The 57,671-nt window shown below is 37.2% G+C and carries 59 protein-coding genes and 1 tRNA gene (2 of these 60 cut by a window edge); 20 read left to right on the plus strand and 40 right to left on the minus strand.

The window, feature by feature from the left end; genetic code table 11:
* From LB465_RS12440 to LB465_RS12445, 3 genes are all read left to right on the plus strand, one after another.
* Positions 1-102: the end of an ABC transporter permease gene (locus LB465_RS12440; RefSeq protein WP_224470192.1), read on the plus strand. 1,119 nt of this gene lie to the left of the window's left edge; 102 of the gene's 1,221 nt are visible here — the last part of the coding sequence; the start codon falls outside the window, past its left edge; the stop codon is at positions 100-102.
* Positions 103-476: 374 nt separating this feature from the next.
* Positions 477-605 carry a hypothetical protein gene (locus tag LB465_RS18370; RefSeq protein WP_262902910.1) on the plus strand — a complete coding sequence of 43 codons (129 nt, stop codon included), beginning with the start codon at positions 477-479 and terminating at the stop codon, positions 603-605.
* 124 nt (positions 606-729) lie between these two features.
* Positions 730-984, plus strand: a complete 255-nt coding sequence (locus tag LB465_RS12445; protein ID WP_224470193.1) for a hypothetical protein — start codon at positions 730-732, stop codon at positions 982-984.
* A 48-nt stretch (positions 985-1,032) separates the two neighbouring features.
* On the opposite strand, the gene LB465_RS12450 is transcribed toward LB465_RS12445, so the two are convergent.
* The 3 genes from LB465_RS12450 to LB465_RS12460 all read right to left on the minus strand — a co-directional run bounded on the left by LB465_RS12450 (position 1,033) and on the right by LB465_RS12460 (position 3,407).
* The gene (locus tag LB465_RS12450; RefSeq protein WP_224470194.1) at positions 1,033-1,419 is read right to left on the minus strand and encodes a DUF4907 domain-containing protein; all 387 of its coding nucleotides are present in this window, start codon (positions 1,417-1,419) and stop codon (positions 1,033-1,035) included.
* 126 nt (positions 1,420-1,545) lie between these two features.
* Positions 1,546-2,532: a Kelch repeat-containing protein gene (locus tag LB465_RS12455; RefSeq protein WP_224470195.1), complete on the minus strand. Its 987-nt coding sequence runs from the start codon at positions 2,530-2,532 to the stop codon at positions 1,546-1,548.
* An 11-nt stretch (positions 2,533-2,543) separates the two neighbouring features.
* Positions 2,544-3,407 carry a DUF6268 family outer membrane beta-barrel protein gene (locus LB465_RS12460; RefSeq protein WP_224470196.1) on the minus strand — a complete coding sequence of 288 codons (864 nt, stop codon included), beginning with the start codon at positions 3,405-3,407 and terminating at the stop codon, positions 2,544-2,546.
* Between the two features lie 222 nt (positions 3,408-3,629).
* Between LB465_RS12460 and LB465_RS12465 the strand changes: the two genes are divergently transcribed.
* The 5 genes from LB465_RS12465 (at position 3,630) to tnpC (ending at position 8,706) form a co-directional block, all read left to right on the plus strand.
* Positions 3,630-4,934, plus strand: coding sequence for a DUF4270 family protein (locus tag LB465_RS12465; RefSeq protein ID WP_224470197.1), 1,305 nt, complete (start codon positions 3,630-3,632; stop codon positions 4,932-4,934).
* Positions 4,927-6,165: an OmpP1/FadL family transporter gene (locus LB465_RS12470; RefSeq protein ID WP_224470198.1), complete on the plus strand. Its 1,239-nt coding sequence runs from the start codon at positions 4,927-4,929 to the stop codon at positions 6,163-6,165. The genes LB465_RS12465 and LB465_RS12470 overlap by 8 nt, the downstream gene beginning before the upstream one ends.
* A gap of 148 nt (positions 6,166-6,313) precedes the next feature.
* Complete coding sequence (gene tnpA, locus LB465_RS12475) at positions 6,314-6,598, plus strand: IS66 family insertion sequence element accessory protein TnpA (RefSeq protein WP_224470199.1); 285 nt, start codon at positions 6,314-6,316, stop codon at positions 6,596-6,598.
* Positions 6,599-6,601: 3 nt separating this feature from the next.
* On the plus strand, positions 6,602-6,976 hold the full coding sequence (tnpB, locus tag LB465_RS12480) for an IS66 family insertion sequence element accessory protein TnpB (protein WP_224470200.1): 375 nt from the start codon (positions 6,602-6,604) through the stop codon (positions 6,974-6,976).
* Positions 6,977-7,014: 38 nt separating this feature from the next.
* Positions 7,015-8,706 (plus strand): IS66 family transposase, encoded by a 1,692-nt coding sequence (gene tnpC / locus LB465_RS12485; RefSeq protein ID WP_224470201.1) that lies wholly within the window; start codon positions 7,015-7,017, stop codon positions 8,704-8,706.
* A gap of 115 nt (positions 8,707-8,821) precedes the next feature.
* On the opposite strand, the gene LB465_RS18510 is transcribed toward tnpC, so the two are convergent.
* Positions 8,822-9,091, minus strand: a complete 270-nt coding sequence (locus tag LB465_RS18510; protein WP_394370935.1) for a hypothetical protein — start codon at positions 9,089-9,091, stop codon at positions 8,822-8,824.
* Positions 9,092-9,187: 96 nt separating this feature from the next.
* Between LB465_RS18510 and LB465_RS18515 the strand changes: the two genes are divergently transcribed.
* The 9 genes from LB465_RS18515 to LB465_RS12530 all read left to right on the plus strand — a co-directional run bounded on the left by LB465_RS18515 (position 9,188) and on the right by LB465_RS12530 (position 14,834).
* On the plus strand, positions 9,188-9,433 hold the full coding sequence (locus tag LB465_RS18515) for a hypothetical protein (protein WP_394370936.1): 246 nt from the start codon (positions 9,188-9,190) through the stop codon (positions 9,431-9,433).
* The gene (locus LB465_RS12495; RefSeq protein ID WP_224470202.1) at positions 9,427-9,750 is read left to right on the plus strand and encodes a hypothetical protein; all 324 of its coding nucleotides are present in this window, start codon (positions 9,427-9,429) and stop codon (positions 9,748-9,750) included. Before LB465_RS18515 ends, LB465_RS12495 begins: the two co-directional genes overlap by 7 nt.
* Positions 9,751-10,344: 594 nt before the next feature.
* Positions 10,345-10,578, plus strand: a complete 234-nt coding sequence (locus LB465_RS12500) for a hypothetical protein (RefSeq protein WP_079712209.1) — start codon at positions 10,345-10,347, stop codon at positions 10,576-10,578.
* A 34-nt stretch (positions 10,579-10,612) separates the two neighbouring features.
* Entirely contained in the window at positions 10,613-10,840 is a 228-nt protein-coding gene (locus LB465_RS12505; RefSeq protein ID WP_224470203.1) for a hypothetical protein, read from the plus strand.
* Position 10,841: 1 nt separating this feature from the next.
* Complete coding sequence (locus tag LB465_RS12510; RefSeq protein ID WP_224470204.1) at positions 10,842-11,330, plus strand: YqiA/YcfP family alpha/beta fold hydrolase; 489 nt, start codon at positions 10,842-10,844, stop codon at positions 11,328-11,330.
* Positions 11,331-11,463: 133 nt separating this feature from the next.
* Complete coding sequence (locus tag LB465_RS12515) at positions 11,464-12,360, plus strand: helix-turn-helix transcriptional regulator (RefSeq protein WP_224470205.1); 897 nt, start codon at positions 11,464-11,466, stop codon at positions 12,358-12,360.
* Between the two features lie 205 nt (positions 12,361-12,565).
* Positions 12,566-13,747 (plus strand): AlbA family DNA-binding domain-containing protein, encoded by a 1,182-nt coding sequence (locus LB465_RS12520; protein ID WP_224470206.1) that lies wholly within the window; start codon positions 12,566-12,568, stop codon positions 13,745-13,747.
* Between the two features lie 42 nt (positions 13,748-13,789).
* A complete protein-coding gene (locus LB465_RS12525; protein WP_224470207.1) occupies positions 13,790-14,290 on the plus strand; it encodes a hypothetical protein in 501 nt (166 codons plus the stop codon).
* A gap of 232 nt (positions 14,291-14,522) precedes the next feature.
* Complete coding sequence (locus LB465_RS12530) at positions 14,523-14,834, plus strand: hypothetical protein (protein ID WP_224470208.1); 312 nt, start codon at positions 14,523-14,525, stop codon at positions 14,832-14,834.
* A 26-nt stretch (positions 14,835-14,860) separates the two neighbouring features.
* Here LB465_RS12530 and LB465_RS12535 read toward each other — a convergent pair whose 3' ends face one another.
* The 28 genes from LB465_RS12535 to LB465_RS12670 all read right to left on the minus strand — a co-directional run bounded on the left by LB465_RS12535 (position 14,861) and on the right by LB465_RS12670 (position 43,927).
* Positions 14,861-15,709 carry an IS3 family transposase gene (locus LB465_RS12535; RefSeq protein ID WP_224470209.1) on the minus strand — a complete coding sequence of 283 codons (849 nt, stop codon included), beginning with the start codon at positions 15,707-15,709 and terminating at the stop codon, positions 14,861-14,863.
* Positions 15,706-15,984 (minus strand): transposase, encoded by a 279-nt coding sequence (locus LB465_RS12540; protein WP_224470210.1) that lies wholly within the window; start codon positions 15,982-15,984, stop codon positions 15,706-15,708. The genes LB465_RS12535 and LB465_RS12540 overlap by 4 nt, the downstream gene beginning before the upstream one ends.
* 311 nt (positions 15,985-16,295) lie before the next feature.
* Positions 16,296-16,991, minus strand: a complete 696-nt coding sequence (locus LB465_RS12545; RefSeq protein ID WP_224470211.1) for a M48 family metallopeptidase — start codon at positions 16,989-16,991, stop codon at positions 16,296-16,298.
* 3 nt (positions 16,992-16,994) lie between these two features.
* Positions 16,995-20,201 carry a type I restriction endonuclease subunit R gene (locus LB465_RS12550; RefSeq protein ID WP_224470212.1) on the minus strand — a complete coding sequence of 1,069 codons (3,207 nt, stop codon included), beginning with the start codon at positions 20,199-20,201 and terminating at the stop codon, positions 16,995-16,997.
* 29 nt (positions 20,202-20,230) lie between these two features.
* The gene (locus LB465_RS12555) at positions 20,231-20,662 is read right to left on the minus strand and encodes a hypothetical protein (RefSeq protein WP_224470213.1); all 432 of its coding nucleotides are present in this window, start codon (positions 20,660-20,662) and stop codon (positions 20,231-20,233) included.
* Positions 20,659-21,123 carry a hypothetical protein gene (locus LB465_RS12560; RefSeq protein WP_224470214.1) on the minus strand — a complete coding sequence of 155 codons (465 nt, stop codon included), beginning with the start codon at positions 21,121-21,123 and terminating at the stop codon, positions 20,659-20,661. The genes LB465_RS12555 and LB465_RS12560 overlap by 4 nt, the downstream gene beginning before the upstream one ends.
* On the minus strand, positions 21,113-22,123 hold the full coding sequence (locus LB465_RS12565; protein WP_224470215.1) for a CBASS cGAMP synthase: 1,011 nt from the start codon (positions 22,121-22,123) through the stop codon (positions 21,113-21,115). The genes LB465_RS12560 and LB465_RS12565 overlap by 11 nt, the downstream gene beginning before the upstream one ends.
* Before the next feature lie 5 nt (positions 22,124-22,128).
* Positions 22,129-23,133 carry a CBASS cGAMP-activated phospholipase gene (locus tag LB465_RS12570; RefSeq protein ID WP_224470216.1) on the minus strand — a complete coding sequence of 335 codons (1,005 nt, stop codon included), beginning with the start codon at positions 23,131-23,133 and terminating at the stop codon, positions 22,129-22,131.
* A complete protein-coding gene (locus LB465_RS12575) occupies positions 23,120-23,335 on the minus strand; it encodes a hypothetical protein (RefSeq protein ID WP_224470217.1) in 216 nt (71 codons plus the stop codon). The genes LB465_RS12570 and LB465_RS12575 overlap by 14 nt, the downstream gene beginning before the upstream one ends.
* 27 nt (positions 23,336-23,362) lie before the next feature.
* Complete coding sequence (locus LB465_RS12580; RefSeq protein ID WP_224470218.1) at positions 23,363-24,628, minus strand: restriction endonuclease subunit S; 1,266 nt, start codon at positions 24,626-24,628, stop codon at positions 23,363-23,365.
* Positions 24,628-25,974: a Fic family protein gene (locus LB465_RS12585; RefSeq protein WP_224470219.1), complete on the minus strand. Its 1,347-nt coding sequence runs from the start codon at positions 25,972-25,974 to the stop codon at positions 24,628-24,630. Before LB465_RS12585 ends, LB465_RS12580 begins: the two co-directional genes overlap by 1 nt.
* A 173-nt stretch (positions 25,975-26,147) precedes the next feature.
* Positions 26,148-27,695 carry a type I restriction-modification system subunit M gene (locus LB465_RS12590; RefSeq protein ID WP_224470220.1) on the minus strand — a complete coding sequence of 516 codons (1,548 nt, stop codon included), beginning with the start codon at positions 27,693-27,695 and terminating at the stop codon, positions 26,148-26,150.
* A 2-nt stretch (positions 27,696-27,697) separates the two neighbouring features.
* The gene (locus LB465_RS12595) at positions 27,698-28,240 is read right to left on the minus strand and encodes a restriction endonuclease subunit S (protein WP_237690525.1); all 543 of its coding nucleotides are present in this window, start codon (positions 28,238-28,240) and stop codon (positions 27,698-27,700) included.
* Between the two features lie 142 nt (positions 28,241-28,382).
* Positions 28,383-29,096 (minus strand): hypothetical protein, encoded by a 714-nt coding sequence (locus LB465_RS12600; RefSeq protein ID WP_224470222.1) that lies wholly within the window; start codon positions 29,094-29,096, stop codon positions 28,383-28,385.
* Positions 29,093-29,833 carry a hypothetical protein gene (locus LB465_RS12605; RefSeq protein WP_224470223.1) on the minus strand — a complete coding sequence of 247 codons (741 nt, stop codon included), beginning with the start codon at positions 29,831-29,833 and terminating at the stop codon, positions 29,093-29,095. The genes LB465_RS12600 and LB465_RS12605 overlap by 4 nt, the downstream gene beginning before the upstream one ends.
* Positions 29,830-30,462: a GTPase domain-containing protein gene (locus tag LB465_RS12610; protein ID WP_224470224.1), complete on the minus strand. Its 633-nt coding sequence runs from the start codon at positions 30,460-30,462 to the stop codon at positions 29,830-29,832. Before LB465_RS12610 ends, LB465_RS12605 begins: the two co-directional genes overlap by 4 nt.
* The gene (locus LB465_RS12615) at positions 30,459-31,124 is read right to left on the minus strand and encodes a hypothetical protein (protein ID WP_224470225.1); all 666 of its coding nucleotides are present in this window, start codon (positions 31,122-31,124) and stop codon (positions 30,459-30,461) included. Before LB465_RS12615 ends, LB465_RS12610 begins: the two co-directional genes overlap by 4 nt.
* A gap of 160 nt (positions 31,125-31,284) precedes the next feature.
* On the minus strand, positions 31,285-31,557 hold the full coding sequence (locus tag LB465_RS12620; protein ID WP_224470226.1) for a hypothetical protein: 273 nt from the start codon (positions 31,555-31,557) through the stop codon (positions 31,285-31,287).
* A gap of 5 nt (positions 31,558-31,562) precedes the next feature.
* Positions 31,563-33,530, minus strand: coding sequence for a DUF2779 domain-containing protein (locus LB465_RS12625; RefSeq protein WP_224470227.1), 1,968 nt, complete (start codon positions 33,528-33,530; stop codon positions 31,563-31,565).
* Between the two features lie 61 nt (positions 33,531-33,591).
* Positions 33,592-33,924 (minus strand): cyclic-phosphate processing receiver domain-containing protein, encoded by a 333-nt coding sequence (locus LB465_RS12630; protein ID WP_224470256.1) that lies wholly within the window; start codon positions 33,922-33,924, stop codon positions 33,592-33,594.
* A gap of 6 nt (positions 33,925-33,930) precedes the next feature.
* Complete coding sequence (locus tag LB465_RS12635; protein ID WP_224470228.1) at positions 33,931-34,995, minus strand: AAA family ATPase; 1,065 nt, start codon at positions 34,993-34,995, stop codon at positions 33,931-33,933.
* Between the two features lie 542 nt (positions 34,996-35,537).
* Positions 35,538-35,610: transfer RNA gene (locus LB465_RS12640), tRNA-Met, on the minus strand.
* A gap of 53 nt (positions 35,611-35,663) precedes the next feature.
* On the minus strand, positions 35,664-36,017 hold the full coding sequence (locus LB465_RS12645) for a SpoIIAA family protein (protein ID WP_224470229.1): 354 nt from the start codon (positions 36,015-36,017) through the stop codon (positions 35,664-35,666).
* Positions 36,018-36,097: 80 nt separating this feature from the next.
* A complete protein-coding gene (locus LB465_RS12650; RefSeq protein WP_224470230.1) occupies positions 36,098-36,280 on the minus strand; it encodes a CPXCG motif-containing cysteine-rich protein in 183 nt (60 codons plus the stop codon).
* Positions 36,281-36,283: 3 nt separating this feature from the next.
* Positions 36,284-37,618, minus strand: a complete 1,335-nt coding sequence (locus LB465_RS12655) for a TolC family protein (protein ID WP_224470231.1) — start codon at positions 37,616-37,618, stop codon at positions 36,284-36,286.
* Positions 37,611-40,808 carry an efflux RND transporter permease subunit gene (locus LB465_RS12660; protein ID WP_224470232.1) on the minus strand — a complete coding sequence of 1,066 codons (3,198 nt, stop codon included), beginning with the start codon at positions 40,806-40,808 and terminating at the stop codon, positions 37,611-37,613. Before LB465_RS12660 ends, LB465_RS12655 begins: the two co-directional genes overlap by 8 nt.
* The gene (locus LB465_RS12665) at positions 40,805-41,947 is read right to left on the minus strand and encodes an efflux RND transporter periplasmic adaptor subunit (RefSeq protein ID WP_224470233.1); all 1,143 of its coding nucleotides are present in this window, start codon (positions 41,945-41,947) and stop codon (positions 40,805-40,807) included. The genes LB465_RS12660 and LB465_RS12665 overlap by 4 nt, the downstream gene beginning before the upstream one ends.
* A gap of 60 nt (positions 41,948-42,007) precedes the next feature.
* A complete protein-coding gene (locus LB465_RS12670; protein ID WP_224470234.1) occupies positions 42,008-43,927 on the minus strand; it encodes an ABC-F family ATP-binding cassette domain-containing protein in 1,920 nt (639 codons plus the stop codon).
* Positions 43,928-44,034: 107 nt separating this feature from the next.
* On the opposite strand from LB465_RS12670, the gene LB465_RS12675 reads away from it, so the two are divergent.
* A complete protein-coding gene (locus LB465_RS12675; protein ID WP_224470235.1) occupies positions 44,035-44,421 on the plus strand; it encodes a DUF983 domain-containing protein in 387 nt (128 codons plus the stop codon).
* Here the strand turns inward: LB465_RS12675 and LB465_RS12680 are convergent.
* The 8 genes from LB465_RS12680 to LB465_RS12715 form a co-directional block, all read right to left on the minus strand.
* Positions 44,418-45,473, minus strand: coding sequence for an NAD(P)/FAD-dependent oxidoreductase (locus LB465_RS12680; RefSeq protein ID WP_224470236.1), 1,056 nt, complete (start codon positions 45,471-45,473; stop codon positions 44,418-44,420). The genes LB465_RS12675 and LB465_RS12680 overlap by 4 nt on opposite strands.
* A gap of 99 nt (positions 45,474-45,572) precedes the next feature.
* Positions 45,573-46,466 carry a type IX secretion system ring subunit PorN/GldN gene (gene porN / locus LB465_RS12685; protein ID WP_224470237.1) on the minus strand — a complete coding sequence of 298 codons (894 nt, stop codon included), beginning with the start codon at positions 46,464-46,466 and terminating at the stop codon, positions 45,573-45,575.
* 13 nt (positions 46,467-46,479) lie between these two features.
* Positions 46,480-48,024 (minus strand): type IX secretion system motor protein PorM/GldM, encoded by a 1,545-nt coding sequence (gene porM, locus LB465_RS12690; protein WP_224470238.1) that lies wholly within the window; start codon positions 48,022-48,024, stop codon positions 46,480-46,482.
* A 54-nt stretch (positions 48,025-48,078) separates the two neighbouring features.
* Entirely contained in the window at positions 48,079-48,741 is a 663-nt protein-coding gene (gene porL, locus LB465_RS12695) for a type IX secretion system motor protein PorL/GldL (RefSeq protein ID WP_224470239.1), read from the minus strand.
* A gap of 47 nt (positions 48,742-48,788) precedes the next feature.
* A complete protein-coding gene (gene porK, locus LB465_RS12700; protein ID WP_224470240.1) occupies positions 48,789-50,153 on the minus strand; it encodes a T9SS ring complex lipoprotein PorK/GldK in 1,365 nt (454 codons plus the stop codon).
* A gap of 115 nt (positions 50,154-50,268) precedes the next feature.
* Complete coding sequence (locus LB465_RS12705; protein WP_224470241.1) at positions 50,269-51,429, minus strand: formimidoylglutamase; 1,161 nt, start codon at positions 51,427-51,429, stop codon at positions 50,269-50,271.
* A gap of 3 nt (positions 51,430-51,432) precedes the next feature.
* Entirely contained in the window at positions 51,433-53,982 is a 2,550-nt protein-coding gene (topA, locus tag LB465_RS12710; RefSeq protein WP_224470242.1) for a type I DNA topoisomerase, read from the minus strand.
* Between the two features lie 193 nt (positions 53,983-54,175).
* Positions 54,176-55,429: an LVIVD repeat-containing protein gene (locus LB465_RS12715; protein ID WP_224470243.1), complete on the minus strand. Its 1,254-nt coding sequence runs from the start codon at positions 55,427-55,429 to the stop codon at positions 54,176-54,178.
* Between the two features lie 142 nt (positions 55,430-55,571).
* Between LB465_RS12715 and miaB the strand changes: the two genes are divergently transcribed.
* Positions 55,572-57,017 (plus strand): tRNA (N6-isopentenyl adenosine(37)-C2)-methylthiotransferase MiaB, encoded by a 1,446-nt coding sequence (miaB, locus tag LB465_RS12720; RefSeq protein ID WP_224470244.1) that lies wholly within the window; start codon positions 55,572-55,574, stop codon positions 57,015-57,017.
* Between the two features lie 88 nt (positions 57,018-57,105).
* Positions 57,106-57,671: the 5' end (the start) of a sigma 54-interacting transcriptional regulator gene (locus LB465_RS12725; protein WP_224470245.1), read on the plus strand. Its footprint extends 712 nt past the window's final position; the window shows 566 of its 1,278 coding nt (coding positions 1-566); its start codon is at positions 57,106-57,108; its stop codon lies off the right edge, out of view.

Below are 57,671 nucleotides of genomic sequence, written 5' to 3' on the forward strand. Positions count from 1 at the left end.
ATATCATTTACCGTGTGCGCCTTTACCGGAATATTCTTTGGTTGGTACCCGGCAAAAAAAGCCTCAGGGCTAGACCCCATTGTAGCCCTGCGCTATGAATAATTATTGCTTTACATATCTCACTTATTTTGAATATGTTTAGTTAGCCAGAAATAGGCTGTCTTATGAGGCAGCCTATTTCATTTAAGAATTTTTGACTTGTGAAAAAAATATAGCTCCTCCGCTTATTCCATATTTAATGATCCTACCCACATTAGTAATGCCTATTATAAATTAAGACTATTTACACGGCACGAAAAAGAAAATTTATCCAGGATGAATTTTTACAGTAGGATATAAACGTTGATGACCTCAACGAATTTTTTAAAAACCGGATATACGTTCTGCGTTATATGAATTAAAAGCGCGAAGTTAACCCTTAGTCATCCAGGCTATAATCACACCCAAATCCGATAATCGAAACTACCGTGATTCTTATGGCCCGGAGAAGTGTGGTATGGGAAATAAAATCAAAAGATCTGGATAAGCCATTACCTGAAATACTGATGCGTGCCGGCCGGAAGGGATCTCAATACTTCCTTATAGATCGCAATATTAGGAAGTAATAGCGATATAGAAGAAAGTTTGAATTTATATTGTTGAACACCTACTTACACAATTTTCGAAAAGATCACCGGGGATATCCCCTGGAAGAATGTCCACCGGATACAGTACAACTTAATTGTAATTATGGGTTTGTCTTTAAACTACCGGGGGAAAAGAGCGTCAATACAATTCGTTACAGAGTGGCTTTGGGGAAATAAACAGGAAGAAAAATTTAAGAACTGGTTAGTTGAAAATGAACCTTCGGATGCTTTTAAAGAAATAAAATCCAGAGAATGGAAATTATACTTAACACCAGCGGAAAAAATCTGGATGCACAAATATAAGGGCGCTTACCAAAATCCTAAGCTCAGTAGTACACTAAATGCCTCAGGTTTTTAAAACCTTCACTTGAATTTGGCGTATTTTACACCGCGGTCCTCATAGGCTTTACGGACATAAAGATTGGATTGGAAGGCCTGATGTAATACCAGTCTCATTCCGATTTAAATCCAAACCAATTTCCTGTAATTCTTCAAGGGTAAGGGCTGGTTGTTGGCCTCGAGTAATTTTTTTAACCACCAGCCTTGCAGATGATCTCGCAATATCATAATTGGGAAATGGTATCTCATTTTGTATTGCGGGGATGAAATCTTGTTTAATTAAAAGATGGGCTCCTTCTGAAATGGTATACCCGTAGCCGGAATTAACCCGGTGTACCACGATACTAAAATTATTTGAAGTCAGATCCGTTAAGTTGCCGGAATTAAGAAAATAAACGGATAGACCAACCATACAGATACTAGCAAACACCGTACTTATTTTATCTAATTTCATATATAAAAAATTAAAGAAAAACCCAAAGCAACTAACCGGGGGCGCGTGGTATTTGTGCTTTGAGTTTTTCCGACTCAACCTAGAGAAAATTTAACAACCAATTAAAAAACCAAAAACAACATAAAACTAATCTTCGTCATCATATTCCTGTTGGGGATATAATTCATAAATATCATCCAGGTATAGACTACCGGATCTTCCCATAGAAATATAAGCGCGATCACCGGTAGAGAAATAAGTAGCATCCTGACGTGCGGTTCCTTCTAATTGCGTAATTTCTTCCCAAGTGTCATCCAAAGGATCATATTCCCAAATCGTAGAAAGCGCACCACCGCTATAACCTGTTGCAATATAGCCAAGCCCCTCCATTTCAAACCCTACCGCATAAGAACGCGTCACATAATAATCATCTTCTTCATCCAGGTCATTAAGAGGACTAAAAACCTCCGTGGAAGGATCGAAAACCCAAAAATCTGTTTGGTAGATTCCATTGCTTTCTCCTGTCCCCAAATAAACCAGTCCGTCTATAGAGAAGGATGTGGCTCCTCTTCTTTTATCGCCGCCGAAACCTACCACTTCACTCCACTTGTCGGTACCAGGATCATATTTGTAAAAATCCTTACGATCGTTCTTACCGTCATAACCGGTTCCTACATATCCCCTTCCTTCAGCACCAAACCCTATGGCCTCCCTACGCGAACCACCCATAAAATCAGCTTTTTGGTTCCACGTATTTGTTGCGGGATCGTATTCCCAGAAATCATCCAGTTCATCTATTCCGTCATACCCTACACCCAGGTATCCTTTTCCTGCTGTGGCAAACCCAACTGCTGCTGTCCTGGGAGTTCCCGGGAAATCCGCTTTTTGAACCCAATAATTACCCTCAATATTGTACTCCCAGAAATCATCCATATAATCATCGCCATCGTACCCGGTTCCCATATATCCTTTTTGATCTATAGTAAATCCTATCGCATTGCTCCGTGGTACGCCATCAAAAACTGAACGAGACACCCAGTTTCCTCTTTCAAAATCATCATCATCATCGGAACAACCGGTAAGGATGAGGCCTAGTAAGGCGGCCGTAATCAAATACTTTATTTTACGCTGCATTTTTATCATATTTATTTATTATTTAGATTAAGTATAATACCGGTTCCCAGGAAGAATGATTCATTATTAATGGTATAGGTTTCATTTCCCAGGTGATCTATAAACTTATATTCATCTGAAAACCCATAGCCTAAGTTTAAATCAAAAGACCAGGTATTGTCTATTCTATGCTGAAATTTAAGACTCGTCGTATTGGAAGACCAGACCATGTTTGAAATACTGGATGTTAGTCTGGAAGAATGATGAACGTTTGCATACATCCCTTTAAATTCAAGATTCCCTTGAAGGGAATTGTTTCTATCCAGTTGGTAGGTAATTTCTGTTTTAGGAAAACCAATGCCTAAGGCCAGGGTTTTATTAAATTTCTTATAGAATAAAACCCGGGGTAATATTTTAGGCACGCCTAGAAATGTATAATAACCAAGGCCAAACTTTACATAAGCGGGTAATTCTACCGTACCAAAATCACGAGTAATAGCAAGGCCCCCATTTAGCAGAAATTTTTCACTGGTTAACTCACCTTTTAAATTTGAAGCAAGGGAAATATCACTATCAACTTCTAATTTCCAATACCGGGAAAACCGGTAACCTATCGCTGTATAATTATGAAAACGATAGAAGGTTTCCAGTCCTGTTGTATTAAATGAAGCATCCATAGGATAGGATAAGTTATTAACTCCAATCCCCAACTTGTTATCAATATTAAAATTACCGGCATTCAATCCCAGTATGTAGGAAATATTGCTTCTGGACGATCCCATTTCCTCCCCTGAAGGAACAAGCGTGTAATTCGCTACAATCTTGTTTTCAAATATTTGGGAGTAAAAGGTTGTTCCTTTAATTAGTATAAGAATCATTACTAATCTTTTAAGCATTATCCATAATTTTTGTCAAACCTACTTTTTAACCAGTCTTTAAAAAAAAACGATATACAAACAGCATCTTTCAATCGACAAATTTGCTATTTGCTCACATTAAACATATGTCTGATGTTTATAGATAAAAAACTTTCCTTTAACCCTGATTCCTTCTCATTTATATATAATCTTTTGTTTAAACAACCTGTCTGAATAGTTTCACCGAAACTTTATTACTACATGAAATTTCATATTCAAAGAAACCCTATAATAATTAGCATACTCTTCATCAGTGCTTTTTTATTATTCTCCTGTTCAGAAGATAGTGACATAAGCGAAGTCGCCGATAACTGGATTAATAGTAATACCAAAGTGTATTTCATAGATACCCTGACCGTAAATTCTTCTACTTTCAAATTCGATTCGCTATCCGTTTCAGGATCCAACAGGCTATTGATAGGAGCTTATACGGATGAAGATTTCGGCTATATTGAGAGCAAGGTATTTGCCCCGATTTACCCATCTACATATACTATAGATAGTGAAGCAGAACTGGATTCGGTAGCACTCATACTTAATTATGATGGCTACGCCTATAACGACACCTTACAAAACCAGGTTTTTAATGTTTATGAAATTTTGGAGAAAGTGGATAATGATGGAGAAGACTTTTACAATACAACCAGTTTCAAAGTGGCGGAAAACGCAATTGGAGTCAAAAATTTTAAACCCTATCCAACTTTAAATGACTCCTTGCATATTACTATAGATTATAATTTTGGGGAGGGGATCTTTGAAAAAATAAAGAACAAGGACCTCACCAATACTGAGGATTTTATGAGAGAATATAGAGGGATTAGTATAGTCCCCGATCGTGAGAATACTGGTGTTTTAGGATTTTCCAGAGAAAGTTCCTTAAGATTATATTATTCTATTAGCGCAGAAGTTGATTCTGAAGAAAAGACCTTGGATTTGAATTTTAACGAATCCGACAGCTTTAACCATATTTCTTCTAATAACGCGGGGAGTTTGCTGGACAGTCTTTCCCAAAACAGTTATCTATCCAGTCTGGATAGTGACAATCAAACGTTTATCCAGGGTGGAACAGGTATCGCCACGAGAATTGATTTTCCGAATATGGAAGCTTTAAATAATATCCAGGGAGAAGGAACCATAATGGATGCCAATTTAAAAATCTATCTAAAAACCCGGGACAATAAGCTGAGTTCTCCAAGCAACTCCCTTCAATTCTATATAATAAACCAGCATTCGGATATAATAGGAAACCTTTATGATTATAACCAGACTACTGTTACCGGGGAGATCCATCAGGAAAGTCAGGAATTCAATATCATAAGTTATAGTGTCCCCCTTAAATACTACCTGGATTCCAAAGCAAGCGACCCAAACGGTAATAATTGGTATCTAATTATGTATGGGCAGGATTTCAGTTCTTCTGTAGACGGCTATATTTTTTATGGTGAGAAGGCACCCGGAGATCGTAGAATGAAACTTGAGTTAACCTATGCTTTATACGATGAATAAATACTTATATATAATTGTCTTCTCTTTTGTGTTTGTTAAAAGCTTCTCGCAATCCAACACCCTGACGAATTCCCCATATTCTCTGTATGGCCTTGGAGAGAAAAATTTATTAAATACCGGGAAAACCAATGGTCTTGGTGGTACGGGCATTGCGCTCCCCTCTTCCACTATGATGAATAATTTGAATCCGGCTTCTTACGGAGCAATACCTCAAAACCATTTTTTCTTTGATGTTGGTATTAACTATCAGATAAATAATCTTAGTGAAGCAGGTAATGAGGATCGTAAAACCAACGGGAATTTCTCTAACATTGCTTTCGCTTTGCCTATAAACGAGAAATCCGGGGTGGGTCTTAGCTTACTACCATATACGGATGTAGGTTATAATTTCACTAGCCTCCAAAACAATATTGAAGGCTCATCAGAAGCCTATTATACGTCAATCGATGGTTATGGTGGTATTAATGAGTTAGCTATAAACTATGGGATATCCCTGGGTAAAAAATTAAGATTAGGTATTTCAGGTGAGGTTCTATTTGGAAAAATTACTGAATACGAAACCAATTATATCGGTAATAATACCTTGGAGCTGATTGAACAAAACTATTACTCGGGATTCAAAGCAGTATTCGGGGTTCAATATGATGCTTCGGAAAATATAAGCTTTGGCGCCGTCGTAAATTCCCCTACCAATCTTGGAGCATCCCAAAATCAAACTGTTTATCAATATCAACAAAATACCCAGGTTGCCAGTAGTAGTGACGAAAATAATATATCCGATTTTTCTCTTCCACTGGATATTGGCTTGGGCATAAGCTCTAATCTGAGCGAGGAACTTACCGTTTCTGCAGACTATACCAGGGAGTTTTGGACTGCTACTAACCAATCTGACAATCTTGGAACTTATGTGGATCGGGATTTTATTGGTTTGGGGCTCGAGTTTTTACCCCGGGGCAATCCCCTGCGATATACCAACCATATTCAATATCGTTTAGGTATGAACTATGATAGCGGGAACCTGGAAGTCTCAGGTATTAAAACCCACAATTATTCAATAAATGTGGGACTTGGCTTGCCTTTGAACACAAGAAGTAGTTCTATGTTTAATCTTATGTATTCTTACGGAAAAAAAGGTATAGTGAGTGACGGGCTTATACAGGAAAATTATCATACATTAAGCTTAAATATAAGCCTACAGGATATATGGTTTGTAAAGCGAAAGTTCAATTAAGAAAATAAAGGATGACCTTACCACGCAGACTTGTAGGCGTGATCCTTACTTTTTTAAAAATGAAAATCACCTTTTTCCAAAGTATCCGGTTGGCTAAGTACATCTGGTATAAACTTAAGATAAATTCTAGCTTGCCTCCAAAAAAGAGATGGATAAGCAAGCCTATATGTTTGAGTTAATTCAGGAATGGGAAGTTAGTGGTTTAAGTAAAAAGGATTTTTGTCACAACCATGGGATCATACGGAGTAATTTTTATTACTGGTTCAAAAAATGGAAGAACAGCAAATCGGAAGCTCCGGATGGATTTTTGGAGATCACTCCAGGTAAAACTGATGCCTTCCACGCTCAATATCGACTGAAATATCCTAATGGAGTACAGCTAGAAGTCTCCGGGATTGGTTTAAACCAATTAGCGGCTCTTGTAAACCTGTAATCCATGTTTAGTTTAAGTTCCTCCAATCGGTACTACCTCTTTAGCCAGCCCTGTGATATGAGGAAGGGTTTTCAAGGCCTATCGGGATTGGTCACCGCCAAGATGGGAAAGGATCCCATCAGTGGCGATGTCTTTATCTTCATCAATCGCAGGGCCACTCATATCAAACTCCTGCACTGGGAATCCGGGGGCTTTGTCATCTATTATAAACGCCTTGAGAAAGGAACGTTCTCGCTTCCCAAAGTGCTCCAGTCAGGCAGTGTTAGTTGGAGTCAGCTGGTGCTGATGATCGAGGGAATCAAGGCAGAAAAGCTGCGTCACCTTAGCCGGTATAATCCTCCTGAACCCCTTGATTTTACTGATAAAAACACAAAATAATTGTTGTAAAAAAGCAGGGGAATCCGTACTTTTATGCTATGGAAAAATCCCTGGAAACCCTTTCAAAACAACAGCTGCTGGCCCTTTTAGAAGAGCAATCAGCGCAGGCGACATTCCATAAAAAAGAGCTTCAAAAATCTCAGCAGGAATTAGCGCTACAAAAGGACGATTCACTCCAAAAAGCTAAAGAATTAAAACAAAAAACCAGAGAGCTAAAACAACAGGCTAAGGAGTTAAAGCAAAAAGATAAGGAACTCGCCCAGGCTGATGAGCATCTTCGTAACTATTTGAGTAAGTCCGGAGTACTGGAGGAAAAAGTAGCCTACCTGGAGAGCCAGCTGGAGATGTTCCGTAGAATGCAGTTTGGTCAGAAACGTGAGCGTTTTGAAGATAAGGATCAGTTGGCCCTGCCTTTTGAGGCTACTGCCCAGGATCTTGAAAAACGAGAAGAGGCCTTTACAGAAAAGATTACCTACCAGCGTAAGCAGAAAAATGCTACTCATAAAGGGCGTCAGCCCCTTCCGGATCATCTTCCGGTAGAGGAAGTGAAGATCTATCCAGAGGGAGATATCTCCCAGATGAAATGTATCGGCCAGGAAGAGACCGATGAACTGGAATACGAGCCTGCACGATTTTTTATTCGCAGATATATCCGGTATAAATACGCTCACAAATCCGGAGAAGGGGTAATCATCGGAGAACTTCCTGAGCGGGTGATCGATAAAGGTATTCCAGGATCAGGACTGATAACGTCTCTATTAGTTGATAAATACTGTGACCATATGCCGCTTCACCGGCAGCTTGAGCGCTTTAAAAGAGAAAAGGTGCCCATTGCTCCTTCCTCTATGAACGGATGGTGTGCCAGGGGGATTGATCGGATTGTTCCGCTCTTTGAAGAACTCAGAGCCGATGTAAAATCACGAGGTTACTTGCAGGTTGATGAAACCACGATAAAGGTGCAGGATGAAGGGAAAAAAGGAAAAACTCATCTGGGATTTTATTGGGTATATCACAGTCCCATCGATGGAAATGTAGTCTTTGACTACCAGCCTGGCCGTGGGCAAAAGGCACCCGAAGCCATGCTTAAAGATTTTAAGGGCTACCTTCAGACCGATGGGTATGCAGTCTATGATCATTATGCAAAAAAGAAAGGGGTGACCCATCTGGGATGCTGGGCACACGCTAGACGTTACCATGAACGGGCTTTGGAAAATGATCCGCAAAGGGCAAAATATGCCCTGGGGGAGATCCAAAAATTATATGCCATTGAAAGAAAAATCAAAGAGGCGAACCTGAATCCAAAGCAAACTAAGGAGCTACGGCTTAAAGAAGCACTTCCCATAATCAACGAGTTGGGAAAATGGATGACTGGGCAGCTTAAGGCTACCTTGCCTAAGAGCCTGATAGGAAAAGCCCTTGCCTATAGCGTCTCCAGGTGGGATGCGCTGTGTGCTTACCTGTATGACGGAAATTTATTTATAGATAATAATCAAATTGAAGGAAAAATCCGCCCGGTTGCTGTGGGAAGAAAAAACTACCTATTTGCTGGATCTCATAAGGCTGCTCAAAGAGCTGCAGCAATCTATTCCTTCTTTGCTATTTGTAAAAAGCACGAGGTGAATCCCTATGAGTGGTTAAAATATACCTTGGAAAATATCATGACCATCAAGTACAAGGATATTAAGAATCTCTATCCCCAGAATTACAAAAAATTACAGCTGGGTAAATAAGCAAAAAATGCTTACAAAATTATACCCAATTTATCGCGAGGTACTTAGCCGACTGCATACTTTCCAAAACCAGAAACAAGAAATTTTTTATACGTCTTTGTTAACGTTTAGTGCTTTATTCTTCATAATTAAGAACTTCAAATTTCATTCTTTCTTCTTCGTCAGTTTTAAAGTTTTTAAGTATGTTGTCTTTTATCTTTATAAACTTGTCTTTATACCTGGTATCTCTCAAATAAATTGAAAGTAGGGAATAATGATAGTTCAAATCTGATGGATTCTTGTCAACTAAACTTTCAGAAACTCTAACTGAGTTGTATAAAGATACTTCCGGAATTGGTATATTAACCAGATGCTTCAAATACCTACAGCCTTCCCCCGGTAGCATATACAAAGCTTTGGAAGTTAAGATGCATGGTAAAGTGGTAAAACGAGGGTTTGAGCGGGATCGCTTTTTCAGAATTCTGAAAAGGCTTTTGACAAGATGTTCAAATACGACCGGAATTATGTAGAAAGCTATGTTGCCAAAAAGATGTTGAGTAAGGATCCAAAACAATATTTTCCAGGCTTAAGAAACCTTAAATGGGCGCGGTCAATTACATTAGTCACCTTAACTGTATATTCCGAAAATTCGCTGATGACGACAATATCTCGGCCTCTCACCGCAGTTTATATCTCGCCTTTTTCGAGTTATGGAATCAGAAACATTTTCCAAAAATCATTATGCTAAATAGTAAAGAGGTGATGGCACTGGCTAAAATACGTTCCAGGACGACCTACCACAAACTACTTTGCTATCTAAAAGCCTGGCAGTACCTTCAATACCATCCCACCACTAATCCGCAAATGGGATCCCTCATTGAGATGTTCAGATTTGATACCCTACCTGATCAAAAAATGAACAGGACCTATCCAGTTTCTGAACAGGTACCTGTCCAAAAATTGGTCTCTAATAATAAACATAAGAGTAAACATATAATAAACTCTTTTAAAACAACTTGTCCAGAAAATGAACAAGTGGTTATTGACTATTTCAAGAAAAAATAGAAGTTCCCTGGAAGCTAAAAAATTCAATAATTTTTGTAAATCCATTGGTTGGAAATTAAATGGTAAAAATCCAATTACAAATTGGCAAGCCTGTGCCCGAGGTTGGATGCTAAGGCTGACAAAATAAAAAAAGATCTAAAGTCTAATTCACCGTCCCATAACCGGGACAACTTGCATACTAGTACGAATAAAAACTATGGGGAGCCATTGTGAAAAATTATGAGGTTAATTTTAATAGTGACAATAAATGGTTAAAATGCTACGTAACCATTGTAATTGAATCTGAGTAAGTATAGTTTAAGAGACTGGAGTCTCGTAAAATGATTATTTACTTTATGCCTATACCTAGACTAGAGAATGTTAACATTTATAAATATTGAGATCATTCGTTTTTTGTTCAAATTAATTTTTGAACGAAAAAAACCGAAATTCACCCGATTGCGGCCGATTATGGCCAATTATGGACGATCAAATTCTGATAGCGGACCTTATAAAAAATTTTTACTGTTTATTCTCCAAAAATATTGACGATCTTACCGAAGGCGACATAATTTGTCGCTTGTTAAGCTTAGTATTACAATATAAATAATAGCGATGAGAAAATTAGAGATAACACTTACCGAAGAGCAATACCAACATATCCAGGAAGAAATCAAATATGGAGGTAGGACAATGCTGGAAGAAGAGACTTTCGGAGGATATGAAATTACGCTTCATGTTGGCGTACCAAATATCTATACTTATATCGAAATGAGTTATATCAATAAGATCGACTTGGGAGAAGTGGAATGGAGTTTCAGTAAAAATTTTCAATCATTAAAAAACTAATAAAAGCCATCATCCCCATATCAAATTAAATAAAGTGAGTAGATCTAAACGCAAAACACCGATTCTTTCTCATTGCAAGGTTATTTCAGAAAAAGCCGAAAAGCAAAAAGCCAATCGCAAATTAAGAAGAATCATTAAAGAAAAATTAGCTCTGGCAGATGAGGATCTTCCGCAGAAAAAAGAAATTTCTGATAGTTGGAATTGGGGAAAAGACGGCAAATCTTATCGGACTGATCTAAGCAAGCAAGAAAAAAGCAAGTAATATGAATATACTATACTTACACGGATTAAAGAGTAAACTGAAGGAACCCAAACGAAAAATCCTGGAAAAATACGGCCAGGTGTTCGCTCCCGATATAGATTATTCAACAAAACATTTTCAACCAGAAACTATTCTAAAGCAATTCCCTACCACCGAATTCAACGTGGTAATGGGAAGTAGTATGGGTGCGCTAAATGCCTATGCGGTTTCAGAAATTATCGGCAGGCCCGCACTTTTGTTCAACCCTCCCCTGTCTAAATACCAAAACGTCGAAACCAAGAGCAAATTTACACGTGGAATTTCAACGAAACAGATATTATTAGGAGGAAGCGATGATATAGTAAATCCCGCAGAAACCCTGAATTTTCTCAGTAAAAACCTGCAACAATCTGAATTGGATATTCAGATTTCGCCACAGTTGGGACATCGTATACCTATCGATATTTTCACCCATCAGGTTAAGAAATTCTTTAAAGATATTTGTGCTTAAACCCATTTCGTCAGTTCGAGGGAAATCCTGAAATGATTTTGAATGAAGTTCAAAAACTTGTTCTCGATAAAATTTTTCAAAGAAAAATCACTCAAATTGACGTTTTTGAACTCCAATTAAACAACAAAAACCTATGTCTGTACGCCAAACCATAAAACGCCATTATAAGATCATTTCTCTACTTAGGTTAAGACCTATGAGTTATGAGGAAGTTCAAGATATGATGGCCGATGATCCCGATGCCGTTGAAGAAGATTTATTCAGTTCTCAGCGTACGTTTCAAAGGGATATTAAAGACATTGAAACTATCCATAAAATAGAAATCAAGTGTAACCGCAGCACCAAAAAATATGCTATTGTTGAAGATGTGGAAGAAACGCATTCCCAAAGATTACGGGAAAATTTTGACCTTCTAAATGCCATTCGGCTTTCAAAAAGTTTCGGAAACCAATTAATTTTTGAGGAAAGAAAACCTTTAGGCACGCATCATTTAGCCGGTTTATTACACGCCAGCCAAAATTTTTTAGAAGTAGCATTTGAATACCACAAATTCTGGGATACTTCTGTAAGTACCCGAAAAGTAAAACCCATTGCGCTTAAGGAAGCCAGGAATCGCTGGTATCTTATAGCTGAGGATACCAAAGATGATATCATCAAAAACTTTTCTCTGGATAGGATTCAGAAACTGGAGATTACCAAAGAGAAATTTAAACATATTGAATACCAGGCCTACGAAGAATTTAAAAATAGCTTCGGAATTATTAACGGCACTAACGAAGACCCGGTAAAAGTTATTCTTTCTTTCACCCCACGCGAAGGAAGATACGTAGAATCATTGCCGCTGCACCATAGCCAGAAGTTGATTTTGAATAATGAAAAAGAGATCAGGTTTAGTTATTTTATTCGGCCCACCTACGATTTCAGAATGGAAATTCTCTCTTATGGCGACCAGGTAAAAGTAGTTGAGCCGAAAGCTTTACAGACCCAAATCAAGAAAGAGCTGCAAAGCAGTATTTCAAATTATAAATAAGTTTGCAGATCCATTAACTAAAAGATTCCATTCAGTTATACTACACTGATTAAATCTATTAACGCTTATTAGTTTATATATTACTTAGCTATCCAATATCAATGGATTCCCAAAGGAGCTGACGTGGTTTAAGTAAGGCGATTTTTCTAGCAAATGAGAAGTAACAATTTTACTATATTGAAAATTCTTAATTAAAGCATTAACTATGTCTAACTATCCTTTTTATTACAAAGTTAAATTCCACCTAATTACCCGTGATAAGGAAAATATCCTTCAATTTCATGATAGAGAAAAGGAATTTTCTAATTCAGATCCCCTGAAGGCAAGGGAAGAAGCCTTTGAAGAATTTGAAGAATATCTCAGTTTTTTAAAAAAGACTAAAAAGCTAGAGAAAGACGAAAGAGGTAATTATAGAATTATAAGTCCATCCGGTCTACCAGAGCCACCGCTATTTACAGATGAAGATTCTGAAGAAAAGATTAGTGATTATCTTTTAAAATTTTCAGAGTATTTAGAGTTTAGAGAGGAGATAGAGGTTCTCATTGTTATTAATGATGATGATTTAATGGATGAAATTGGATATGGTGATCGGGTATTTCCCATCCACACTGTTGCATCCTATTCAGTAGATGCGCAAGAGTTAATAGACAACCTGGAAATGGTAGAATTGCAACTCTATAAAAGAACGGGTGTAAAAGTGGATAGTGATACTAAAAGAAAAATGCATTTTGGTGAAGATTATGAAGACTCAGGTGAAGAAATGGAAGGTGCTGTAAGAACAATACTCCCTACCCCATTTAATTGGCAAAGTAGAGAAGAATATCGAAAAGTGATGAGTAAAAATGAGGAAGATGATGAAGCTTTAGAATCCGATCATCTTAGCTGGGAAAAAATAATTGCTGGAGGAGAAACAAATAACGTAGAACTAAAATCCAGCCTTGTTTACAATTTTAGTGCAGAATTGCCCAATCGGATACCTTTCTTTAATAATGCAAAGACAATTACTGGTTTTCTCAATTCGAATGGTGGTTTATTAATAATAGGTGTGAATGATAGCGGCATACCTCAAGGTATTGAAAATGATAAAAAATTTCTTGGAAATAGGGATAAGGTTCGATTAAAAGTAGATGATTTAATGTCAACCTATTTTAGTAATACAATTGCTTCCCTAATAAATGTTTCTTTTGAAACTGTATCGGAAACGGAAATTCTGGTAATAGAAGTAAAACCAAGTAGAACACCTGTTTTTCTTAAAAATTATAATTATGATACCCGAAAAACCACTAAACATTTTTTTATCAGAAGAAGTGCTTCAACCTCAGAATTGAAAGACGTGGAAGAAATGGTTACATATATTCTAAATCATTGGTATAATGCTGATAATTGATATGATAAGACTTAAACAGGTTTCTAAAATATTTAAAATAATATGATAGATTTTAATAGTATTGAAGCTCTAAAAAAAAATGGATTTAAAGGATTTAAAAGTGTTGAAGAACTCAACTTAAATCCACAACTACTTCCCAATCAAAAGGGAGTTTACTTAGTCTTAAATATATCAGATAAAAAAACTGAATTTTTAGAAAAAGGAGTAGGTGGATTTTTTAAAGGTAAGGATCCAAATTTACCTATTGCTGAACTAAAAAGAAATTGGGTAGAAGATTGTAAAACCATCTATATAGGTAAAGCTGGAGGTCTAAGTAGTAATGCAACTTTAAGAAGCAGATTAAAGCAATATTTAAAGTTTGGACAAGGAAAAAATGTTGGCCATTATGGGGGAAGACTTATATGGCAATTAGATCATCATTTAAATCTAATATTTTGTTGGCTACCAATAGAGGACAGTGAACCAAGAGATTTAGAAAAAAAATTATTAGTAGATTTTATTCAGCAATTTGGTCAAAGACCCTATGCAAATTTAACTGGATAAATCTTTTTAAACATCTATAAAAGTTGCTAGTTCTATGATAACGATAAAATTTGATTAAACTCAATTTTTTCAAGAAATCGATAATAATTACGGGAAACCCTATTCTAAGCTTTAAGAAAATATTTAGATTTACAGTTATTACCCCCCCGCTCTCTTCAACGAAAGAAGATATTTACTTTAAATTGAAAATTTAGTGGGACTTAAAAAGAATTAATAATCAACCTACTTGACTATGCTAAAAAAATTAGATCAGAAACTTACCGAATTAAATAGTGAATTAACAGAAATAGCAGGTGAGCTAAAATTTGAGCCTATTTGTGAATTTGATATGGCTACTGCTAAAGAAATTCCTTGGGAAAAACTAAAGTCCAAAGGAATTTACCTGGTGGAGATTCAAAATAATTCCAACCATGAATTATTTAAAGACTGGGTAGAAGAATTCCAGGCTGAATGGGAAATGGAAGAATATAAATGGCGCTTTGTACCTAATCTTAAGAAAAAAAGGATTAAAATGCATAGTGAATACAATACTCCCCATCTGTAAGACAGTTTAAAGATATTTATAATTATTTATGATGCTATTTTTTTGAGGTTATAAATTTGATCAGGGGGTACTTTTCCTATTTCTGTATGTCTTCTCTTGGTATTGTAGAATTCAATATACTGCCTTACCATTTGATAAAGATCAACACCTCCGTTGGGAGGATTTAAATAGATCTTTTCATATTTGATTGACTTCCAGAAACGTTCGATGTAGATATTATCTAAAGCTCTTCCTTTACCATCCATGGATATTTGTATGTTATGCTTTTTAAGTACATCAATATACTGAGTGCTGGTGTATTGCACTCCCTGGTCGGAGTTATGTATCTCAGGTGCCCCGTATTGGACGATAGTGTCCTCTAAGAGTTCTATACACCACTCTTTGTCCATAGAGTTCGAGATACTCCAGTTAAGGATTTTTCTACTGTAGACATCAATGATTGCATTCATATACATAAAGCCACGAAACATAGGAATATAAGTAATATCGGTCTGCCATAACTGATTGGGTCGCTCTATTACCAGGTCTTTTAGCAGATAAGGAAACTTATAGCTTTTAGGGTCTCTGATGGTAGTTTTAGGCTTTCTGTAAATGGTTTGTAATCCCATAACCTTATACAAGCGTCTTATTCTTTTGACGTTTACATGGTACCCAAGATCAAGGTTCAGGTAATCGGTCATGCGTTCTACTCCATAGTAAGGATGTTCCAAAAATTGAACATCGATATCCTTCATTATTCTAAGATTCAGCGGACTCTCGCTCTTGGGCTTGTAATAGAGACCGGAACGATGAATATTAAGAATAATACATTGTTGAACAAGACTTAGCCTTGGATGGGATTTAACTACCTTCTGTCTTCTTTCGGTAGTACTCATTTGCCCAAGACTTTCTTTAAAAAATCATTTTCCACTTGTAACTGGCCGATTTTACTGTAAAGGGGCGCGGTATCCGAATCGGAATCTTCTTTTTCAGATTTGGCTCCAAAGGCCAGGTCGGCATTCTTTAAGAACTCCCGTTTCCAACTGGATATTTGGGTAGGATGTATTTCAAATTTGGCGGCAAGTTCTTGCAAACTTGTCTGATCTTTGATCGCTTCAATAGCGACTTTAGCCTTGAAAGAGGCACTGAATTTTCTTCTTGGTGTTTTCATATTGACAGGGTTAATTTACAACTTAATTTCCTGTCCTATATTTGGGGAGTATTATAGAACTAAATGAATGGATTCCAATATATTTAGGAAAATCTAGAAATATTGAAAAAAGGATTTATGAACACATTTTCATTGATCTACATAGAAATACATTTGCTTTGAAGCTTAATTGTAGAGAGAACATGCACGACAAGAATTTTAGATTAAGCGTCCTGAAAATAGAAACAGCAAATTACGATTGGGTGGTACCTAAATTGGAAAGATACTTTAGAGATAAATTAAATCCGCTAATAGGAAAACAATAACCTTAATCAAGCCAATAAATTCTCCAGCTTATCCTTCCATTTCTTCCAGTCAGGCATTTCTTTGGATTGTAATTCAAAGAATGCCTTTGTGTGATTGCGTTCTATCAGGTGGCAAAGTTCATGGGTAATTACATATTCAATACATGGCTTGGGGGCTTTAATGAGTTCTGGATTTAGGATTATTTTTCCTTTGGGAGTACAACTCCCCCACCTTGTGGGCATATCATGCAGCTGGACACCTCTTGGCTCCACTCCATATTTTCTGAATTTCTCAATAATCGGTGCTGCAATTTCAGGAAATTTGATTCGCGCACGATCCCTGTACCAGTAATTAAGAAGCTTGCCGGCATCTTTCTTGGTTTTAGCTTTCACCGCTATACTCCCGCCTAAATATTTCACTTCATTATGATTTCCCTCCTGAACTTTTAAAAGATATTGTCTACCCAGATAAAAATGGGTTTCGCCACTTATATACTTTCGTTCAGAAATTCTTGGATGAAATGATAAAAAATAACTTTGTTGGTTTAATATCCAGGGAGCGCGTTTTTTTACTTTTTCCCGTACTTTTTCAATAGAGCTCAACTCAGGGGCTTTAACGATCACCTTCATTTCCGGGGTCACCGTAATACCCAAAGTTTTCCGCTCTTTGAACTCAAGGTCATACTTTATAGTTGCTGACCCGTACTTTATTTCATCAATCATCTCCTATTTGTATCTAATCTTCGCTACTTCTACCATCTTTTCAGCAAAACTGTCAATCTCACTAAATGACAAATTGAGGTCGTATTTATCCCTTATCTCGTCAATCAGATAATCTCCAATAAGGAATACCATTTTTTTAGGTATATCCGGTTTGTTGGTATGCCAGTCCACCACGATCAAATCTTTAATAATTTGGTCTGTCTTTAAGGCTATCTCTACCGAGATTACTTCAAGCACCTCACTGTCCTGAATTTTGTCCTTGAGCTCTTCTACTGAAATACCATAGAAAGCTTTAGCTACTTCTTCATTCTTTAAAGCTTGCGGAATCTCAGAATCCGTTCTGCTCAAAACTTTATTCATTAAGTCTTTTACCTTTATAAGATATTCTTTCTCTGATAAGCGATGTTCTTCAAATTCCCTAATAGTTTCCTTTAGCATTTCCGAAAACTTTTTATAGAACGCGGGATCCTCTTCCATTTTTTCTGAAATATGTTTAGAGGTTCGTGATGCTATTTTATCTGCTTTTGCTGCTTCACCCAATGTTTTTTCTACTTCATCCTGAAAAGCATCTCTATTAAAAATGTTTACAAGTTCAGTAATTGGTTCTACTTTTTCGGTTAAAATGTGGGTGTCGATCAATTTCTGGATTTGCCCCTCGTATTGAGAATAATCTACAGCATCAGAAAAACGCTGTAATACAGTCTTTCTCAGTTTTATAAAAAAGGCAAGATCCTCTTTATATTTTTCAATGATTGTATCTGCTGTATTTTGATGAAAATGAAGTGAGGACAACGCCATCTTCAAAATTCTGGCATAATGCGAAAGCACATTATAGAACCTAGCTCTTATTGCCTCATCTCTTAATAACTGCTGATAAGCCTCTGCATCCTTTTTATTTTCAACCTCTTTAAATAAATCCCAAAGTTCTGAATGTTTCTGCGGAAGCTTTTTAATTTCTTCATCAATATTGGTAAATGTTCCTTTAAGGTCTTCTTCATCAAAATCTTCAAAAGAGTAAGTTGCCAAAGCCTCGTCCAGATTATCAATTACCCCATAATAATCAATAATATAACCATAGTCTTTATCTGGATATATTCTATTTACTCTGGCTATTGCCTGAAGAAGGGTATGTTCTTTTAGATTTCTGGTTAAATAAAGAGCTATATTCCGGGGGGCATCAAATCCAGTTAAAAGTTTATCTACCACTATAATTATTTCCGGTTCATCATTATGTTTAAAACGATTTACAATGTTCTCCTCGTACTTTTTTGGAGAACCATGCTGATCCATCATTTTTCTCCAAAACTGTTTTACCTCATCCGGTGTTTCTCCATAAGCACTTTCCTCCCCTTCTCTATCATCGGGGCCCGAAATGACAACTTCTGAAGAAACTATACCTATGGCATCTAAATAGTTTTTATAACGAATAGCAGCCTTTTTGGAAGGAGTTACCAATTGACCTTTAAATGGTGTACTCTGGAAATTTTTCTCATAATGTTTGCTGATATCCCAACAGATAGCATAAACTTTTTGGTCGGCTATGTTTAGCTGGTCAGCCCTGCTAAATTTTCGTTTTAAATCTGCTTTTTCGTAATCATTAAGCGGTTCAGAAATTAAATTGAAATAATTATCCATCTGAGAGGAAGATACTTTTTGAAAGGCATGTCTTCCTTCATAAAGTAAAGGTACAACAGCTTTGTCTTTCACCGCCTGGTCTACAGTGTAAGCGTCAATTAAAGTTCCGAATTTGGATAAGGTATTTTTGTCTTTTTTGAATAAGGGAGTACCGGTTAAAGCAATATAACAGGCATTAGGCAGGGTTTTCTGCATTTCTAAATTAAAAGTTCCATGCTGGGTTCTATGCCCTTCATCTACCAAAACAAATATATTCTGACTTTCAAGAGGCTCCTTTATCTTTTTAACTGCCGTATCAAACTTGTTTATTATCGTGGTGATTACCGTATCATTGTCACTAGTAAGTAGATTTACCAGGCCCGCTCCCGTAGGCGCTTTTTCTACCGGAATTCCACACTTATAAAAAGTTTCTGCAATTTGCTTATCTAGTTCAGTTCGATCAGTTACCAGGATGATCTTAGGGTTTTTTATGGACTTCTCAAGTGCAATTGCTTCCGCCAGCATAACCATCGTCAAAGATTTCCCACTGCCCTGTGTATGCCAAATAACTCCTCCTTTTCGCTTTCCATTTTCAACAATTTTTATTTGTTCAATTGTTTTCTTGATAGCAAAATACTGCTGGTATCGGGCTATTTTCTTTTCACCATTATCATAGAGCGTGAAGTTAAAGACGAAATCCAGAAGTCTCTCAGGACTGCACAAGCCATATAAATAAAAATCCTGCTGCGTTGGAAGTACGGAATCCATTTCAAGAGCTCTGAAATAATAAGCAACATAAGGATATCGCTCCCCAAAAATAACTGACCAATCTTCTTTGGATAAGGCTTTATTTTTTAATCTGTAAAGCTGTTCATTATACCTGTTTTCATCCTTTTCATTTTTAAACTTTTCTTCCCAGTGGCTCCAAAACTTTTCGGGAGTGCCGAGTGTGGCATATCGGCCTGAACTACTGGAAATACTCAATAAGTTTTGAGCATAAATATATAACCCCCTAATACCATCTTCCTGCTGATTTCGCAAATGTTGCGAAATGGCCTGCTTTATAGGGTTTTTAAGATCGGGACGTTTACACTCTATAACCGAAATTGGTATTCCATTAATAAACAACACAAGGTCTGGGCGGTAGTGTTCTTTACTTCCCATTCTCATTACGGGGAATTCCTCGGTGACGTGATACACATTATTTTCCGGGTACTTCCAATCTATAAATTGCAGGGTGAAACTTTTTTTATCGCCATCTATATTTTGCTCCAGGGCTTTACCCAAAGTTAGAAGGTTATAAATCTTCTCTGAGGCCGAAATCATACCCTCAGCCATAGAAATATCTTTAAGCGCAAGTATTCCATTTTCAATATTGGAATCACTAAAAATTGAAGTTCTTGTAGAAGAAACCTGGATACTGTTTATTTTTTTCAGTTGTGGTCGCAGAATATCCTCGAGCAGTACATTACTTGTTTTACCAGCTCTATATTTTAAAGCCTGCTCCGGACTCAGATATTTATAGCCTAAATTAATAAGCATCTTTAGAGCAGGAATCTGTGAAATATGATCTTCTTTAAAACTGGGTGTATCCATGAAACTTATTTTTAATTTACCGAAAATGTCTAGACTACTATAAAACCGTCACCGCCAGCTTCCTTTTCGGTAAGATAGACGCCATCTAAAACCTCATAAGCTTTCGGTTCTTCATTTAAATAGAAGTAAAAACGTTTTACTCCTTCCTTTTTACTATAAGCTTCATGAGTGTTTTTAAGGAGTAAATTTGAAACCGCATAATCCTTCTGGCCATCTTCAAATCTCACTCTTAATATATATACATTTTCAAGCTCCTTTTCCAATTGAGTGCCATCTTCCAATTCGGCCCTTAATTTGAATGGCTCATCCGGCTTGGAAACCTCAGTAACCTCTGGAAGTTCAAATGATTTCCCCCAATGGTATTTTTGATTATTTTCACTTTCTTTACCCCAATGATACTCATCAGCATATTCTTGTGAATAATCATTATTAATACACTTGTAATTTATTTGTAATCTCATTCTTCTTTCGCGTTTAAATGGGGATGAAATGGATGTTCCCATTTTCCAGTTATAAGATATAATTCATAAAATATAAACCATTCTTGAGTCCATGGTATAATAGTGTTATATAAGTTGTGCTTCTTAGGATCCCATATAAAATCATCACTTTCGGAATGATACAAGCAGAGTGCATTATCTTTTGGAAACATATGAATATCATCATTATATTCAATTACAGGATCCTTTACATATACCCGAGGATTATACCTTCCATCATATCTTAGTTCAAATACATATTCTGGAGATAAATCAGTTGGCTGTGTTTTACCTTTGCATATAAGTTTATTATTATGAATTGAGCAATCCAAAAAATCATAATGCATTCTAATAAAATTCCTTTCTCTTATTAAAATTTGCATTCTAAAAAGTTGAGCATGATTATTCAACCTATTTTTATGGAACTTTTTTTTACCCGCCATAATTCGTGTGGGGCTTATTCTTTATTCCCTCAGATTTTTCATTTATCGCTCCATCTCTTTGCGTATAAGCAGAACCATTTAATATACTAGCTTTTAAACCCTTTAATTTCCCTTCTTTTTCATCTACATTTTCATCTTTTCCCTTAGGAAATTTTTCTCCTAAATGCTTTCTCCAGAGACGACTAGCTTTAAGCTGATTTGTTTCATTTTCCGTAGCTTCAATAGCATCATCCTTAAAACTTTTCAACTCATTCATGAAGTCTTCCTTTTTTGCTTCATCATAGTCTTCGAAAAGGTCATCGTTGGGCGTGGCAGGAACTACACACGAAAAATTATTTTTTAAAGATGTATGTATTTTTTTCAGAGTTTCCTTTAGACTAACATCATCCCTTTCATCTTCAGAAAAATTATTAGAAGCTAATATTGTCATAGCTAATCCAGAAGGCATCTTTCTTCGGATATTATCACCCCAACCTTTTAAATACTTTACAGTCCTGTGCAACTGCCCATTTTTATCTTTTTTTTCATTAAACCATTCATATAATTCTTTAGGATCACTTTCCTCTAGGTCACTATCCTTAACGGCCAATAATGGGTGGTCTTTCTCCTTGGGAAAATAATACACCGGAAAGTCAGTATGATAATCAGCCTTGTATATAACTCTTATACATTTTTTGCGGTGTTGATTATCAGTAGAAGTAGCTCCCTCTAAAGCATTTTTCACCCAACTCTGCAAGGTAGTTCCAGAAACTCCTTCATCTCTAACAAAATAAACTCCATCATCTAAATCGCATTCATCATCCTTAGTTAGAATGGTTGTTTTCATTTTGTATGAACCCTGAATCCAAAATTTAGGTACATATTCGGGATGTTTTTCCTTAAAATGTTTTTCTATCTTTTTGCGTAACTCATCTTTAGATTTTTTAAGACGGTCATTTTTTTCTCGCTTAATTTTTAGATTATTTTTATAATCAAAAAATAATTTATTGCAATTGGCCATAGTTGTTAAATATTAAAAGTTTTTTCAGTTTTGAAGAAGTTCATTACTTGAGGATCTAAAGTCTTGGTATAACCCTCATGCTCTCCCAGGGACTTCAAAGTTTTTAAAGCTTTTTTATCAGCTCTATCCATTTCCAATACTTTCATTTGAGGTTCTGAGAGCGAAGGGGATTTAATTCTTATGTACTTAGACTTTTCATCTATTTTCTGGATAGCTGTATCCAGAAAAAAATCTGTGAAATAGGCCTGACCATCCATAGAAACCTCAATTAATTTGGACTGCCATCCCACAAAAGATCTTTTCTTACGAACGTCAGATGCCCATCCATTAGATTTAGAAATACTCGCTACAGATAAGATTTCCACGTGGGTATAATTCTCTCCATCGATAAAATATTTAATAGCTTCTAAAAGTCCACACATTGAAGGATTGTTAGCCCATAAACCACCATCTACATAATAGGTGTTATTATATTCATGAATCGGGAAGTAAGTCGGCGCAGCAGTAGTGGCTAAGGCCGCATCCACAACCGGAATATTTTCATCCATAGTGAATTCTCCAAAGGGCTTTTTAAACATTCTCGGCATTCCTTTAGTTAAATTAAAGCTTGGAATACAAAGCAAATTATTTAGTTCTCCTAATTTCAATTCACCAAAAGTTTCTTCTAATACTTTTTTCAAGGCTTTATTTGAAAATTTTCCGAAGAAAAAAGTTTGTGTAAAGGTTTGAAGAATTGATCTATGAAACCATCTAAAAAAACGATTCTCAAAAGTTGGAAAAATTTTATTCCCTTTATAAAAGTATAAGTCTGTGAGTTCCTTCGCAGGTTTACCGGCTGCTATTCCCAATGCAATAAGCCCACCTGTAGAAGTCCCGCAAATCATATCAAAACATTCGCCTGCCTTTTTACCTGATTTTTCTTCTAGACGTTCAATCACGGAAGCACTATAAAGTCCTTTTATACCACCACCATCAATAGATAAGATTTTAAAGGGTTTATTTGCCTCCATTAAGATCTTTTATTTCCTCTTCAGATACAGTGGGATTTTCCAGCATCCATTCTTTGATATCACTTCCAATATTTTCTCCAGTATTAATTTTTGTTTTAAGAGTGTCTAATTTTTCAAAGGATCTGTTTGCAATATTTTCATCATCTGTTTTACGACATTTAATTGCGTGAATAAGGGATATTTTCCTAAAAAGTGTAATCATAATATTTAGTTTTAGTTTAGTTTTAGTTTAGTTTGCTTCTAATCTCTTTTTACCGGTTAATAACTGTTGCATCAAACCTTTCTTCTGGTTTTGAAGCATCTCTTTTTTCTTTTTTAATAAATCTATTTCTTGCTGAGAAGCTTCTAGAACCTTGGTGATAGCCATTTGTTCTTCTGTCCCAGGTATACTTATTTTCTCTTTCAAAAAAAGCTTAAAATCAAAAGTCATCTTTTCAATATGCACTCCATAGCTGGAAATGTAGCACTGATGATAAAATTGCGGTAGTTTGGAATACCAGTTTAAAAAGTTAATATTCAGTATTTTTTTATCCCTGCTGACTAGGGCGATATAGGATCCGGAAATCTTCATTCCGTCAAAATCTTCAGTCGTTAATCCAGATGCACCGTGAACTATTTGCATTTTGGAAATAAGAAAATCTTCTGCTTGAGCAGTTCTTAAATTTTTCGTTTTTATCTGATGTCCGAATAAACTTTCCCTATGAAATAGCCCTCCGCTTCTTCGGCGTACACTTATTAGATCATATTCTGCACTATCTTTCCATTCAAAATTTCTTTTAACCTCTGTTAGAAGTTCCTTATACGAATACTCTTTCCACTCCCCATTAAACCCTGTCAACCGCTTTTTACCAGTAAGCAACTGCTGCATCAGTCCTTTTTTAAGAGTTTTTTTTCGCTCAATTAGCTTTTCAACTTTTATAATTGGACTATTCAAACAATTGAGAACCTCAGCAATTCTCGTTTGTTCTTTAAGAGGTGGTACAATTAGAGACAAGGAATTTAATGCTTGTTGATTAATATTGGTGTTTGCGCTTATCGTACTTTTATTAAGTAATCGATTTCGAAATCTTGCTTCGGAAAAACAATGTTTTTTAAATTGCGTGGACAAATATTTATTCCCTCTAAAACGAATTATAAAGCCACTAAAAACGGTATTACTCAAATCAGATTGTACTACTGAGGTGAGGCCGACGCCTTCGGGTTTTACGGAAGAACGAACAAAAAGTACATCACCAGTTTTTAGGTTATAATTCTTCCTGTCTTTTTCTGTAGAATTGACTAATGGAAGCTTTTTTTCTTCAGAATCATTAATTTGAAAAACATCATTCAGGCTCACGAAGGGATAACCAAACCCGAATTGATCTTTATCCTTGTTAATACCATTTTTAAATGTGCCAATATCTCCTAATTCTAGAATTTCCCAGTCCTCAGGAATCCACCCCAATTTCGTTTTTTTATAGCCTGGTTTTACCTCTTTTGCCGCAATTGTGGTCATTATTTTAAGTTTTTAGGATTTGTAATAAATTCATTCAGACTTCGGATAAAATTCTTCATTTGCTCCTTTACCAAAGCCTTAAATTTATTCTCATCTATTTCATCCCCGTAATAATATATTTTGGAGCCTTTTTGTGTGGAAAAATTTAGAGTATATTGATATAAATCAAAATTTATCTTGAACCAAAAACTTTTTGAAATCCTTTTTGGGAGAGCAATTTTTAGAGTCTCCAAATTTATTTCAAAACTCAGATTCTTGATAGTATCTTTCTTTATATTCTTTAAATAGAGTTCAGGTTCATCTATTATTTGATTAAAAGGGTTGCTCGTATTGTTTGCTTTTACCGTCGCTTTAGATTTTTCAAAATGATCTCTTATTTCGCTCCAGTAACGATCGGTTTCAAATAGCATAGGAAGGAATACGGTATTTAGAACTTTGTCTACCCTTTCATTATTTCTTTTTACCACGTTTTGTTTTTCCCCAATCGCTTTTACTCGTTGATTAAATAATTGTATTTCTTTAGATATGTCATCAACCTCCTCAATTTCTCTCCCTTCAATAGCATCCAGTATTAGTTGCAAAGAGTTTTGCAGGGTTTTAGCCATTAACCGGTAAAACAAATCAGGGTTCCCATTGTAAGCCTGTATATCGGCCAGAGTTTGATAGTAGCCTTCTTTTTCGTCGTCTTTGATAATAATTGGAGGGTAACCACAGGAAATAAGTATTAGGTTGGTGAAAATCCTTGCAGTACGCCCGTTTCCATCAAAAAATGGGTGGATTGAAACGTAATCTAAATGGAAGTCTGCAGCAATAAATAATGGATGTTTTGCTGCTTTTGAACCTTTAAAAAAGGCATCCAGATCGGCATTTACACGATTTAAGAGCTCGTGTATTTCTTCAGTCACATCCCCGGGTTGTGTAAATGAAATTTTTTCATTTTTGTAATTTATAATTTCATTGGGGCGGGATTTCCATTTGCCAATTTCCTGTTTTTTCTCAGGATCATCTTCTTCCTTAATAATAGCTTTATGAACTTCTTTAATCCGCTTTTCTGACAAACGCTTCTTGCCGGCGCCCATTTGTAATATTTCCCGCACAACTTCATCGTGACCGTTCATTTCCAGCACATCCTTTAAAGGTTTACCTTCTACAGAAACATTACCTACCATCACACTACGGGTCTCATCGCGGGTAAGAGTACCACCTTCCATCCGGTTACTGTAATAGTTCCAGTCTAAACGAAACTTGTAATTTATCTTTTTCAAAACCCCTTCCGGAAATTTTCCATGGGAATCTATTTGATGCTTCAAAGCTTCTATTTCTTCAATGATTTTTTGAGTTTTCATAGAAATTTCATTTTAGGTGCAATTTTCCGGATTTCTGTAGGGACACCCCCTAACTTACTGCTATTTGATCTGGTACTTATACTATTAATCCTTATTCAAAAAAGGTGCATTAATCCATGTTTTACGTACAGGTTTTTCTTTTCAGGTAATAAAATCTTCATTTTTTGTACACGTTATTTTTTAAAACCCAGTTCTTCCATATATTTTTTCATTTCCCCCCGTACTTCAACAAGTTCTTCTTCAAGTTTTTCAATTTCTTCCTGAACGGCCGGGATATCCACTTCCTCCTCCTCTTCGAAGGTATCTACATAGCGAGGAATATTAAGGTTGAAATCATTTTCTTTCATCTCCTCAAATGTGGCTATATAACTATACTTTTCCTCGGTAACGCCGGCTTCAAATTCTCCATTTTTAAAACTGTTGAAGGTTTCCAGAATTTTAGGAATGTCCTTGTCTTCTCTTAACTTGTTCTGGTTCTTACCACTTTTATAATGCTTGCTGGCATCAATAAACAAAACCTTATCACCAGTCTTAGAAGAATCCAGTTTGCGTTGTTTATTAAAAATTAAAATCGCAGCCGGTATTCCCGTCCCAAAAAATAAATTTGCAGGGAGTCCGATTACAGCTTCAAGTAAATTTTCTTCGATTAATTTCTGACGAATTTTCCCCTCGCTGCTACCTCTAAAAAGAACACCATGCGGAACAACCACACCTATTTTTCCCGTTGTCTCGTTGGCAACTTCTATCATATGTGTAATAAAAGCCCAATCTCCACGACTCTTTGGCGGCACACCTCTCCAGAACCTGGAATATTTATCAGAGGCCGCATCATCAGCTCCCCACTTGTCAAGTGAAAATGGCGGATTTGCCACCACTGTATCAAACTTCATTAAAGAATCACCTTCCTTGTGCTTAGGGTTTCTTATGGTGTCACCCCAACGAATTGCAGCTCCATCAAAACCATGTAAAAACATATTCATCACAGCCAAGGCCCAGGTACTTCCATTGGCTTCCTGTCCAAACAGCGAGAAGTTATCACTACCAACCTCTTTGGCGGCTTTAATTAATAAAGATCCCGATCCACAAGTGGGATCATATATTCTGGCTCCGGGCTCACTTTTAGTAAGTTTGGCTAAGAGTGTAGAAACTTCTGATGGGGTATAAAATTCCCCAGCTTTTTTCCCGGCATCGCTGGCAAAGTTAGCAATCAGGAATTCATACGCATCCCCAATGATATCCCTGCTTTCCAAATGGGAAGGCATTAAATCAAGTTTATTAAAGTCCTTAAGAAGCTCTTTTAATCTTTGGTTCTTCTGTTTTTCATCACCAAGATTATTGCTGTTAAAAGATATATTTCGAAAAATCCCTGAACCGTCTTCACTGGTAAGTTTTTCCCGGTTGGCTTCTTCAAGATCTGCAAGAGCAATATCTATTATTTCACCCACATTAGATTCGTTTCGGTGCTCATAGAGATAATCAAAATGGGCATTTTTAGGAAGAACAAAACGCTCCATACTCATAGCCCGGTCTGTCCTGGATTCATCCCCTTCATATTTCTTTAGATACTTGCTGCGCTTTTCCTTATTTACATCACTTACATACTTCACAAAAAGCATAGTAAGGATATAATCTTTATACTGACTGGGATCTATAATACCGCGAAAGGTATCACATGCCTCCCAAACGGTTTTGTTTATGTCCTGGGTTTTAATGGTGCTCATATCTATTTAACTAAGTTTATTAATTGATAATTTAAAAGCTCTTCTTTTAGTTTATTTAATTCCTTCTTGATATCTTTCTCTTTCAGCCTTATCTCTTCGAACTGAACTATTTTTTGCTGCATTTCTATTTCGGGAATCGGGATTTCTACTTCCGCCAATTTGGATTTACTAATAGATGGGATTGAAGAACCCGTTGATAAACCCACGAGAGATTTTTGGGTTTCTGGGTGATTTAAATACCACGCTACAAAACCAGGTTCTACATTCTTCTTTAATCGAAGGACAAAAAAAACTGACGAAGCCACTGCAGGTGATACTTCTCCTTTAAAAACAGCAGCAAAGAAATGGTGCCCTTTTGCGGCAAATAAAATATCCCCCTGAGCTAAAAGATGCTTAGGAAGTTTTTCAGAGTCTGAAATTCTAGGTTCAATATCTTGTTTTAAATGAAAATTGCCATCAAAATCCCGGGCCATCAAATAATAAATTTCAGCTCCAGAATGAGTTCTGGAGAACAGGCCGGATTTAATTTGAGCTAAATTTTTCAACTTGACTTTCATGATATTGTTCTGTTACTACAGCCGCAAATTAAAGTCATTTAAATCTTACACACAAGTATATTCTCATTTATTATTCAGTATATATTATACTAAAACTTATATTGGGCCTGATAAATTCACCTCATCCCTTTTATTTATTGACTTTATCAACAATAATCCTAAAAGAACTCGCACCTAAATTATTTTCAGAAAAAATTATATTTCCATAACTTTTTGTAAAATGAATATTGGGATAATTCCGCAGTTCCGGAATAGCTTCATACCAGAATTTCTTGCTCCTGGGAATAATTATTAAAGCATCTCTTTCCATAGCACTTCTTACCAGCTGAAAATTGTACTCCTGACTTGGCAGATAGGAGGAGAAGTATTCCTCCTTTAATAACTTCTTGTAGATTGGTTTGAACTTCTTGGAGTGATATGGAAAGAACTGAACCTTTGCGATGTTTTTAGCAACCTTTTCAACTCCTGCCTTATTTATTAAAGGCTGTAGCTTTTGCTTCCAGTAAGGTGATTGCTTGATATACTCATCATCAAGACAAAAGAGAGGTGAATTTTCTATAGGGGAAATATATTGAATTTGTTTTAGCCACCAGGATTCATAATTCCTGTAATAACCGGTCTTTTCTTCCTTCTCATCATAGCCCGGGTTGAGTACAAGGATAAGCACGGGAGCAGTATGGACATTTCCCATAAAAGGGGCTGGAAAAATGGAGGTGTGGATTTTGTATTCTTCCCCAACCTTTGCATTGAATTTTGCAATAATGGATTGCTCTTCTTTTAGAATGTAGCCCTGTCTAATCTGATCGTTAGCTAATTTAAGCCAGGGGTTAAGTAAATTCGTCAAAATTTAACAATTAGTTGCAATGTTATCTCTTCAAACATTCTAAACTTTTGTTGGTATTCGTTAGAAAGAGAAAAAACTTGTTTTACACCAGACAGGTTTGAGGCAATATCTAAAAGTGAATTTAGTTCACTAGAAATTGTTAATTCCATTTTATGTAATGAAAGCAGGTTTCCCTTTGCTAAGTCAGGATTACGGGAATCCAATAAATTTCTAATATTTAAATCTCCCTTGAGTCGCTCTTCATAGGTTTTGTAAGCCGCTGCATAATTAGGTGTTCTATTTTCCCCAAAAGTCTGATGTAATTTATAAACTCGCTTATTAGCTTCTTCTCTTTTCTTTTTTATTTTGTTGTTAATACTTGCTTTCGGAATTCTTAAGCCGGTTTTATTCTCAAATTCAAATTCTTTAATTTCAGTAATCACGTTGTTAGCTTCAATTTCCGAAGCACCTAATAATTGGCAGATGTGGCAAAAGTTATTTATTTTTTCAATTTGAATATTTTGGGATGATGTGCTTAGTTCAACAAATTCGCTTTTTTTGAATGGATGTGTGATGTACACAGAGCCTATTTTAGGATATTTTTGTCCAGAAAAAATAATAGAACTCTTTTCCATTTCAGCTATATCTTCTAAACTTTTTAAGCTTATTGGATTATTCTTAAAAGTTCTATACTCTTCTTCCCACTTTGCGGCTTTGACCTGGTATTTATCTAAAAATACAATTACACTATCTTTCATAATTTATAAAAAAATTCCCTTGTTTTATTCATTTCACTATAGCTCAGTAAATTTATTGGTATAGGACCTTTTATTTTTTTTGTATACCCGGGTACATCTGAGATTTCTGAGTATAGTAATTCTCGCAGATCAGCTCTATCCATCTCAAGTACATCAACATGAGTGGCTAAAATTATTAACTTCACCTTCTTCTTCATTTTCTTCAGAACATAATACAACAGAACCTTTGCTTCTTCTTTATAATCTTTACTTGTTATAAACTTTTCAGCGTTAAAGAGATAAAAGACTAAATTACTCTTACCTATTTCTTCCGCATAAAGATTTTTTATAGATTCATCAGAGCCGGAAACATCTAAGCCTGGTTCGATATAGATTTTTTTGCTTTTGTAATTAAATGTGGCCACTTCTTCATGGTAAGTTCCTTCTGCAGGAGTTCTTTCGACTGTGTTTTTGCGGCGTAGATAATTTTGATAAGTGGTTTTACCACTATCTCGCAGACCGAGTACGGCAATTTTTCTTTCTTCTTTAGTTATTTCCTTAATTCCATAGGTTACTATACCTACGCCACCTAAAACAGCTCCTGCTAGTTTTAATGTGGCAGAAGGAACCTTTTTCAGTAATGAGATCATTTTTTGTTCTTTAATAGGTTCTTAATATATCCCTTCCCTACAATGTTGCCCTGATTCCTTTTATACGCGATAACTTTTAGGTTTTCTGAGGTCAAAAAATATTTATAAGAGTCAGTTTTCTCTTCCTCCAGTTTATCAGAAAAAAGCACAGCAAGTTCATCGTAGGCTTTAAAGCCTTCAGCTACTATTATTTCAGGCCGCAGACAATCAATCAGTTGCTTTGTCCATATTCGCCCCTGATGAAATATTTTTTGGCTGAGTTCCTCAGGAAGAAGTTTTAATAGTTTGTTGAAATCTGCAACATTATCTGTTGCCCAATAGTAGAAGTTGGTTTTTACTGTTTGATTCTCTAAATCCTCTTCCCTCCCCGCCTGCCGGAATAGATCTTTGGTTTGTTCGCCAAGGCTATGCTTGTTAAGGTAATACTCCATAGCAGTCATGGGCTCAAAGTTCTCGGCAATATATCCATGGTGCTTAAAATAGCCGCCTCCGGGATTAAAGCCAATAAGTAGAATTTTAGGTTTTTGAATTAATGGACTGTATAAAAGTTGACAGCCTTTATATAATGATTTGATATCAGGATTATCCTCCGCGGCTGCGTGGATCTGTTGATGCAAAAGAATAGCCCCTTCAGATATTTCTGAATAGTAAGTAGGTTTCATTGTCGATTTGGTTAAGCAAATTTTAAGGTAGGGGCTTAAAATCTTGTTAAATATATTGAATCTTATTGTAGGAAAAAAGAGGAAATCCGTAATCCGGCTTTTTTCCTGATTTTTTAGCTTCTCATTACTTCAGTGCTTAAAAAATGGTTTTTGCAGTACTTTAATTATTTATAGCCGCCTCCCAAATCTCCATAACCTCGTAGTAATTTTTTATTGCTTCCTGACCATCTGGATAATCCACCAGCAACACGTCATTAAATATTTCCGATTCCCACTCCTTTGAGCCGGGATTAAAGATGTACTCTTTCCTGCCTTTGAATTCGATCTTTACCTGATTTGTTTTAGGCTCTACGTCGAAATATTCATTCACGGAGACTGATTTGACTTTTGAAAGTTCAACGGCATTTCCGTTAAGGTTGATAATTTGAGACATATATATTAAATTTTTGGTTTACACATTTCTCTAAAACACTCATAAATCATCACCATCGCCAAAGTATCCAGCTCGCAGTAGCGAAGCAGGGCCTTATTGATGGCTTCTCTTTCCTCCGGAGCCAGGGCTGGAAATTGAAGTTTTTGGTAGGCAAATAAGGCGGCTCCTCCATCGGCGATTTCAGGAATACTTTCAGTGATTTGTTCCAGCTTATCACTGTCCCAATTTTCAAATACAGGGGGTAAAGCTTTGTAAGGGCTTACAGCCTTTCCGTTTTCCAGCCTGAGAAAGATATGGTCGAGGTCAAAATTCTTGCTGCTCACATCAATTTCCGACAGGGGTTTTTGATATTTCTCCAGTAAATAGCTACTGGACTGCAGCACCGCTGGCAAAACGGCTTTTATGGAATTTGAACCACCCGTTATCGGGTCGTAATAATAATTCACCACGGTTTTCTGCAGGTCTATCATATCCCTCTCCCCATTCCAGCTTTTTGCATTCCTGCTTGTATTATGGCTTATGCTTTCTATGAATTGCAACAGCTCCTCTTTATCCGAATCAGCCGAATTTCGCAGCTGATCATAGATTACATTTACAATCGTATTTTCGTGATTGTGATACCTAAAAATACTTCCGTCATTACCTTCAAGAGACTTCTTTAAAGCACGAATAAAATCAAAATTTGGATATACTCCCGGCCCGGTATTTAGATGTTCGTTAAAATGTTCAACCATGCCATCTTCGTGAACTATATGGTGACTGAACTGGAAAGCCAGCTGTTCGTAGGGTCTCATATCTTTGAAGAAAGGAAGAGCAACCGCGGTGGTCTCAAAATCGATAAAATTTAAGGGGAACTTCCATGAAGCGAGTTCTGCTCTCAGGTTCTCCAAGTCAAAATATGGTTCACTATCCTTTTGCACGGTTTTCTTAATTTGCAACCATTGACGCTCAGATCTGCTAAGTTTCCCGGCTTCAGGTTTTACCGTGAAATCTTCCTCTGAGATTTCTTTCATAAAATATTTTCCTTCTTCCAAGAGCTTTCTTGCCGGATTGTACCAAACATCATAGATCTTTGGCTCATCTACTTCAGCGACTGGAAGCTTAAGTTCCTCAACCCAGCATTCGTGGAAACCACTTTTCTTTTCCGAAGCTTGTTCGGACTTAAACTCACAACCTTTACAGTGGGCACCTATTCCCAGAAATAGTTTTCGATCCTCCTGATAATGACTCCTAAACAAGCTTAGCATTTCTTCAAAACTCAAAGTTTCGTCCATAGGATTTTCATTCAGAATCAGATTAACTTCAGCATCAATATTTATCTCACAGAGAATGGAATCTCCCAGGTTTTGCTTTGTAAGCCCTTCTTTTTTCTCAATCCCGGTACGCAAATTGGAGTCGGCCACCACTTTAAAACATTGGTGCAGCCCATCTACAGTTGTGGGAGCATCTTTATCAACCAGTTTCAGAAAGCTGCAAATCTCCCATTGCGGATGACACAACTGCATTACATATTTTTGAAAGGCCACATCATACAGGTAGTGGTCCATCCCTCCCTGTAGCTTATTCCCTTTTGAATTGAGGTAAGACTCATGTCGCTCTCCCGAAACTGATTTTGCCTTCACCTCCAACAGCCGTACTTTATTTCCTTTTTTAACCAGAATATCTACCCGAATAAAAAGTCCATTGATCAGAAAGGCAGGTTCGAAAATCGTCACTTCATCCTGAGTCAAAAGTTTCCGGGTTTCATCAGCCAATTTCTGATAATCGTAATCATCACCAATGAGTGCAATACCTCCCGGATGCTCCATCCGCGCCAGTTCTTCTACCTGGAAGCCACCCTGAGCCAGCTGCTCCAGGAAGCTATCGGTATCGGCACTGTTTTCATATTCCGGTTTTCGGGTATAGTAAAGTTTTGTTGGACAATCCAGAGCGAGTTTAAACCGGGATTTGGTAAGATAGCGTGGTGATTTCAAAAGTTTTATTTTATAGTTCTAAAAAATACGATTTTGAGTTTTATAAAGTAAAAATCAAATACTACTCTTTTAAAAATTTTATATAATTATTCAGCAATCCCCTTATTTGATCAGTGGCTACTGGATTGGCGGAGTGGACTTTAAATTGCAATTCACGAAGGTCTAAACCCGATTCGTAAACAAGCCATTTGGCTGCCGCATAGCCATCTGGCGCAACCTCCCCGAGTTCATTTAAACCCAGATCATTGTCGAAGCTGATAAAGTCCGGTAGGCCATTTTTCTGAATATAAGCCACAAACTCAACATAACTTCTTACCACCTCAAACTCTGAGATCTGGCTATAATCATATACCATATCCACGGTGCGCAAGTCATCGAGAAATAATTTTTTCATCATAGACTACCTAAATCCTACAGCTTTTCTAGCCGGATATTTATATTGTTTTTCTTCATTAATGTTGTATATCTCGGCCAGGGTCATATCATCCACTGTGGAATAATTTACGCTCTGGTCTATAAGAAGATGATTTGCTTTTTCTGCGGACAGAGCCTTGAATTCATAAGCTGATTTCAATCTACCTTTACGTTTTAAAGCCGGATCGATGCGTTGAACATCAGTATTAAAGGTAGCTATGATCTGAATACCCAGGGATTCTCCCAAAATACCGTCGGTAATATTTAGGATCATAGCCAGGTTGGAATTCCGTTGGTTGTCCCGTGAAACGATCAATTCCTCAGCGTCTTCTATGACTAATACTGAGTTAGGGTTATCCATAAGGTATTTTGTCATCGCAATATTATCAAGATTCTGGGCCATCTGTCCTGGTAGAAAAACAATTTCTTTCTTTACAAGTCCGCACAAATACCTAATATATGTACTTTTTCCGGTTCCCGGTTTTCCGTAGAGCAGATGGAGGCCGCTTTTATTATCTTCCTGCAAGATTTTCAGCATTTTAGAATGAAATCTTGGAAAGTCATCATTGTAGCTTTTTGAAAGATCGAGATCTGGTTTAGTAAAATCTATCTTTTTATTATCGAGACCATGAGGTTGCATTATGATAAGATTGATATGGGCTTTGTCAGGCTTTTCTTTTTTAAATCCTTTTATAAACACTAAGAGCTGATCAAGAAGAGCCGAGTTCTCATCCTGAAAATAGACATTAATTTCATCCGGATCCTGTTCCAACATTATTTCTTGTTTTAAAATATAGATGATTTCTGCTTTGTGTTCATCCTTATCATAACACCGTCTAAAATGCTTTCCCAGGATATTGGTAGCGAAAGTTTCTGAAAATCTTTGATGAAACTTTTCGATGTCACGATTGGAAAAAGTATAATAACTGGGAACTTTCCCGAAATAGGCCAGATACATTTTCTGTACATGATAGAAGTTCATCATGTGATTCACATGCTGCAGGTTGAAATCTGGTAAAAATTTGGGTTCTTTATTATTCCTGTAGTTCATAGTAATTTTATTTCACTAATTAAATAAGATTCCGCTTCCCCCTTTAGTTCTCCTATGCCCCTACCTATAGGAAAAGTCACAGACTGAAGCGGATTATCCTTAACACTACGAAGCACTCAGCTTCGTTATAGATATTTACAAAAATGCAGGGAGTTAACGTCAAAGTGTGACGCAATGAAAGATTTGCTTTCGCCAGTATAAAACAATCCTCTGGGTGTGCTACTTGATCAAGAGATTGTAATAACTCTTTTTGAAATCGAACTTTGAATAAATATGTAATGCAATTAAACCTAAGAAAGTTTAAAACCCAATTCCAGTTTTCTTTTCATAGTACGTCTTAGTCGTGGAGCTAAGACTCTTTCGCGCCACAAAATCTTTAGACTTGACCCATTCTAAATCTAGATTCATTAGAATTAAAGGTAAATGCTAGCAATTAATATCAATTAAGAATTTGCTTTTGAATAAGGAGTTATTCTGTACCTATTCTGTACCCATCGAAAAAAAAAAGGCTTCACATTTCTGTGAAGCCTTGTCTTTGCTAGTAGCGGGAACTGGACTCGAACCAGTGACCTTCGGGTTATGAGCCCGACGAGCTACCTACTGCTCTATCCCGCGATATCGACTGCAAATATACAGTCATTTTTTATTTCTCCAAAGCTTTTTTTAAATTAAATCATCACCCAGTTCATAGCTTTCATCCGTTCCTTTCTTTCGAAGGATTTTACATCTGCTGGAACAACAAAATCTTTCATTTCCATAGATTTCTTAAAGAGCTTATCGTCAGTAACAATAGCAATTTTTTTCATGTCTTTAGAGTGAGAAAAATGAAATTTTACAGCCTTTAAAAATCCGCCAAGAGATATTCCTTCATCAGATTCATCTTCTATATATAGGTAAATAGGACTGACAACTTCCAAACGATCTCGTATTTTTGAAAGAATTTCCTCAACTTTCTCCTGATCGATTTCTTCGTTAATAAGGAACCCGACCACGTTTTCGGCAAATTCAAAAGTTTTTTCCATTGGGTTACAAATGGGTTAGAATCTTTCCGAAGATAAAAAAAGAAAGCGAAATCTGAAGGTGATAAAAGTAATTTAGAACTTTATTGCTCAATATTTACTGCTTCAAAAGAACTTAATTCTCCATTCTCAAATGAAACCCTAATCTCTATAGGATTACAGCAATTCTCACAGTCTTCAATATAGGTTTGACTACTTACGGAAGGATCTAATAAGACAGAGATCTCTTCCCAGCAATAAGGACATTGAAAAAAATGTTCGAACATAATCTATAATTCAATATTCAACAATTGGCCGGTGAGCTGTAACAACTCCAATTCAGCAATTTTTGCATCGTATTTCGCAAGATTAAGACTCGTTCTTGCATCCAACAAATTCACCTGCGCCTGTCTAAATTCAATTGAAGTAATTCTTCCAAGGTTAAATTGCTCGCGTGAACGTTCAAAATTATCCTGGTTGGTTGCTACATTTTCCTCCTGAACCCGATAGATATACAACCTATTCTCATAATTTCCAAGAGCGTTGGCGATATCCCTTCTAATTCCCAGGGCTACCTGTTTCTTTTGTAACTCCCGATTTTCATGGGTTATTTTAGCATTCTGAATCTGTACCGAAGTAGTTCCGCCATCAAAAAGATTCCAGGTTAAGCTTACCCCTCCCGAAATACCATCGGTAGTTTGTCTGCTCCCCGGAAAGAAAGCTGTTGCTGCGCTTCGATTAAAATTCCATCCATAAGATCCATTAAGATCTATAGTTGGCAGGTAACCAGATTTACTGATTTTAATATCGTACTCTGTGATTGCAAGGTTTCTATCAAGTTGAAGCAGGGATACATTATTGGCTTCGGCTTCATCTATATAAGCTTCCAATTGTAACTTCGGAATAAAATTCACCGTGGTATCTACCTCAAAATTCTTATCGCTTATCTGGCGATCAACTAACACATTTAGATCCCGCTTGGTATTATCTAGTTGCTGGCGTGTTTGAAGCAGTGTTACACTATCATTATTCACATCTACCCTGGCATTAAGAACCACCAGGTTATTGCTTTGCCCATAATCAAATTGATACTGCGCCCTCGTAACACGATCTTTTGAAGTTTCCAAAACATCTTTCAATACTTCAACATTCTCGGTTAGCCGTGCAATTTCATAATAGACCGATAATAATTGCAGCATCGTATTCTCTATAGTTTCCCTTGCCTGCAGTTTAGATAAATCGTATTGTTCCTTTAAGCTTTTATAGTTGTAGTATCTCCCTAAACCATCAAATAATGTGTAATCAACATTAACAGAAGCATTATAAGAATTGCTCTCTATACCTTGCTGATCTAAGGTTTCGCCTTCTTCGGGTTCTGTAAGCCTGTCATTAAGATCGTACCCGGCGCCTGCCCTCCCGGTTACCGACGGTAAATAACCAGAATTGAGAATGCTCTTATTATTTTCTGCAATCTCGACATCATTGTTTGCCATTTCAATACCATAGTTACGCTCTAATGCAAGCGCTATAGCTTCTTCCTTGGTTAAAACATTTTCTTCCTGCGCGATAACGTTAATCACACAAAAAATAGCGGCAACAAGTATTAAATTACCTAATCTAACCATGTGCTTTTTCTTCTTTTTGTTCTTTAATAGCTCGTTCTACTTCTTCATTAGTCACTCTATTTCCGCTAGCAAGCCATTTTCCGCCCACTTTAATATTATTGCTTATAGAAAGGAGCAATGGTAAAAGTAGTAAGGTGAGCACCGTAGCGATAGCGATTCCGTATGAAATAGAAATTGCCATTGGTTTTAAAAATTGCGCCTGTCTGCTTTTTTCCAGGAGTAAAGGTGCCATTCCCGCAATAGTGGTAAGCGAAGTTAAAAATATAGCCCTGAATCTTGCCCGGCCAGCCTCGTAAAGCGCATCGTTAAACTTCATGCCATCCCGCAGGTTTCCGTTGAATTTACTTATAAGCACCAGCCCATCGTTTACCATAATTCCTACCAGGGCAATAATTCCTAATGCTGAAAGTACATTTACCGGGAAATCGTGAATCCAGTGCCCCCAAGCCACGCCAATTATACTGAAAGGAATCATTATCATTAATAATAATGGCTGACTGTAACTTCTGAAAGTAAAAGCAATTACCGCATAAATAAGGAATAAAACAACCGGTAATACTCCCTTAGCGGAATCGGTTAATTTGTTGGCTTCCCTGTTTTGCCCTTCATAAGAAACCGATAAACTGGGATATTTTGCAAGTAAATCGGGCATTACGTTACTTCTGATATCTGCGAGAATCTCGGTAGAACTTCCGTTGGGATCTTCCATATCTGCACTCACCCTAATTTCCCGAAGTCCGTCTAAGTGACTTATAGATTCGGTACCACGTACAATTTCATAATTGGCGATTTCATTAAACGGAACACGGTTTCCATCTGGGGTAGTTAAACGCATATCGTCTAAATCGTTTATGGAAGAACGATTTTCAAGATCGTAGCGCACCCAAACCCTAATTTCATCCTGGCCACGCTGAAAACGCTGCACCGGAGTTCCAAAAAAACCGTTTCTAACCTGGCGCATCACTTCACTAAGATCAAGACCTAACGCATAAGCGCTTTCTTTCAGTTTAATATTGATCTCTTTTATTCCCTGCGGATCGTTATCTTTTACATCCTTTAAAAGCGGATTATTTTCAAAATTTTCTTTTAATTCTTCTTTTGCAGCTTCCAGTTCCTGAAGGTTATTCCCTAGCAATGAAACTGAAACAGGATCTCCTCCAAAATTACCTCCAGACCCAAAAGTGAGGTTTTCTACGCCAAAGACCGGGCCTACTTCATCTCGAATGGCATTAGTGATTTCTGGAGAACCAAAATCTCTTTCTTCCCCGGGCAGTAAATTTACCTGTAACGAAGCTTTGTTATTACCGGGGCCAACTCGTTTTATGATATTCTCTACTACATCTTGATCACCGCTTTGGCGGCTGCTAAAATCTTCATTTACGCGCCAGGCAGCATCTTCAACCATAGAGATAATGGAATCTGTTCTCTCGGGATTAACACCTTCAGCCATTAAAAGATCTATACTAACGCGGTCACTGGCAATACTTGGAAATAAGGTTATCCTAATCCAGTTACCGCCAATAGCTCCAAAAGTGAGAATTAAAACAGCAACCAAAATACCTAAAGCCAGCATTTGTTGTCTAAGCACAAACTTTAGAACCGGGCTATAAGATTTATCCCTCAGGTAACTCATAACACGATCTCCGCCGCGGTTTATTACCCGCATCTTAACAAAGAGCTTTGCAAGGCCTTTTTTCTTTTTATCTTCTTCAGCATTTCTAGCTTGTAATGCTTTTGAATGGGCAATGTGGGCCGGTAAAATAATAAGTGCTTCTACCAATGAAACCACTAAAGTAAGGATGACGACGGTGGAGACTTCTCCAAAGAATTCACCAATTCTACTATCTAAAAACAAGAATGTAGAAAAGGCCAGAACCGTAGTTAAGATAGCAGATATAATTGGCGGAATCACTTCCATAGTACCATCTAAGGCTGCCTGAACGGGAGTTTTCCCCATTTCGTAATGCTGATAAATGTTTTCACCAATTACAATACCATCATCTACCAGAATCCCTATTACGATAATCATCCCGAATAGAGATAAAACATTAATTGTTACTCCAAACTGCCCCGCGAACATAAACATCCCCAGAAAAGCAATTGGAAGCCCAAAAGCTACCCAAAATGCCAATCTGGTATTTAAGAAAATCGAGAGGAACAACAAAACAAGAAATATTCCCATCGCACCATTTTCCAAAAGTAGCTGGGTTCTTTGACTTAATGTAATTGATGAGTCTGAAACAACATCTAAGCGAATATTACTGCTTTTTGCGTTGTAATCTTTTATATAAGCTTTTACCTTTTTTGCTGCAGATAAAAGGTCTTCGTTATTCGTATTACTTATCGCAACATTTACAGCAATATTTCCATTGAAATAGGAAGAGTTAGAAGTCTCCCCAAATTGATCCCGAACTTCTGCAACATCACTTAATCGGGTGGTTTGCCCGGTGGCTGTAGATCTTATTACCAAATCATTTAAAGCATCAGCGTAATAACTACGGCTGTTTGCTCTAATCAGGTAATCTTCAGCTTCGGTTTTAATGGTTCCGCCTGTACTTAAAATATTTGCTGCACCAACCGTCCTGGCAACTTCTTCGAAGGTTAAATTATAAGCTAAAAGATCATCCTGGCTAACCGCGATTTCAATTTCCTCTTCAGGAAATCCTGAAATTTCAATTTGCGAAATCCCGTCAAGCTGTCTTAGATCGTTTTCAACTTGCTCGCTAATACGTTTCAGCGTTACCAGTGGCACATCATCACCGCTAATGGCAAAACTAATAGAAGGCCTTACTCTTTCTTGCTTTGAAACCACTAAAGGCTCCATTCCACCAGGAAAAGTAGGCACACGATCTACCGCGTTTTTCACTTCGGTGAGCATGACATCTATATCTTCGTCCTGCTCAATTTCTACAGTAATTGAACCTCCACTTTCGCGCGCTGTAGATGTAACCCTTTCTATACCCACCAGGCCTTTAAGGTTATCTTCAATTTTTAGAATAATTCCTTCTTCAATCTCCTCTGGAGCTGAACCTGGGTAGTTTACATTGATGTTAATTATGCGTGAGTCTTCTAAAGGAAAAAAGGAAGAGTTTAAACTGAACACGCCTACCAGACCGAAGATTACAAAAGCGAGGATCACCACATTTACGGCTACCTCATATTTTATAAAATAACTGATTAATTTTCTCAAAATTCCTCGGCTTTATCAGTGTCTTCCTGCTCCTGTATTTGCACTTTCATCCCCGGATGAGCACCAGGAACGGGAGCTGAAACAAGTTTTTCACCATCTTCAAGACCTTTTATCACCACTTTATTGCTGGAAAAATAAACAGGATTAATCTCTTCTAAAACCAGCAAACTGTCTCTTACCACGTAAACTTTAGAGCGATCTATTAGCAATTCCCTTGCAATTTCTATCGCATTTTCCTCATCGCGGGCATCTAATTTAGCTTCAAGGTACATTCCTTCCCGAATGTTGGGATCTTCAATTCTTATAAAAACCTGAATGGTTTGTGAGGCACGGTCTACCCTGGCATTTATTCTGCTCACTGTACCGCTATATGTTTGATTCCCATCAAGATCTTGTAAGGCTACATTCTCTCCGATTTTCAGTAAATCTGAAAACTTTTTTCCAACGGCTACTTCGAGTTCATAAACCGAAGGATCTATAAATTCTCCCAGTTTTTGACCGGGTCTTACCAAAGTTCCCGGGTTAACGGCTGCTTCCGTTAAAACACCATCAAATGGAGCTATGATATTGAACTTTCGAAGTCGTTCTTCCAGGTTTTTTATTTCATAATAAGCCGATTGAATTCCGCGGCCGGTAATAAAATATTTCTCTTTATCTGAATCTGACTCCGGTAAAGGTTTCGTCGTACTGTTTACATCAAAATTATTGAGGTAATCCTGCCATTTCTGAAAAGAATCTGGATAATCCATTCTAAGATCTGGCATTATGGAAGTGATATTATTGAACAATTCACTTTTAGCCGAACGTACACTTGCAGTATACTCTTCTGAATTAATCCTTAAAAGCACCTGGCCTCGATTATAGCGCTGTCCCGGGCGAAAAGCTTTACTACTACCCTGAAAAATTCCTTCAACTTCAGAAAAAAGTTCCAATTTTTTAAGTGCAGTGACACTTCCATTAGCGGGAACCACAATAGGCACCTTTCGGTTTTCAACGGTTTCTACAAACACATTTTTTACTACTTTGGTGTTCTCTGGCACCTCTTTTACATTACTGTCAATAATTGCTTTTGCACCAAAAACGGCCAGCACAATAAGTAAGACTCCAAGAATGGAAAGAATGATTTTGCGTTTATCCATGTGTGTAGGACATCTATTTGCCCTTTTGGTTTAATTTGAAGTTGAAATTATATGAATTGTTTAAGCCAGACTATCCAGATTTTCCTGAATTTCTTCCCATTCTTTCATTAGGGAATTCAATTCTTTCTTTTTGCTTTTATACTTATCCATATACCCGGGTTTCGCAGAAACTTCATCATAATTTGTAGCTAATTCCATATCCCGGGTTTCCAAATCTTTCTCAAGCTTGGTTATTTTAGATTCGGTATTGCTTAATTTATTTTTTAAAGATTTTAATTTCTTTTGGTCTTTATATGCTTTTTTGTTGTTAGAACTGGCAGCATCTTTTTGTACTTTGGCGGCTTTGTCCCTTTTCTCTACGCTGCGCATATCTTCTAATTTACGCTGCTCCAAAAAGTAATTTATATCGCCAAGATATTCCTTAATTTTGGTATCCTTAAACTCATAAACTTTATTCCCAAGTCCCTGGAGGAAATCCCTGTCGTGAGAAACAATTATTAAAGTTCCTTCAAACCTGTTCAAAGCTTCTTTTAGTACGTTCTTAGATTTAATATCCAGGTGATTGGTAGGCTCATCCATTATAAGCACGTTGAAAGGCTGTAGCATCAATTTACAAAGCGCCAGGCGGTTTCTTTCGCCTCCAGAGAGCACTTTCACCTTCTTCCCAACCTCATCCCCTCTAAAGAGAAAAGAACCCAACATGTCACGAACCTTACTTCGGTTCTTTTCATTGGCGGAATCGATCATAATATCAAGAACGGTTTTCTCACCATCCAGGTAATCGGCTTGATTTTGTGCAAAATATCCTAACTGAACATTGTGACCGAGTTTTAAATTTCCTTCGTAAGGAATTTCATCTATTATAATTTTAGCAAGCGTGGTCTTACCCTGACCATTTTGGCCTACAAAGGCAATTTTACTTCCGCGTTCAATTAAAAGATCTATATTTTTTAAAACCTGATTATCACCATAAGCTTTGCCAATTCCCTCAGCTTCTATCACCACTTTCCCCGGTTGAATAGAAATTGGGAAACTCACATTCATCACCGCATTATCATCTTCATCTACTTCAATACGATCTATTTTATCCAGTTTTTTGATAAGCGACTGCGCCATAGAGGCTTTTGAAGCTTTTGCCCGGAATTTATCGATAAGCTTTTCGGTTTGCTCAATCTCCCTTTGTTGATTTTTTTGAGCAGCGAGTTGCTGTTCTCTCAACTCCTCCCTAAGCACGAGGTATTTTGAATATGGCTTATTGAAATCGTAAATTTGACCAAGCGAAATCTCTATCGTCCTGTTCGTTACATTATCAAGGAACATTTTATCGTGAGAAACAATTATCACACAACCCGAATAATTATTCAGGAAATTCTCCAGCCAGATAATACTTTCAATATCCAGGTGGTTGGTAGGCTCATCCAGAAGAAGAATATCGTTATTTTGAAGTAAGAGCTTTGCCAGTTCTATACGCATTCTCCAACCTCCTGAAAAAGTTTCGGTAAGTTTATCAAATTGTTCTCGCTGAAAACCCAGCCCAAGCAGTACCTTTTCGGTATCGCCTTCATAATTATAACCGCCAATTATTTCGTAGGTATGCGTGATTTCGCTTAAATCCTGAATAAGTTGTGTGTAAGACTCACTTTCGTAATCGGTGCGGGTAGCTAATTGATGATTTATTTCATCAATTTGCTTTTCAAGTTTCTTTATTTCAACAAATGCCTGTTGCGCTTCTTCCAAAACACTGCGGCCCTGTTCAAAATCTATATCCTGCTTTAAAAAACCAATATTCAGTTCTTTATCACGGGCAATCTGGCCCCCATCATATTCCTGCTCTCCGGCAAGAATTTTAAGCATTGTAGATTTTCCGGCACCATTCTTTCCTATTAGTCCCACGCGATCTCCGGCACCAAGTCTAAAGGTTATTTCCTCAAAAAGATATTCTCCGCCAAAAGAAACAGAGAGATTATGAATATTAAGCATTTGTAGATTTTATTTTTGCAAATATGCCTAAATTTACAACGTGAAAAAAATATGTTTGCTCCCAATCTAAAGCCTTAACAAAACTTATAACCCCTTGAGTATCAATTATGGAATTTTTAAAAGGAACCAAATTTTATAGTATCCTTACAGGATCTTGCCCTGTATGCCACGAAGAGAGTATGTATCTGGAAAGTAATCCTTATAAATTAGGACGTATTTTTGACATGCACGAGCACTGTTCTAATTGCGGAACAAAATATAAAATAGAACCTTCTTTCTTTTTTGGAGCTATGTATGTAAGCTATGCGGTGGGAATTGCTTTTGCCGTAGCTGCCTTTGTAATTGCCTATTATTTTCTTGGCGGTGGCTTAATGACTTCCTTTTGGGCCATTATAGGAACACTGGTTGTCTTTATGCCAATAATTGTAAGACTTTCCCGAAATATTTGGATTAATTTCTTTTTGCATTATAAGCCTAATGCAGGTAAAAGTTAAGCCGGATAATGTTTCTTACTGAACCTTTGTAAATCTATCTCCTGTGGAAGCTGCGCGTCACCCTCAATAAATGAAATTAATTGCTCTGAAATCATTGGGGAAATGAGTACACCCCGACTTCCAAAGCCATTGCAGCAATAAAGATTTTTATATTTTGGATGCCTTCCTAACATCGGCTTCCGATCTTTACTGGCAGGCCTAATTCCCGCCGACTGATCTACCACTTCAAATTTGCAAGTGATAAGTTTTTCTATTTTCTTTTCTAATTCTTCCCTCGCTTCTTTACTCGGCTGTGGATCTTTTTCCTGGTTATTATAGGTCGCGCCAACCTTATACAAATTATTACCTAACGGAATAATAAAAACCGATGATTTAACCGCTTCTTCGAGCTGTAATTCTTCTGAATAAATTGTTATGTATTCCCCTTTATTTCCGCGCAGCGGAAGGTAATTAAAGTATGAGTTATACTGCATTCCAAAACCTTCACAAAAGATGATCTGCTTTGCTGAAATCCCATTATAACTTACTGAATCTTCATTAATCTGGAGAGCATTATAATCGAATCTTTCAAATTGAATTTTGTCATTATTTTCTAAATAATTTCGGTACTCTTTTACGAGAACATCAGTATCGATCACCCCTGTTTGCCGAACTCGTCCAAAAGAAAATTCGGAAGGAATATTAGCGTTGATATCTTTAACCAGTTTAGTATCTAAATATTCTGAAAGTAAGGGTATATCGGCAGCTTCAAACCAGTTATTTTGCTCTTCAGCCGAAAAGAATTTTCTATAAATAGCTAAAGGGTAAACAATCTTAGCCTGCAATAGTGTCTCCATTTCTTTATAAAACGGAATAGCGATTTTCATTTGTTCATTTGCATTCCAGGCCAGCGTAAAACGTTTAAGAATTACCGGATTGAATAATCCGCCGGCAACCAGAGAAGATTTTTGAGAATTATCTTCAAAAACTACAAATTTCTTATCTCTTTCTTCAAGTCTGCGGCTTATTGCGATTCCGCTCAAACCTAATCCAACTACTATATAATCTAACATAGTTTAAAAGTAAAAATTTATAGATTAACCTGTATCCTAAAAATAAAAAAAGCGCTCCATTGGGAACGCTTTTCTACTTAATTTTGAAACTTCCTGAAATTAGTAATTCCACATATCCAGCTCAAAGTTTCTTATTTGTTCTTTTATACGCTGGGCCTCTAAAAGTTCCATAAACGCATTGTCTACAATATATTCATCTACTTCACGATCGCCATAAACGTTATCCTCTTTATAAATCATTGCATCAAATCTTCTCGAATTCAGCAGATGATCAAAAGTAACTGTTTGTGCAGAACTAGTACCGGTATAGGCTTTATTCTCGTGTAAAATATCTCTGGCATCAGGAAACCATACCCAAAAAAGTTCAACAAGATCGGTTTGTCCAGAATCTATAAAGTTAACATCGGGAGCTACAGGTGCAATCCCGAGTAATCTGTATTTCAATTCGGCCATACGTTTATCAAAATACCACATACCACGAATATGATACGCAGCAATATCTGCAGCGCCAAGATCTCTTCGATCAATAAATTGCTGGTCTACTTGTTCACCGGCATTATACTGCTCAATCCCAAGATCTGTAGTATCTACTTTAGATAACGTAGCCTGAATATCTTTTAGAGTTCGTTTTTCAGTAAAATAAGAATCGGCATAAATATTTTGAATTTCACCACTTTTAATAGCTGAAACCAAAACATCATATAGGGCACGACGATTGTCACCAATATTATTGGTGTCTATTGGATAATACAACGGGAAATTAACCCGTTCATCAAGATCTATTTTTTCCCAGACAGTTTTAGACCATAAAATATCACGATCTTCAACGTAACCATATTCAAGTGGTTTATCATTGATGTCACTTTGAATCTGGGCTTGGGTTTTCTTACCAATATCCTCGGGGTCTTTAGCATTTAGAATGTTTGTTTGCCCGTAAGATGCTACTGTATAAGCCAACACCAAAGCATTTAATAAAAATCCTCTCCAACTCATCTTCTTAATTTTATTAATTTGTCAACTCCACAATAACCGGAGCTACCTTTTTAAGCTTGTAACTGGAATTACCGGAAATGCCTGCCTGAATATCAAAAATAGTTACGCTTTCTCCTCTTCCAGCTCTTCTTAAGGCCGCTTTCGCTCTGTCATCTAATCTACTTCCATTAATTCTTATTGTAGGTTGTCCGGGAACTTTAAAGCTAAATCCTGTTACATTAAGATCTAGGTTAAAGTCAAAATCTGGAAGGCTTGCACTAATAGTAGCAATTTCTAAGCTATTACGTTGCATTTGCACCGAACCGTTTTCACCTCTTACTGTTCCAACAGGTTGAGGAATATCTTTAATTCTAAAAGTTTTACTGTCTGAAACAGTTTCACCATCAGGTAACTTACCGCTTACATTAATAGAAACCTCTCTGGCCTGTAAATTAGTAACATTCATAACATATTGTCCTGCACCACCAGCCGGTGAAAGTCCAGGTGCCTGCGCACTAACACTTCCAACTCCAGGAATAGAGATCGTCATTGGGTTTTGAACCCCACGATAAAGTACATTCATTTTATCGGCTGAAATAACCGCTGAATTTGGCTTAGGAATTACCGCGTAAGAACTGCTAATTGGTATTCTTACAATTGAATCTCCTTCTTTAAACTGAAGCTCTCCATTAATCTCTTTCTCTCCCACATTTCCCGCAGGGAAATCTAACATAACCTGTCCAGCTTGTGTACTTTCTACTTCATTACCGTTTATAGTAACATTCTCAAACTTTAAAGTGGGATCTACACGGCCAAGAACAACTTTACCTGTAAAGTTTTCACCACTAAAGAAAGCAGTTTTATCTGGAACTACTATCGCCTGATAATTAGTTAAAGAAACATCACTTTGCAACTGACCTTCAAGCATTGAAGATAAAATATCGTTTTCAGTATTTCTAACATCAGTTTGTATCTGCGTTAGTTTTGTTAGAGAAGCAATTAACGGAAACCCTTGATAATTATACATTAACCAGGGCTTGGTTACGTTTTCGTTATTAGTTACTTCTTCAGTAGAAAAATCCTTAGCTACCTCACTTCTAATTTGTGGAAAACCACCTCCTAGAATAGAAAGTACTTCATTTCTATAATTGTCTATAGCAGCAACAAATTCTTCTCCTCTTGGAGTTACCCTACCGCTCGCAAAAAATAAGTTGTCTAACTTATCAGAGCGATCCATAGCTTCATAATTGCTTCTATCTTCAGCCTCAAAATCGGCTAATAATTCTTCTTTAAGGTTACCAACAGTAGTATAAAGATTATCAGAAAGAGTGCCTATTTGTTCGGCTTTGGCTTCTAATTCTTCATATTTTGCGGGTTGTTCTTCGGCTTTAGCGGCTAAACCAGCCATTGCCATATCGTTACGTTGAGATGTAGTAGCATTAGATTCTTCCAGGTCTTCATTCATTTGACCGAAAGCTGTTAATACTTCCTTAGACATATTTAGTGCCATCATCGCGATGAAAACCAGATACATCAGGTTAATCATCTTCTGTCTTGGGGTTTGTTTTCCAGACGCCATATGCTAATTAGTTTTGTTCTTTAATAATTTAGGTTTTCAGGGGTAATGTTTTTACTAATTAGTCGCCATGCTACTGCGCGTACCGTTCATAGCAGTAAGCATACCTCCATAAACTCCGTTTAAAGAACTAAGGTTAGCTGCAAGAGATCCCATTTCCTGGTTTAACTTACCGGCATTCTCTGCAACCTCCTGGTTGATTTCTGCCTGACGTGAAGCTGATTCTACCTGAGCCTTATAAATATTATTCAATGTTTCCATTTGCGTTGCAGCTGTAGTAAGCTCTTCGCTGTATTTCTTCTGTGATGCCATAGCGTCTACGGTAGGTGCAATACCTTTTGCAGCACCTTCAAAATTACGAATGCTATCTCCAAGACTGCTCATTAAATTAGCATCTATCTTAGCTTCTTTAAGCATTTCGTCAAGTTTCTTAGACAGCTGTCCCTGAGTCTCTTTTTCATCCTCAATCACCGTTGCGCTACGGCGACTTCCCTGCCCACCGGCTAATTCAGGATAAACTAAAGACCAGTCAAGATCGTCGTCTGTTGGTTCAAAAGCAGAGTATGCGAATACAAAAGCTTCCACTACAAGACCTGCAATAAGCATAGGGTTTGCAAATGGCCAGTGCATAATTTTAAAAAGTGCACCTAATATTACAACTGATGCACCTAAACCGTACACCATGTTAGTTATTCTCTTAGTTGAATTTGATTTTGCCATAATAATAAAATAGATTTAGATTTTCTACTGGTTAAATAGGTTGTTAATTATCTGTTAGGTTGATTTAGGGTAACATCTGTTCCGAGGTAATCCTGAACAGTTCTAAAGCCAATATAGCTTCTTGCTGAATCTGCATATTCGTAATCTCTTGAGCTCACCTGAAGGAAATAAGCTACATCCTTCCAGGATCCTCCCCGAACTACTTTTCGCATATCATCGGGATTGTTCACTGTAGGGTTCATTGAAGACATATACTCGTAAGAAGCAGGATCGTAAGACGAATCTACCCATTCTCCCACATTACCGGCCATATTATATAACCCGTAGTCATTAGGATCGTAAGATTTTGCCTCTACTGTATATAATGCCTGGTCTGCTGCATAATCTCCTCTTAATGGTTTGAAATTTGCCATGAAACATCCACGATCGTTTTTGGCATAAGGTCCTCCCCATGGATAAGTAGCACCTTCAAGACCACCACGGGCGGCATACTCCCATTCACCCTCGGTTGGCAAACGGTAAGAAGGCACATTGTGTTCTCCTTTTTCTCTTCGGTAGTAATTGTGATATAAAGTTCTCCATTGTGTAAAAGCTCTTGCCTGTTTCCAGGTAACTCCTACCACCGGATAATCGTCAAAAGCACTATGCCAGAAGTAATCATTATGCATAGGCTCGTTATATGAATAGTTGAAATCCCTTATCCATACAGTAGTATCGGGATACACAGGAATTTCTTCTCTTCTTATATACTCACTTCTATCACCTTGTTGCTTGGCAGCACCCTGAATATCCATCCAGGTATATGTGAATTTTAATTTCTCAACGTCTATAGTACGCTGGCCGTTATAAACCTCGTCCATTGGGATATACATCATATCCATCACCTCAGCATAATACACATCAGGATAATCTTCGGTGTCCCAAATAATATCAATATCTTTATTTAAACGACGGTTCTCATAAGTATCAGATGGACCTCCCTGTCCGTAGGTATTAAGCATATACTCCTCATAAGGCGTCATGTCACCTTCATCGGCATCCATAAAAGCATACTCTCCAATCCCGCCTGAGCCATCAGTTTCGCCCATATTTTCAGCCATAATAGCTAATTCAGTTCTAACAATAGAATCCTTAACATCATTTACAAACTGGCGGTATTCGGCATTAGTAATTTCGGTTTCATCCATATAGAAAGAACGCACGGTCACCGTTTTTGGTGGTGCATTACGCTGGCCTGCGATATCATCATCAGACTTACCCATAATAAACGCACCCCCCGGAATTAATGTCATCCCAAGCGGTTTCTCCGGATTCCACTTCTCCCCTTTCGCACCAACCAGCTGTCCACGATCTCCACGCCCACAGCTTGAAAGCAAGGCTAGAACAGCTATTAGCGAAATAAATTTCTTCATAGTTTCTCTTAGGTTAAGACATCTCAATTTACGGCAGTAAACCTATCTAATTATTTTTTAAAAAACAATATTTTAGGTAAAAATACAGTAAATACCAAGAATGCCTGAAATTATTTTAAACTTCGTTTTTTCTTTTTGCTTTATACCATCTTTCCGGAATTACCTGATTGCAAGCTTCCAGGTAATCTTCCTCGCTGCAAGGTAATAACGTACTCCTTTTTAGTTTAGTATCTATATGTGCGAGAAACGGAATTTCTATCCACCATCTCCCACTTACAGGACTTTTATAGAACACTAAAATTTCATCATCTATAGGAACCTGATATTTTATAAACTCTTTTTTCGCTGAAATAGTATTTTCGTTAGTACGATAATTTACACCTTCAGCAAAATACCACATCATTTGAGCCATTAACATCGCACCCAAATTTCCGAATTTTAAATTATCATATTCATAAATTCCGAAGGAACTTACTTTATCGCTAATCCCTGCATAACGCGAAAGTGCGCATATTTCTTTACCGTCAAATCCGTTAGGAGAAGCAATATCCCGAGAACCCGATGAAGACGCACTAACAGCTGCTAGATCTACGGCTACCATATTCGCATCTCGCATTACCGGTTCTACCAATTTAATGTTAGTACTAACCTCTCCTAAACGATAAGCATCAAAGAACAAGCGTTCCATCAATTCTATTTCATCTTGCGAATTAAAGTAGGTTTGATACCCAATATTTGAATAATTGAATAAATTATAAGGCTGATTTACAACTATTTTGCCAACATAAGATCTATTGCTTATCGCATTTTCGGCATCACCCAAATCAAAGCGGCTATCTATATTTACCAGATTCACCATTTGATCTAAAGTATCATAAGCCCTATATTGCGCATAAACCAAATCCTGGCTACCACCTAAAAGCACCGGAATAACGTCTTTTTTTACCAGTTGCGCCACCAGAGTCTGTACAGCAAAATAAGTGTCCTCTACCGTTTCCCCTTTTTCAATATCACCAAGATCGACAATATTAATATGCCAGTTTCCCGGGAACAAACTATAAAATGCCTTTCTTACATCTACAAAATCAAGAAAGTCTATTTCTTCTCCCAGGCGGTTTTCCTTAATACCAACCACTGCCATTTGTACGCCATCTAAATCTGGCAAACCTTGAGTGGCGGTATGTTTTTTTACTGAATTCCCCAGAGAATGCTCACCAAAGCCGGTGATCTCCCTAAGCAAATCTTCAGAAAGGGGACTCAGAAAATCTAAATCCATATATTACTTCTTCTTTTTTGTAGCTGATTTTTTTTTAGCGGTGCTCTTCTTAGCAGTCGTCTTTTTTGCCGGAGCTTTCTTTTTTGTAGTCTTTTTCTTCTTTTTAGATTTTTCCTCAAGAATTTCTTTCACTTCCTCCAAACTCAAATTCTCGGCATCTGTGGTTTTAGGCAATTCAATTTTGGTTTTACCTTTAATGATATTAAACCTTCCCCAACGTGCTTTTTCAACTCTAATTCCTTCTTCTTCCCAGTTATGAATCAATTTTTCACGCTCTTTACGCTTTTTATCCTCAATCAGGGTTTCAATATCTTCAATAGAAAGATTATCAAAATCGTATTTTTTGTTCACATTTATGAAAATCCCGTTCCACTTTAGGAAAGGCCCAAAACGACCTACTCCTTTTTGAACCGGCATATCTTCATAATGGTGAATTGGCGCATCGGCCTTTTCTTTTTCCTTGATCAATTCCATCGCCCGGTCAAAATCTACGTTCAACGGGTCTTCTCCTTTTTCAAGGGAAACATATTTTTTACCGAATCTCACATAAGGACCAAAACGGCCGTTATTTACCTCAACTTTTTCGTCTTTATATTCTCCTAATTCCTTTGGAAGCTGAAAAAGGTCCATCGCTTCTTCGTAAGTAACAGAATCTAAAGTTTGGTCTGGCCCAAGGCTGGCAAATTTTGGTTTTTCATCGTCTTCTACTGAACCAATTTGAACCATAGGCCCAAATTTTCCTAAACGAACACTTACCGGCTTTCCGGTTTCGGGATCTTCGCCTAAAATTCTTTCGCCAACTTCCCTATCGGCATTTTTGGCTACATCTTCTACCTGCGGATGAAAGTCTTCATAGAATTCCTTCATCATATGTGTCCATTCTTCATTTCCTTCTGCGATGTCATCAAAACTTTGCTCAACTCTCGCGGTAAAATTATAATCAAGAATGTTTGAAAAATGATTTACAAGAAAATCGGTCACCACCATTCCCACTGCGGTTGGCACTAATTTTCCTTTATCACTTCCAACATTTTCCGTTAGTTTATTCTCTTTAATATTTTCTTCTTTAAGCACAAACTGCAAATACTCGCGTTCTGTACCATCTACCGACCCTTTTTCAATATAATTCCTATTCTGAATTGTAGAAATTGTAGGCGCATAAGTTGAAGGTCGTCCAATGCCCAATTCCTCCAGCTTCTTCACCAAAGAAGCTTCAGTATATCTATAAGGTGGTCTTGTAAATCTTTCGGTTGCGGTAATGTATTTATTATTTAACGGCTGATTTTCCTTTAAAGCCGGTAACATTCCGTTTTGCTCTTCTGCATCTTCATCGTCATCGGTACTTTCCAGGTAAACTTTCAGGAAACCATCAAATTTCAAAACTTCTCCATTCGCAGTAAACTGCTTATCGTGTTTAGAAGCTTCAATCTTTACATTGGTACGCTCTAATTGCGCTTCGCTCATTTGCGAGGCGATAGCCCGCTTCCATATCAACTCGTATAAACGCTGTTCGTCACGATCTGCCCTTACCGAATGGCTGGCAAAATTTGTTGGTCTAATCGCTTCGTGAGCCTCCTGTGCTCCTTTAGTTTTTCCTTTAAACTGCCTGGATTTAGCATATTTATCTCCGTAAGCTTTTAAAATCTCTTCATTAGCTCCTTTTCGTGCATCTTCTGAAAGATTTACCGAATCTGTTCTCATATAAGTAATATGACCGGCTTCGTATAAACGCTGGGCCATCGTCATGGTCTTACTTACCGAAAAATATAATTTTCTCGCTGCCTCCTGCTGTAAAGTTGAAGTGGTAAATGGCGGTGCAGGAGATTTTTTGGCAGGTTTGGTAGTAAGTTCTGCTACTTTAAAATCTGATCCCAGGTTTTGCTGAAGAAATTCTTCGGCTTCCTTACGGGTATCAAAATTCTTAGGAATTTTAGCTTTAAAAGATTTACCATCTTCGGTGGTAAATTCGGCATCTATTCTAAAGGAAGCTTCCGCAGAAAAATTCTGAATTTCACGCTCTCTTTCTACAATAAGCCTAACCGCAACAGACTGAACCCGTCCGGCTGAAAGACCACCTTTTACTTTTCGCCATAAAACCGGTGAAAGTTCGTAACCCACCAACCTATCTAAAACCCTTCGAGCTTGTTGGGCGTTTACCAGGTTATAATTAATATCTCGTGGATTGTCTATGGCCTTAAGAATAGCCGATTTAGTGATCTCGTGAAAAACAATTCTTTTGGTTTTCTCACTTGTAAGATTAAGCTCCTCGGCAAGGTGCCAGGCTATAGCTTCTCCCTCCCGGTCTTCATCACTTGCCAGCCATACCATATCGGCATCTTTCGCAAAACCTTTTAGTTTTCTAACTACATCTTTTTTGTCTTTAGAAACTATATATTTTGGTTTAAAATTACCTTCGGTATCTACACCTAATTCTTTTGTAGGCAGGTCGGCAATATGTCCAAAACTTGAAGCTACCTTATAATCTTTCCCCAAAAATTTCTCGATGGTTTTCGCCTTGGCAGGGGACTCTACAATCACTAAATTCTTTGCCATAACTCTATTTTTCTAGCTGCAAAAGTATATCAATTTTTTTTTAACAGCCTACATGATTTTATAAAACAACAAGAAACAGCTTGCAAAACAGCCGCATTCAAGACTTCGCGCTTAAAAAATTCTTTTTATATCAAAACTATAAAAAAGCCCCGCAGAGTTGCGGGGCATCCTTAAAAAACCAAACAAAATAAAATCAATTAAGGTTGAAAGTACTTAGCAAATTGATCTCATTACCTTTATAAGTATATTGGAAGAGTGTATTATCCCCAACCATTAAGAGCACATCTTCTAAAGGGATGACGTCATAGGTGTTAATGTCCTGAAAATGGTCTATTAGTTCCAGGTTGGGGGTGTTCTTTGTGTCATATATTTTTAAACCGGCAGTACCGTCGCAAACAAAAAGCCAGTCATCTTTTACTCCAAGTCCGTAAGGATTTTCCATATCATAAGATTGTAATAACTCCGGATTAGACTTATCGGCTACATCAATTACATCCAGCTGGCTCCATTCCTGTCCGCAGGCGTTTCCACCTCGAATGGTTACATAAGCAATATCGTCCTTTACAACCACGGGATCGCAACCAAGAATATGGCTAAACATAGATTTAAATTGTGGTGTGGCGGGATTTTCTACACTATAGATATACATACCCGTAGAACTTCCCAGGTATAGGTGGTTTTCTTTATAAAAAATCGTTTCAATATCTCTTCCTACCCATTCGGTTTTTAATAATTCAGGATTACTTAATCCCTCAATATTAAAAACAGATAGCTGATTTTGATCTACCACATATAAAAAATCTTCGTAAATATTAAAACGCGCTAAAGAGCCACCGGTACCAGAGCCACCTGATGAATTCCCAGATTCAGCAAAAGACCCGCTGTCATTAGTTAGCCAATCTGTATTGCTTGCCATTTCAATCTTTCGCGTTTCCATCACATAACCTATTACCACTTCAGTTTCAGCATTAAAATTATCGCTATCTACAAAAGAAGCACTTGCAGGAATGCGGCTATTGTGATTAGGAAAAACGTTTTTCATTCTTTCTCCTTCTTTAATATTATTCATATCACTAATATCAAAAACCACCAGGTCCATCGCTGAATTTGCAAACAACATATCATCTTTTACAGCGATATCGGTATTCTGCGGAATTTCAAGAAATTTAATTTTTACAGGATTGCGGTGATCGCTGTTATTAATAATATGCACTCCTTTCTGATCATCATTTATAAAAACATAATCTCCATAAGAATAAATCTTACCTGCTTCAGTAATCGCTCTTGGCTCAGAGATCTTCACCATAGCCCTAAATTCTTCAATAGGCTTCACCACCGGCACCGCTACATTATAAAATTCTCCTTCCGTAGTGTCCTTCTCGCAAGAAGTGAACAAAGCCATTAGAGCCAGAATAAGCAACGTAATTATACTGTAGAAAAATCTCATAATTATTAGGTTGGTTTCTATATAGATGCAGCAAACACAAAAAGGTTGCGTGAGAAAATTAAAAAAATTGCTGTCACTTTGTCAGAAGTTCGTTTTACCCTTATCTTTGCATTTCTTAATCCTGAAAAGGAAGAATTGAAATATGGAGAAGACAATAGACGAAAAACAACAGGGAAACACACTGGTAATGGAGCCTAAGCAAGGAAACAGCCGCAAACTTTTTATTGAAAGTTACGGCTGTGCGATGAATTTTAGCGACAGCGAAATTGTAGCTTCAATCCTTGCAAAAGAAGGTTTTAATACTACTCAAAAGCTTGAAGAAGCTGATCTTGTTTTGGTAAACACCTGTTCTATTAGGGACAAAGCCGAGCAAACCGTTAGAAAACGACTTCAAAAATACAATGCAGTCAAGAGAATAAACCCCGGGATGAAAGTGGGCGTTTTAGGTTGTATGGCCGAACGTCTTAAAGAAAAATTCCTGGAAGAAGAAAAGATCGTAGACCTTGTAGTTGGGCCGGATGCTTATAAAGACCTTCCAAATCTTATAAATGAAGTTGAAGCAGGCCGGGATGCAATAAATGTGCTCCTTTCCAAAGAAGAAACTTATGGCGATATTTCTCCTGTTCGTTTGCAATCTAATGGAGTTTCGGCTTTTGTTTCTATAACACGTGGTTGCGACAATATGTGCACCTTTTGCGTGGTGCCTTTTACCCGTGGAAGAGAACGAAGCAGGGACCCGCAAAGTATCGTGGAAGAAGTAAACGATCTTTGGGACAAAGGCTTTAAGGAAATTACGCTTCTAGGCCAGAATGTAGATAGTTATCTATGGTATGGCGGCGGACTTAAAAAAGATTTTAAAAATGCTTCGGAAATGCAAAAGGCTACGGCCACAGATTTCTCCGCACTTTTAAGACTGGTTGCCGAAGCACAACCAAAAATGAGGATTAGGTTTTCTACTTCAAATCCGCAGGATATGACGTTGGAGGTAATTGAAGTTGTAGCGGCTTATCCAAATATTTGCAAGCATATTCATTTACCGGTTCAAAGCGGAAGTGATAGGATCTTAAAAGAGATGAACAGGCTGCACACCCGCGAAGAATATTTTAAACTTATTGACTATATAAGAGAATTAATGCCAGAATGTTCGATCTCACAGGATTTAATCGTGGGCTTCCCTACAGAAACCGAAGAGGATCACCGGGACACATTATCATTAATGGAATATGTGAAATATGATTTCGGATATATGTATGCTTATTCTGAAAGACCCGGCACCATGGCTGCCCGAAAACTGGAAGACGATGTCCCTGCAGAAGTAAAACAACGAAGATTAGCTGAAATAGTGCAGGTTCAGCGGGAACACAACCATTTCAGAACGCAAGCATACCTGGACAAAACCGTAGAGGTTTTAATAGAAAAGGAATCTAAAAAATCCAGTGATCAATGGAGTGGACGTACCACCCAAAATACCGTAGCGGTTTTCCCAAAAGAACATTATAAAGTTGGGGATTTTGTAAACGTAAAAGTAAACGAATGTACCAGCGCAACCCTAATTGGAGAAGCAGTTGGATATAGTGAAAATAATTAAAAAACAGCAGTTATTTCCAATGCGTAGAAATCGGTTTTAATAATTAGAAATTAGGTTTTTATTCTAACGGAGATAACAGAATTCATATATGGAATCAATTCAGGCAGTAAAACAGCGATTTGGTATAATTGGCGACGACCAGCGCCTTAATCGTGCTATAGAAAAAGCAATACAGGTTGCGCCTACAGATATTTCGGTATTGGTTACTGGAGAAAGTGGGGTTGGGAAAGAAAGTATCCCCAAAATAGTCCACTCTTTATCGCATAGAAAACACGGGAAATACATCGCGGTAAACTGTGGTGCAATTCCTGAAGGAACTATAGACTCTGAACTTTTTGGTCACGAAAAAGGTGCATTTACCGGCGCCACCCAAACCCGAAATGGTTATTTTGAAGTGGCCGATGGCGGTACCATCTTTTTAGATGAAGTTGGAGAATTACCGCTTCCTACACAGGTTCGTTTACTTCGTGTTCTGGAAAACGGGGAATTCATAAAAGTTGGTTCTTCTAAAGTCCAGAAATCTGATGTTAGGATTATCGCGGCTACCAACATCAATATGCAGGAGTCGATTAAAAAAGAGCGTTTCCGAGAAGATCTTTATTACAGGTTGAGCACGGTAGAAATTAACCTTCCTCCATTGCGGGAGCGTAAAGA

This window comes from Salegentibacter lacus (assembly GCF_020164555.1).
GTDB lineage: Bacteria > Bacteroidota > Bacteroidia > Flavobacteriales > Flavobacteriaceae > Salegentibacter > Salegentibacter lacus.

Excerpts from the sequence above, each read along its gene's own strand:
- LB465_RS18370 (WP_262902910.1), top strand. The coding sequence starts at position 477 with ATGGCCCGGAGAAGTGTGGTATGGGAAATAAAATCAAAAGATCTGGAT.
- LB465_RS12445 (WP_224470193.1), top strand. The coding sequence starts at position 730 with ATGGGTTTGTCTTTAAACTACCGGGGGAAAAGAGCGTCAATACAATTC.
- LB465_RS12450 (WP_224470194.1), bottom strand. The coding sequence starts at position 1,419 with ATGAAATTAGATAAAATAAGTACGGTGTTTGCTAGTATCTGTATGGTT.
- LB465_RS12455 (WP_224470195.1), bottom strand. The coding sequence starts at position 2,532 with ATGCAGCGTAAAATAAAGTATTTGATTACGGCCGCCTTACTAGGCCTC.
- LB465_RS12460 (WP_224470196.1), bottom strand. The coding sequence starts at position 3,407 with ATGCTTAAAAGATTAGTAATGATTCTTATACTAATTAAAGGAACAACC.
- LB465_RS12465 (WP_224470197.1), top strand. The coding sequence starts at position 3,630 with ATGAAATTTCATATTCAAAGAAACCCTATAATAATTAGCATACTCTTC.
- LB465_RS12470 (WP_224470198.1), top strand. The coding sequence starts at position 4,927 with ATGAATAAATACTTATATATAATTGTCTTCTCTTTTGTGTTTGTTAAA.
- tnpA (WP_224470199.1), top strand. The coding sequence starts at position 6,314 with ATGGATAAGCAAGCCTATATGTTTGAGTTAATTCAGGAATGGGAAGTT.
- tnpB (WP_224470200.1), top strand. The coding sequence starts at position 6,602 with ATGTTTAGTTTAAGTTCCTCCAATCGGTACTACCTCTTTAGCCAGCCC.
- tnpC (WP_224470201.1), top strand. The coding sequence starts at position 7,015 with ATGGAAAAATCCCTGGAAACCCTTTCAAAACAACAGCTGCTGGCCCTT.
- LB465_RS18510 (WP_394370935.1), bottom strand. The coding sequence starts at position 9,091 with ATGCTACCGGGGGAAGGCTGTAGGTATTTGAAGCATCTGGTTAATATA.
- LB465_RS18515 (WP_394370936.1), top strand. The coding sequence starts at position 9,188 with ATGTTCAAATACGACCGGAATTATGTAGAAAGCTATGTTGCCAAAAAG.
- LB465_RS12495 (WP_224470202.1), top strand. The coding sequence starts at position 9,427 with ATGCTAAATAGTAAAGAGGTGATGGCACTGGCTAAAATACGTTCCAGG.
- LB465_RS12500 (WP_079712209.1), top strand. The coding sequence starts at position 10,345 with ATGAGAAAATTAGAGATAACACTTACCGAAGAGCAATACCAACATATC.
- LB465_RS12510 (WP_224470204.1), top strand. The coding sequence starts at position 10,842 with ATGAATATACTATACTTACACGGATTAAAGAGTAAACTGAAGGAACCC.
- LB465_RS12515 (WP_224470205.1), top strand. The coding sequence starts at position 11,464 with ATGTCTGTACGCCAAACCATAAAACGCCATTATAAGATCATTTCTCTA.
- LB465_RS12520 (WP_224470206.1), top strand. The coding sequence starts at position 12,566 with ATGTCTAACTATCCTTTTTATTACAAAGTTAAATTCCACCTAATTACC.
- LB465_RS12525 (WP_224470207.1), top strand. The coding sequence starts at position 13,790 with ATGATAGATTTTAATAGTATTGAAGCTCTAAAAAAAAATGGATTTAAA.
- LB465_RS12530 (WP_224470208.1), top strand. The coding sequence starts at position 14,523 with ATGCTAAAAAAATTAGATCAGAAACTTACCGAATTAAATAGTGAATTA.
- LB465_RS12535 (WP_224470209.1), bottom strand. The coding sequence starts at position 15,709 with ATGAGTACTACCGAAAGAAGACAGAAGGTAGTTAAATCCCATCCAAGG.
- LB465_RS12540 (WP_224470210.1), bottom strand. The coding sequence starts at position 15,984 with ATGAAAACACCAAGAAGAAAATTCAGTGCCTCTTTCAAGGCTAAAGTC.
- LB465_RS12545 (WP_224470211.1), bottom strand. The coding sequence starts at position 16,991 with ATGATTGATGAAATAAAGTACGGGTCAGCAACTATAAAGTATGACCTT.
- LB465_RS12550 (WP_224470212.1), bottom strand. The coding sequence starts at position 20,201 with ATGGATACACCCAGTTTTAAAGAAGATCATATTTCACAGATTCCTGCT.
- LB465_RS12555 (WP_224470213.1), bottom strand. The coding sequence starts at position 20,662 with ATGAGATTACAAATAAATTACAAGTGTATTAATAATGATTATTCACAA.
- LB465_RS12560 (WP_224470214.1), bottom strand. The coding sequence starts at position 21,123 with ATGGCGGGTAAAAAAAAGTTCCATAAAAATAGGTTGAATAATCATGCT.
- LB465_RS12565 (WP_224470215.1), bottom strand. The coding sequence starts at position 22,123 with ATGGCCAATTGCAATAAATTATTTTTTGATTATAAAAATAATCTAAAA.
- LB465_RS12570 (WP_224470216.1), bottom strand. The coding sequence starts at position 23,133 with ATGGAGGCAAATAAACCCTTTAAAATCTTATCTATTGATGGTGGTGGT.
- LB465_RS12575 (WP_224470217.1), bottom strand. The coding sequence starts at position 23,335 with ATGATTACACTTTTTAGGAAAATATCCCTTATTCACGCAATTAAATGT.
- LB465_RS12580 (WP_224470218.1), bottom strand. The coding sequence starts at position 24,628 with ATGACCACAATTGCGGCAAAAGAGGTAAAACCAGGCTATAAAAAAACG.
- LB465_RS12585 (WP_224470219.1), bottom strand. The coding sequence starts at position 25,974 with ATGAAAACTCAAAAAATCATTGAAGAAATAGAAGCTTTGAAGCATCAA.
- LB465_RS12590 (WP_224470220.1), bottom strand. The coding sequence starts at position 27,695 with ATGAGCACCATTAAAACCCAGGACATAAACAAAACCGTTTGGGAGGCA.
- LB465_RS12605 (WP_224470223.1), bottom strand. The coding sequence starts at position 29,833 with ATGAAAGATAGTGTAATTGTATTTTTAGATAAATACCAGGTCAAAGCC.
- LB465_RS12610 (WP_224470224.1), bottom strand. The coding sequence starts at position 30,462 with ATGATCTCATTACTGAAAAAGGTTCCTTCTGCCACATTAAAACTAGCA.
- LB465_RS12615 (WP_224470225.1), bottom strand. The coding sequence starts at position 31,124 with ATGAAACCTACTTACTATTCAGAAATATCTGAAGGGGCTATTCTTTTG.
- LB465_RS12620 (WP_224470226.1), bottom strand. The coding sequence starts at position 31,557 with ATGTCTCAAATTATCAACCTTAACGGAAATGCCGTTGAACTTTCAAAA.
- LB465_RS12630 (WP_224470256.1), bottom strand. The coding sequence starts at position 33,924 with ATGAAAAAATTATTTCTCGATGACTTGCGCACCGTGGATATGGTATAT.
- LB465_RS12635 (WP_224470228.1), bottom strand. The coding sequence starts at position 34,995 with ATGAACTACAGGAATAATAAAGAACCCAAATTTTTACCAGATTTCAAC.
- LB465_RS12645 (WP_224470229.1), bottom strand. The coding sequence starts at position 36,017 with ATGGAAAAAACTTTTGAATTTGCCGAAAACGTGGTCGGGTTCCTTATT.
- LB465_RS12650 (WP_224470230.1), bottom strand. The coding sequence starts at position 36,280 with ATGTTCGAACATTTTTTTCAATGTCCTTATTGCTGGGAAGAGATCTCT.
- LB465_RS12655 (WP_224470231.1), bottom strand. The coding sequence starts at position 37,618 with ATGGTTAGATTAGGTAATTTAATACTTGTTGCCGCTATTTTTTGTGTG.
- LB465_RS12665 (WP_224470233.1), bottom strand. The coding sequence starts at position 41,947 with ATGGATAAACGCAAAATCATTCTTTCCATTCTTGGAGTCTTACTTATT.
- LB465_RS12670 (WP_224470234.1), bottom strand. The coding sequence starts at position 43,927 with ATGCTTAATATTCATAATCTCTCTGTTTCTTTTGGCGGAGAATATCTT.
- LB465_RS12675 (WP_224470235.1), top strand. The coding sequence starts at position 44,035 with ATGGAATTTTTAAAAGGAACCAAATTTTATAGTATCCTTACAGGATCT.
- LB465_RS12680 (WP_224470236.1), bottom strand. The coding sequence starts at position 45,473 with ATGTTAGATTATATAGTAGTTGGATTAGGTTTGAGCGGAATCGCAATA.
- porN (WP_224470237.1), bottom strand. The coding sequence starts at position 46,466 with ATGAGTTGGAGAGGATTTTTATTAAATGCTTTGGTGTTGGCTTATACA.
- porM (WP_224470238.1), bottom strand. The coding sequence starts at position 48,024 with ATGGCGTCTGGAAAACAAACCCCAAGACAGAAGATGATTAACCTGATG.
- porL (WP_224470239.1), bottom strand. The coding sequence starts at position 48,741 with ATGGCAAAATCAAATTCAACTAAGAGAATAACTAACATGGTGTACGGT.
- porK (WP_224470240.1), bottom strand. The coding sequence starts at position 50,153 with ATGAAGAAATTTATTTCGCTAATAGCTGTTCTAGCCTTGCTTTCAAGC.
- LB465_RS12705 (WP_224470241.1), bottom strand. The coding sequence starts at position 51,429 with ATGGATTTAGATTTTCTGAGTCCCCTTTCTGAAGATTTGCTTAGGGAG.
- topA (WP_224470242.1), bottom strand. The coding sequence starts at position 53,982 with ATGGCAAAGAATTTAGTGATTGTAGAGTCCCCTGCCAAGGCGAAAACC.
- LB465_RS12715 (WP_224470243.1), bottom strand. The coding sequence starts at position 55,429 with ATGAGATTTTTCTACAGTATAATTACGTTGCTTATTCTGGCTCTAATG.
- miaB (WP_224470244.1), top strand. The coding sequence starts at position 55,572 with ATGGAGAAGACAATAGACGAAAAACAACAGGGAAACACACTGGTAATG.